The 55,965-nt window shown below is 69.8% G+C and carries 53 protein-coding genes, 1 pseudogene and 1 riboswitch (1 of these 55 only partly in view); of the genes and pseudogenes, 27 read left to right on the forward strand and 27 right to left on the reverse strand.

Going from position 1 to position 55,965, the window contains the following annotated elements; genetic code table 11:
• Positions 1 to 159: 159 nt before the first annotated feature.
• From AC3EO4_RS21545 to AC3EO4_RS21555, 3 genes and pseudogenes are all read left to right on the forward strand, one after another.
• Positions 160 to 843 (forward strand): maleylpyruvate isomerase family mycothiol-dependent enzyme, encoded by a 684-nt coding sequence (locus tag AC3EO4_RS21545; protein ID WP_431897357.1) that lies wholly within the window; start codon positions 160 to 162, stop codon positions 841 to 843.
• A gap of 250 nt (positions 844 to 1,093) precedes the next feature.
• Positions 1,094 to 1,246, forward strand: a pseudogene (locus AC3EO4_RS21550) (IS5/IS1182 family transposase); the annotation flags it as partial.
• A 55-nt stretch (positions 1,247 to 1,301) separates the two neighbouring features.
• Positions 1,302 to 1,688, forward strand: coding sequence for a nuclear transport factor 2 family protein (locus tag AC3EO4_RS21555; RefSeq protein WP_379581212.1), 387 nt, complete (start codon positions 1,302 to 1,304; stop codon positions 1,686 to 1,688).
• A gap of 164 nt (positions 1,689 to 1,852) precedes the next feature.
• Here AC3EO4_RS21555 and AC3EO4_RS21560 read toward each other — a convergent pair whose 3' ends face one another.
• A complete protein-coding gene (locus tag AC3EO4_RS21560) occupies positions 1,853 to 2,800 on the reverse strand; it encodes a PhzF family phenazine biosynthesis protein (protein WP_431897359.1) in 948 nt (315 codons plus the stop codon).
• 166 nt (positions 2,801 to 2,966) lie between these two features.
• Between AC3EO4_RS21560 and AC3EO4_RS21565 the strand changes: the two genes are divergently transcribed.
• A complete protein-coding gene (locus AC3EO4_RS21565) occupies positions 2,967 to 3,347 on the forward strand; it encodes a cell division protein SepF (protein ID WP_379581214.1) in 381 nt (126 codons plus the stop codon).
• A gap of 102 nt (positions 3,348 to 3,449) precedes the next feature.
• On the opposite strand, the gene AC3EO4_RS21570 is transcribed toward AC3EO4_RS21565, so the two are convergent.
• The 5 genes from AC3EO4_RS21570 to AC3EO4_RS21590 all read right to left on the reverse strand — a co-directional run bounded on the left by AC3EO4_RS21570 (position 3,450) and on the right by AC3EO4_RS21590 (position 10,456).
• Positions 3,450 to 4,781: a hypothetical protein gene (locus AC3EO4_RS21570; protein ID WP_379581215.1), complete on the reverse strand. Its 1,332-nt coding sequence runs from the start codon at positions 4,779 to 4,781 to the stop codon at positions 3,450 to 3,452.
• A gap of 91 nt (positions 4,782 to 4,872) precedes the next feature.
• Complete coding sequence (gene argS / locus AC3EO4_RS21575) at positions 4,873 to 6,600, reverse strand: arginine--tRNA ligase (RefSeq protein WP_379581216.1); 1,728 nt, start codon at positions 6,598 to 6,600, stop codon at positions 4,873 to 4,875.
• On the reverse strand, positions 6,597 to 8,804 hold the full coding sequence (locus AC3EO4_RS21580; RefSeq protein WP_431897362.1) for an HAD-IC family P-type ATPase: 2,208 nt from the start codon (positions 8,802 to 8,804) through the stop codon (positions 6,597 to 6,599). The genes argS and AC3EO4_RS21580 overlap by 4 nt, the downstream gene beginning before the upstream one ends.
• Positions 8,805 to 8,856: 52 nt before the next feature.
• Positions 8,857 to 9,843 (reverse strand): phosphate acyltransferase PlsX, encoded by a 987-nt coding sequence (gene plsX / locus AC3EO4_RS21585; protein WP_379581473.1) that lies wholly within the window; start codon positions 9,841 to 9,843, stop codon positions 8,857 to 8,859.
• 55 nt (positions 9,844 to 9,898) lie between these two features.
• Positions 9,899 to 10,456 (reverse strand): DUF1707 SHOCT-like domain-containing protein, encoded by a 558-nt coding sequence (locus tag AC3EO4_RS21590; protein ID WP_379581218.1) that lies wholly within the window; start codon positions 10,454 to 10,456, stop codon positions 9,899 to 9,901.
• A 176-nt stretch (positions 10,457 to 10,632) separates the two neighbouring features.
• Here AC3EO4_RS21590 and AC3EO4_RS21595 point away from each other — a divergent pair, with 176 nt between their 5' ends.
• Positions 10,633 to 11,955, forward strand: a complete 1,323-nt coding sequence (locus AC3EO4_RS21595; RefSeq protein WP_379581219.1) for a KamA family radical SAM protein — start codon at positions 10,633 to 10,635, stop codon at positions 11,953 to 11,955.
• Between the two features lie 377 nt (positions 11,956 to 12,332).
• The gene (locus AC3EO4_RS21600; protein ID WP_431897364.1) at positions 12,333 to 13,133 is read left to right on the forward strand and encodes a hypothetical protein; all 801 of its coding nucleotides are present in this window, start codon (positions 12,333 to 12,335) and stop codon (positions 13,131 to 13,133) included.
• Positions 13,134 to 13,709: 576 nt separating this feature from the next.
• Here the strand turns inward: AC3EO4_RS21600 and AC3EO4_RS21605 are convergent.
• From AC3EO4_RS21605 to AC3EO4_RS21620, 4 genes are all read right to left on the reverse strand, one after another.
• Entirely contained in the window at positions 13,710 to 13,865 is a 156-nt protein-coding gene (locus AC3EO4_RS21605; RefSeq protein WP_192781480.1) for a hypothetical protein, read from the reverse strand.
• 97 nt (positions 13,866 to 13,962) lie between these two features.
• A complete protein-coding gene (locus AC3EO4_RS21610; protein WP_379581221.1) occupies positions 13,963 to 14,484 on the reverse strand; it encodes a YbhB/YbcL family Raf kinase inhibitor-like protein in 522 nt (173 codons plus the stop codon).
• 123 nt (positions 14,485 to 14,607) lie between these two features.
• Positions 14,608 to 15,459 (reverse strand): ABC transporter ATP-binding protein, encoded by an 852-nt coding sequence (locus tag AC3EO4_RS21615; RefSeq protein ID WP_379581222.1) that lies wholly within the window; start codon positions 15,457 to 15,459, stop codon positions 14,608 to 14,610.
• Positions 15,452 to 16,366, reverse strand: coding sequence for an ABC transporter permease (locus AC3EO4_RS21620; protein ID WP_379581223.1), 915 nt, complete (start codon positions 16,364 to 16,366; stop codon positions 15,452 to 15,454). Before AC3EO4_RS21620 ends, AC3EO4_RS21615 begins: the two co-directional genes overlap by 8 nt.
• A gap of 480 nt (positions 16,367 to 16,846) precedes the next feature.
• Here AC3EO4_RS21620 and AC3EO4_RS21625 point away from each other — a divergent pair, with 480 nt between their 5' ends.
• The 5 genes from AC3EO4_RS21625 (at position 16,847) to AC3EO4_RS21645 (ending at position 22,537) form a co-directional block, all read left to right on the forward strand.
• On the forward strand, positions 16,847 to 18,517 hold the full coding sequence (locus AC3EO4_RS21625; protein ID WP_379581224.1) for a peptide ABC transporter substrate-binding protein: 1,671 nt from the start codon (positions 16,847 to 16,849) through the stop codon (positions 18,515 to 18,517).
• A 114-nt stretch (positions 18,518 to 18,631) separates the two neighbouring features.
• Entirely contained in the window at positions 18,632 to 19,573 is a 942-nt protein-coding gene (locus tag AC3EO4_RS21630) for an ABC transporter permease (protein ID WP_379581225.1), read from the forward strand.
• The gene (locus tag AC3EO4_RS21635) at positions 19,566 to 20,480 is read left to right on the forward strand and encodes an ABC transporter permease (protein WP_379581226.1); all 915 of its coding nucleotides are present in this window, start codon (positions 19,566 to 19,568) and stop codon (positions 20,478 to 20,480) included. Before AC3EO4_RS21630 ends, AC3EO4_RS21635 begins: the two co-directional genes overlap by 8 nt.
• A 16-nt stretch (positions 20,481 to 20,496) precedes the next feature.
• Complete coding sequence (locus AC3EO4_RS21640) at positions 20,497 to 21,537, forward strand: ABC transporter ATP-binding protein (RefSeq protein WP_379581227.1); 1,041 nt, start codon at positions 20,497 to 20,499, stop codon at positions 21,535 to 21,537.
• The gene (locus AC3EO4_RS21645; RefSeq protein WP_379581228.1) at positions 21,521 to 22,537 is read left to right on the forward strand and encodes an ABC transporter ATP-binding protein; all 1,017 of its coding nucleotides are present in this window, start codon (positions 21,521 to 21,523) and stop codon (positions 22,535 to 22,537) included. The genes AC3EO4_RS21640 and AC3EO4_RS21645 overlap by 17 nt, the downstream gene beginning before the upstream one ends.
• 56 nt (positions 22,538 to 22,593) lie before the next feature.
• On the opposite strand, the gene AC3EO4_RS21650 is transcribed toward AC3EO4_RS21645, so the two are convergent.
• From AC3EO4_RS21650 to AC3EO4_RS21675, 6 genes are all read right to left on the reverse strand, one after another.
• Entirely contained in the window at positions 22,594 to 23,715 is a 1,122-nt protein-coding gene (locus tag AC3EO4_RS21650) for a ribosomal eL19 family protein (RefSeq protein ID WP_431897367.1), read from the reverse strand.
• Positions 23,716 to 23,822: 107 nt separating this feature from the next.
• A complete protein-coding gene (locus AC3EO4_RS21655; protein WP_431897369.1) occupies positions 23,823 to 25,007 on the reverse strand; it encodes a lipid-transfer protein in 1,185 nt (394 codons plus the stop codon).
• Positions 25,004 to 25,381 (reverse strand): Zn-ribbon domain-containing OB-fold protein, encoded by a 378-nt coding sequence (locus AC3EO4_RS21660; RefSeq protein ID WP_379581231.1) that lies wholly within the window; start codon positions 25,379 to 25,381, stop codon positions 25,004 to 25,006. The genes AC3EO4_RS21655 and AC3EO4_RS21660 overlap by 4 nt, the downstream gene beginning before the upstream one ends.
• Before the next feature lie 33 nt (positions 25,382 to 25,414).
• Positions 25,415 to 26,551, reverse strand: a complete 1,137-nt coding sequence (gene mycP, locus AC3EO4_RS21665) for a type VII secretion-associated serine protease mycosin (RefSeq protein WP_431897371.1) — start codon at positions 26,549 to 26,551, stop codon at positions 25,415 to 25,417.
• Positions 26,548 to 27,084 carry a hypothetical protein gene (locus AC3EO4_RS21670; RefSeq protein ID WP_431897372.1) on the reverse strand — a complete coding sequence of 179 codons (537 nt, stop codon included), beginning with the start codon at positions 27,082 to 27,084 and terminating at the stop codon, positions 26,548 to 26,550. Before AC3EO4_RS21670 ends, mycP begins: the two co-directional genes overlap by 4 nt.
• A 298-nt stretch (positions 27,085 to 27,382) precedes the next feature.
• On the reverse strand, positions 27,383 to 28,189 hold the full coding sequence (locus AC3EO4_RS21675; RefSeq protein WP_379581234.1) for an SAM hydrolase/SAM-dependent halogenase family protein: 807 nt from the start codon (positions 28,187 to 28,189) through the stop codon (positions 27,383 to 27,385).
• Positions 28,190 to 28,281: 92 nt separating this feature from the next.
• On the opposite strand from AC3EO4_RS21675, the gene AC3EO4_RS21680 reads away from it, so the two are divergent.
• Genes AC3EO4_RS21680 through AC3EO4_RS21690 form a run of 3 tightly spaced genes read left to right on the forward strand, consistent with a single transcriptional unit; the run spans position 28,282 to position 29,954 of the window.
• Positions 28,282 to 28,581, forward strand: coding sequence for a DUF3263 domain-containing protein (locus AC3EO4_RS21680; protein ID WP_379581235.1), 300 nt, complete (start codon positions 28,282 to 28,284; stop codon positions 28,579 to 28,581).
• 25 nt (positions 28,582 to 28,606) lie between these two features.
• A complete protein-coding gene (otsB, locus tag AC3EO4_RS21685) occupies positions 28,607 to 29,404 on the forward strand; it encodes a trehalose-phosphatase (protein ID WP_379581236.1) in 798 nt (265 codons plus the stop codon).
• Between the two features lie 10 nt (positions 29,405 to 29,414).
• Positions 29,415 to 29,954: a hypothetical protein gene (locus AC3EO4_RS21690; RefSeq protein ID WP_379581237.1), complete on the forward strand. Its 540-nt coding sequence runs from the start codon at positions 29,415 to 29,417 to the stop codon at positions 29,952 to 29,954.
• On the opposite strand, the gene AC3EO4_RS21695 is transcribed toward AC3EO4_RS21690, so the two are convergent.
• Positions 29,932 to 30,129, reverse strand: coding sequence for a hypothetical protein (locus tag AC3EO4_RS21695; protein WP_431897375.1), 198 nt, complete (start codon positions 30,127 to 30,129; stop codon positions 29,932 to 29,934). The two genes, AC3EO4_RS21690 and AC3EO4_RS21695, sit on opposite strands and share 23 nt — an antisense overlap.
• 131 nt (positions 30,130 to 30,260) lie before the next feature.
• Positions 30,261 to 31,688, reverse strand: a complete 1,428-nt coding sequence (locus AC3EO4_RS21700) for an alpha,alpha-trehalose-phosphate synthase (UDP-forming) (protein ID WP_379581239.1) — start codon at positions 31,686 to 31,688, stop codon at positions 30,261 to 30,263.
• 23 nt (positions 31,689 to 31,711) lie between these two features.
• Between AC3EO4_RS21700 and AC3EO4_RS21705 the strand changes: the two genes are divergently transcribed.
• From AC3EO4_RS21705 to groL, 6 genes are all read left to right on the forward strand, one after another.
• Positions 31,712 to 32,272, forward strand: a complete 561-nt coding sequence (locus AC3EO4_RS21705) for an RNA polymerase sigma factor (protein ID WP_183654570.1) — start codon at positions 31,712 to 31,714, stop codon at positions 32,270 to 32,272.
• Between the two features lie 59 nt (positions 32,273 to 32,331).
• Positions 32,332 to 32,471, forward strand: a riboswitch (SAM riboswitch).
• Positions 32,472 to 32,484: 13 nt separating this feature from the next.
• The gene (gene thrC / locus AC3EO4_RS21710; protein ID WP_379581240.1) at positions 32,485 to 33,717 is read left to right on the forward strand and encodes a threonine synthase; all 1,233 of its coding nucleotides are present in this window, start codon (positions 32,485 to 32,487) and stop codon (positions 33,715 to 33,717) included.
• 17 nt (positions 33,718 to 33,734) lie between these two features.
• Positions 33,735 to 34,010, forward strand: a complete 276-nt coding sequence (locus tag AC3EO4_RS21715) for a MoaD/ThiS family protein (RefSeq protein WP_379581241.1) — start codon at positions 33,735 to 33,737, stop codon at positions 34,008 to 34,010.
• 402 nt (positions 34,011 to 34,412) lie between these two features.
• On the forward strand, positions 34,413 to 34,613 hold the full coding sequence (locus AC3EO4_RS21720) for a cold-shock protein (protein ID WP_106250594.1): 201 nt from the start codon (positions 34,413 to 34,415) through the stop codon (positions 34,611 to 34,613).
• A gap of 123 nt (positions 34,614 to 34,736) precedes the next feature.
• A complete protein-coding gene (locus AC3EO4_RS21725; RefSeq protein ID WP_379581242.1) occupies positions 34,737 to 34,880 on the forward strand; it encodes a hypothetical protein in 144 nt (47 codons plus the stop codon).
• 191 nt (positions 34,881 to 35,071) lie between these two features.
• Positions 35,072 to 36,700: a chaperonin GroEL gene (gene groL, locus AC3EO4_RS21730; RefSeq protein WP_379581243.1), complete on the forward strand. Its 1,629-nt coding sequence runs from the start codon at positions 35,072 to 35,074 to the stop codon at positions 36,698 to 36,700.
• Positions 36,701 to 36,794: 94 nt separating this feature from the next.
• Here groL and AC3EO4_RS21735 read toward each other — a convergent pair whose 3' ends face one another.
• Positions 36,795 to 38,792, reverse strand: coding sequence for a HelD family protein (locus tag AC3EO4_RS21735; RefSeq protein ID WP_431897377.1), 1,998 nt, complete (start codon positions 38,790 to 38,792; stop codon positions 36,795 to 36,797).
• A gap of 105 nt (positions 38,793 to 38,897) precedes the next feature.
• Between AC3EO4_RS21735 and AC3EO4_RS21740 the strand changes: the two genes are divergently transcribed.
• Entirely contained in the window at positions 38,898 to 39,200 is a 303-nt protein-coding gene (locus tag AC3EO4_RS21740; RefSeq protein WP_379581245.1) for a hypothetical protein, read from the forward strand.
• Positions 39,201 to 39,373: 173 nt separating this feature from the next.
• On the opposite strand, the gene AC3EO4_RS21745 is transcribed toward AC3EO4_RS21740, so the two are convergent.
• The 4 genes from AC3EO4_RS21745 to AC3EO4_RS21760 form a co-directional block, all read right to left on the reverse strand.
• Entirely contained in the window at positions 39,374 to 41,014 is a 1,641-nt protein-coding gene (locus AC3EO4_RS21745) for a DNA repair helicase XPB (RefSeq protein WP_379581246.1), read from the reverse strand.
• 57 nt (positions 41,015 to 41,071) lie between these two features.
• A complete protein-coding gene (locus AC3EO4_RS21750; RefSeq protein WP_379581247.1) occupies positions 41,072 to 41,476 on the reverse strand; it encodes a hypothetical protein in 405 nt (134 codons plus the stop codon).
• Positions 41,477 to 41,533: 57 nt separating this feature from the next.
• Complete coding sequence (locus AC3EO4_RS21755) at positions 41,534 to 42,997, reverse strand: AMP-binding protein (protein WP_379581248.1); 1,464 nt, start codon at positions 42,995 to 42,997, stop codon at positions 41,534 to 41,536.
• A 105-nt stretch (positions 42,998 to 43,102) separates the two neighbouring features.
• The gene (locus AC3EO4_RS21760) at positions 43,103 to 45,415 is read right to left on the reverse strand and encodes a helicase-associated domain-containing protein (RefSeq protein ID WP_431897379.1); all 2,313 of its coding nucleotides are present in this window, start codon (positions 45,413 to 45,415) and stop codon (positions 43,103 to 43,105) included.
• A gap of 44 nt (positions 45,416 to 45,459) precedes the next feature.
• Here AC3EO4_RS21760 and AC3EO4_RS21765 point away from each other — a divergent pair, with 44 nt between their 5' ends.
• The gene (locus AC3EO4_RS21765) at positions 45,460 to 46,284 is read left to right on the forward strand and encodes a hypothetical protein (protein ID WP_379581250.1); all 825 of its coding nucleotides are present in this window, start codon (positions 45,460 to 45,462) and stop codon (positions 46,282 to 46,284) included.
• Here AC3EO4_RS21765 and AC3EO4_RS21770 read toward each other — a convergent pair.
• Both AC3EO4_RS21770 and AC3EO4_RS21775 read right to left on the reverse strand, forming a co-directional pair.
• The gene (locus AC3EO4_RS21770) at positions 46,277 to 46,894 is read right to left on the reverse strand and encodes a TetR/AcrR family transcriptional regulator (protein WP_379581251.1); all 618 of its coding nucleotides are present in this window, start codon (positions 46,892 to 46,894) and stop codon (positions 46,277 to 46,279) included. The two genes, AC3EO4_RS21765 and AC3EO4_RS21770, sit on opposite strands and share 8 nt — an antisense overlap.
• 125 nt (positions 46,895 to 47,019) lie before the next feature.
• Positions 47,020 to 47,310, reverse strand: coding sequence for a hypothetical protein (locus AC3EO4_RS21775; RefSeq protein WP_431897381.1), 291 nt, complete (start codon positions 47,308 to 47,310; stop codon positions 47,020 to 47,022).
• A 141-nt stretch (positions 47,311 to 47,451) separates the two neighbouring features.
• Here AC3EO4_RS21775 and AC3EO4_RS21780 point away from each other — a divergent pair, with 141 nt between their 5' ends.
• Positions 47,452 to 48,054 (forward strand): HAD family hydrolase, encoded by a 603-nt coding sequence (locus tag AC3EO4_RS21780; protein ID WP_431897382.1) that lies wholly within the window; start codon positions 47,452 to 47,454, stop codon positions 48,052 to 48,054.
• A 176-nt stretch (positions 48,055 to 48,230) separates the two neighbouring features.
• Entirely contained in the window at positions 48,231 to 48,623 is a 393-nt protein-coding gene (locus AC3EO4_RS21785; RefSeq protein ID WP_358131093.1) for a cold-shock protein, read from the forward strand.
• Here AC3EO4_RS21785 and AC3EO4_RS21790 read toward each other — a convergent pair whose 3' ends face one another.
• Entirely contained in the window at positions 48,624 to 50,120 is a 1,497-nt protein-coding gene (locus tag AC3EO4_RS21790) for an MFS transporter (protein ID WP_431897384.1), read from the reverse strand.
• 124 nt (positions 50,121 to 50,244) lie between these two features.
• Between AC3EO4_RS21790 and AC3EO4_RS21795 the strand changes: the two genes are divergently transcribed.
• The 3 genes from AC3EO4_RS21795 (at position 50,245) to AC3EO4_RS21805 (ending at position 55,653) form a co-directional block, all read left to right on the forward strand.
• Positions 50,245 to 51,048, forward strand: coding sequence for a DUF3027 domain-containing protein (locus AC3EO4_RS21795; protein ID WP_379581255.1), 804 nt, complete (start codon positions 50,245 to 50,247; stop codon positions 51,046 to 51,048).
• 88 nt (positions 51,049 to 51,136) lie between these two features.
• The gene (locus tag AC3EO4_RS21800; protein WP_431897674.1) at positions 51,137 to 54,094 is read left to right on the forward strand and encodes a sacsin N-terminal ATP-binding-like domain-containing protein; all 2,958 of its coding nucleotides are present in this window, start codon (positions 51,137 to 51,139) and stop codon (positions 54,092 to 54,094) included.
• Positions 54,095 to 54,222: 128 nt separating this feature from the next.
• Complete coding sequence (locus AC3EO4_RS21805; RefSeq protein WP_431897386.1) at positions 54,223 to 55,653, forward strand: carboxylesterase/lipase family protein; 1,431 nt, start codon at positions 54,223 to 54,225, stop codon at positions 55,651 to 55,653.
• 110 nt (positions 55,654 to 55,763) lie between these two features.
• On the opposite strand, the gene thpR is transcribed toward AC3EO4_RS21805, so the two are convergent.
• Positions 55,764 to 55,965, reverse strand: partial view of an RNA 2',3'-cyclic phosphodiesterase gene (gene thpR, locus AC3EO4_RS21810; protein ID WP_379581257.1) — the end only. 344 nt of this gene lie beyond the right edge of the window; only the last 202 of its 546 coding nucleotides appear in the window; the start codon falls outside the window, past its right edge — the gene reads right to left on this strand; the stop codon is at positions 55,764 to 55,766.

A 55,965-nucleotide genomic window follows, 5' to 3' on the forward strand; every position in this document is an offset into this window, starting at 1 on the left:
CCACACCGCGCCTCCACACCGCGCCGGCACAGTGCCGCAGGAGATCCCACGACCCCCCTGAGAGTCGTGGGCCTGGGGCTGGAGTGGGAGGAGGGATTGTGGCTGGGGGCGGCTGGCAGGAGGGGGGGACTGTCGGAGCGGTCGGCTACGTTGCCAGGCATGGATCTTCTTCTACATCTCCGACACGAATTGGGTGCCTTCCGAGCGTGCCTCGATGGTGATCTGTCGGTACCGATCGAGCATTGCGGCGACTGGACATTGCGCGAACTCGCCGAACACCTGGGGGGATCGAACCTGTGGGCGGCCAAAGCAGTGACGGAAAGGCGCGGCGACTACGTGCCGCCCGCGGCGCCGAAGGATCGTGCGGGGTTGGCTCGGTGGTTCGATGCGGCGTCGGACACGTTGCTCGAAGCGTTGGACACCGATCCGTCGACGGAGGCATGGACGTTCCACCCGCCGGAGACGGTCGGCTTCTGGCAGCGGCGCCGGTGCGTGGAGGCGTTGTTGCATCGCTGGGATGCCGAGCGGGCGATCGGTACGGCTCGGCCGTTCGATCCGGAGTTGGCAGGGGAGGGCGTGGCGGAGGTGTTCGAGGTGATGGCGCCGCGCCAGATCGTGCGGGGGCGAGCGCAGCTGCCCGACAAGGCGCTCCGGCTCGATGCCGCTGACATCGGCCGATCGTGGACGTATGGGCAGGGCGTGCCCGTTGCCAAGGTGTCGGGCACGGCGGAAGGATTGCTGCTGATGTTGTGGGGACGGATGTCGCCTGACGACGACGGCCTGGTGTGGGACGGCGATCGCGGCGCGGGGGAACATCTGCTGTCGGGTCCTCTGACCGCCTAGGGCTGTGACTGGGAAGGTTCACTGGGCCGGCACACACGCCTGACGCCATGAGCCTTTCCATCCTGGGTGAACTGGTGGAGGAGGACGGGGAGATCGCGGCTGCTTGGGTTACGCGGCAGCTTTGCCCAACTCAGTTGGACGTAAGCGCGCTGGTCCTAGCGGAGCCTGCGTGTGTTCATGGTCGATCAGAAGGCTGACAGCCGGTCGCCAGGCCTTGCTGGTACCGGCTCACCTGCGAGGCGGCGACATCTACGCCCGGTTGGCCATGGGAGAGCGAGCCGTGGCCACACTCACGACGCGGATGATCCTGGTTCGCCTGCGCTGTTGCCTTCACCGCGCGACCGGGATCATCCAGGCGATTCTCGTACTGCAAGCCGTCGAAGACGGTCGCCACTCAGGATGAGAACCTCCATCACGCGGCAGATCAAGTGTCGGTGCTCGGATATAGGGTCCGACGCGTGGACGAGGAGACAATCAGAACCCGTCGTGCCGTACATGCCTACGTTGACAGTGCCGAGCGACGTGATTGGGAGGGCTTTGGCGCTCTGCTTGCCGAGGACGTGGTGTATGAGATGCCACAGAGCCGTGAACGGATCCGTGGTAAGTCGGCCTTCCTCCAGTTCAACATGGAGTATCCCGGCGATTGGCACCTCCAGGTGCGGCAAGTGGTCGCTGACGGTCGCCAGGCGGCGGCGCTGATCGACGCGCGCGTCGGCGCCGAGCGTCAGGACGCGTGCGTGTGGTTCGAGATCTCCGACCAGGGATTGATCAGCCGGATCACCGATTACTGGCCAGAGCCGTACGATCCGCCGTCTGGTCGCGAGCATCTGGTGGAGCGCTGGTAAGCCCTCCACCACCCTTACCTGCTACGCCTCCTGCTACTCCGCGGCGAGCGTGCTGCGGTGTGGGGGCGTGCCGGACTCATGGAGGTTCGGACGGCGTGCGCGTGCGATGGCCGGACGGGCTCAAGGTGTGACGACTGGCGGCTCGGAGCGTAGGGGCCGGTCGGCTAGGGGGTGATGTGGAGGGTTCCGGAGAGGACGGTGACGGCTCGGCCGGCCAGGTCCACGCGGTCGCCGCGGACGGTGGTGCGGATGGTGCCGCCGCGGGCCGACAGTTGGCGGCCGACGAGCGATGCCCGGCCGAGGCGGGCCGACCAGAACGGGGCGAGGGCGCAGTGGGCCGAGCCGGTGACCGGGTCTTCGGGGACGCCGACGCGTGGGGCGAAGAATCGGGACACGTAGTCATACGAGACGGCGGGGGAGGATCCGACAGCAGGGCCGGCGGAGATCGGGTCCGGGGCGGGGGAGCCGGTTGGGCACGGGCCGGGGGCGGCGGCGCCTTCCGGGGCGGCGGAAGCCGGGGTTTCCGGGCCGCGGGCGGCGGCGCCTTCCAGGGCGGCGGGTGCCGGGGGTTCCGGGGTGGGCGCGGCGGCGCGGGCGGTGACGATGACGCCGCGGGCGTCGATCCTTTCGAGAGCGGCGATGTCGGGGTCGAGGGAGCGGACGGCCTCCTCGGATTCGAGCTCGACCAGCAGGTCCAACTGGCTGTGTCCGACGCCTACAACCGCAGCTCCAAGGGCCTTTTCCAGTCCGTCGGGAACTGTGGCAGGCGTCACTTCTTTGGCGGGGAAATCCATCGAGATGAGTCCGTCGTCGGAGCGATTGACGGTGAGGATTCCGCTCTTCGTCGTGAATTTGATCTCACCGGTGGCCGCTCCTGTGGAATAGAGCACATGGGCGGTGGCCAGGGTCGCGTGTCCGCACAGCGATACCTCGGCCACCGGGGTGAACCAGCGCAACGAATTACCGAGCAGGAACGCCGTCTCCGAGAGCCGCATCTCGGCGGCTACGGACTGCATCCAAGTGTCGGAAGCGCGTGACTCCAGGAGGCAGACAGCGGCAGGATTACCCTGGAATGCTGTGGGAGTGAAGGCGTCGACGGTGAACAGGCGCATGTCGTCGATGCTATAGGTGGCAGATATCCAGTCGAAACCAGGACGCTTGCCGTACAAAATGGAATAAGTGTTGGGCGTGTCGCATGGCGAACGCCAAAGAGTCGGTTACCGTCCAATGTGTAGGGACGTGCCGATTACGGTGAGTTCCTGAGGAAAGGACAAGCCGATGGGGGCAGTGCGCAAGGTGGTGAGCTACCTTGGCCTGGGCGGGATCGACCAATACGATGACGGATACGACGACGAGCAGTACGAAGACGAGTACATGCCGGCGTCGGAGCGTGCCGCGAAGCGGTGGCGGTCCACCGTCGAGTCGTCACGGATCGTGATGGTCCAGCCGCTGAAGTACAACGACGCACCGATGATCGGGCAGCATTTCCGCGAGGGCCAGACGGTCATCATGGATGTCACCGGCATGCCGATGCCGGAGGCCACCAGGATGGTCGACTTCGCGGCCGGGCTGGCTTACGGGTGCGAGGGTCGGATCGAGCGCATCGCGGACCGGGTGTTCCTCCTGGCGCCCGCGCATGTGGAGATCGAGAACACCTGACGTGTGTGACTGCGCGCCGGGCCGGCCTTGGGGAGGCTGGTCTGGCGCTTATGTCAGGTTCGGGCCAGGTGCGCTTTGTGGCGTGCCGCGTGACGCGGCCGGCTATGCGGCGCGGGGTCCGCGGCGGAGGAGCCGGGTGAGTTCGGCGGTGTCCTCTGCCGCCTGTTTGGCGCGGTCCTCCGCTTCGCGCGCGTAGGCGTGCAGCGCCCAGACGGCGCCGTCGGCGAGGTCTTTGAGTTCGGCCAGCCGCTGCTCGACGTATGCGGCGTCGGAGAGCTTGGCCTGCCGTAGCCGCCAGAGCCGCCATCCGCCCAGTCCCGCGAGGGCGGCGCCGAGGAGCGCGAACGGCCACCACAGGACGACGGCGGCCACGAGGAGCGCGACGGCCAGTCCCAGCGAGACGTAGGCGAGCCAGGGCAGCCCGCGGTCCGGCACGCCGTCGGCGATGATCTCGCGTTCGGCGTCGGCCATGGAGGTCGCGTCGGGGCCCTCGGGGTGGAGCACCAGCGGGTGGCCGAGCACCGGCACGGTGATCGCGTCGGGCGGCGCCAGCTCGGTGTCGGCGGCCAGGCCTTCGGCGACGCCGCGCAGGATGGGCGCGGCCACGTGCAGGGCGATGGCGGCCAGGTACGGATCGGAGCCGGGGCGTAGGTCGTCGAGCAGGTGACTGACGAGCGAGGCCATCGGCCCTGGGGCGCCGCCGAGGCCCGCCATCGAGCGTAGGACGGCCAGCGGTTCCTCCTCCGCCCACGCCGTGGCGGGAGTGGCGGCGGCGTTGATGAGCGGAGTGCGCGACTCGGAGTCGGCCTGCCTGGTCGACGTGATCTCGGTGCAGCGGGCGCGCAGCCTGGCGAGCCTGGCCGCGGCCTGGACGGGCTTGGCCAGCTCGGGGATCTCGGCGAGTTCGGGGAAGTCGACGAGTGCGGCGGGTACGACGACGGCGGGCTCGCCGGGGACGAGGGCCTGCAGCCATTCGCTGACCTCGGCGTGCTCGGGGATGGCGAGCGCGTCGAGCTTGCGCAGCACGAAGATCTTGCCGGCCGGGCCGTACGCGCCTCTGGCGGCGGCGAGCCACAGCGCGCGCTGGCCGTGGGTGACGGGCCGTTCGAGGGACAGCGCGCCGAAGGCGGTGCCGAGCCATGAGGCGTGGATGCGGTCGCCATGGCCGGCGACGGCCAGGGCGAGGCAGAGGAAGAGCGCGGTGTTCTGCTGGTCGCGAGTCGCCGCCTTGGTCAGCGGTTCGAGCGGGTCGTCGCCGGCGAGGATCGTGACGAGGGCCTGAACGGCGGGCGGCAGCCAGGACGAGCCGTCGTCCTGGAAGGTGGGGGCGGCCAGCGGCGTGGAGCTGTCGGCGGCGAGGTTGGCCAGCAGTGCCTCGACGTACCGGTGGAGCTCCGTGGTGGCCTGGGGGCTCGCGGTCAGATCCGTTGCCAAGGCAGAGAACTCCCCCAATATCGGCCTCACTTCATGACCGCGTAAAGCCTAGCCGGGGGGCGCGCCAACCTTGCGGAGGCGCGCCCATGGCTCACATGCGATCAGGTACGGGGACTCCCAGGAGGTCGAGGCCGGTTTCGAGCACCCGCAGGGTCAGCGCGCACAGGGCGAGCCTGGAGGCGCGGGTGTCGGCGTCGACCTCGTCCTTGAGGACCGGGCACTCCTCGTAGAAGGTGCTGAAGAGGCTGGCCGTCTCGAACAGGAAGGCGCCGAGCCGGTGCGGCTCGACCAGGTCGGCGACCTGGTCGACGACCGCGCCGAAGCCGAGCAGGTGCAGGGCGAGCGCGCGCTCGGCGGGTACGCCGAGGACGATCGGGCCGTGCGCGTTCTCGGGCTCGACGGCGGCCTTGCGGAAGATGGAGCGGATCCTGGCCGTGGCGTACTGCATGTAGGGACCGGTGTTGCCGGAGAAGCCGAGCATGCGGTCGAAGTCGAAGACGTACTCGCTGTCGTGGCTGATCGACAGGTCGGCGTACTTGACCGCGCCCATGCCCACCGCGTGGGCGATCTCGGCCTTGGTCTCGTCGTCGTAGCCGCGGTCGGCGATGGCCGCGGACGCGCGGTCGACGGCCTCCTGGAGCAGGTCCGTCAGCTTGACCGACTCGCCGGAGCGGGTCTTGAAGCGGCGGCCGTCCTTGCCGAGCATCATGCCGATCTGGACGTGCTCGGCGGAGACCGTGTCGGGCAGCCATCCGGCCTGCCTGGCGGCGGCGAAGACCATGCGGAAGTGGAGCGCCTGGTCGGCGCCGACGACGTAGAGGACGCGGTCGGCCTTGAGGTCGTCGACCCGGTAGCGGATCGCGGCCATGTCGGTCGAGGCGTAGCCGTAACCGCCGTCGCTCTTGCGGATGATCAGCGGGAGCGGCTTGTCGTCGGAGCCGGTGAACCCGGGCGGGAACAGGCAGAGCGCGCCCTCGCTCATGGTCGCGACGCCCATGGACTCCAGATCGTCGCAGGTCTTCTCGAGCATCGCGTTGTACATGCTCTCGCCCGCGATGTCGGCGTCGGTGAGCGTGACGCCGAGCATCGCGTAGACCTTGTCGAAGTAGCGGATGGTGGCGTCCATGAAGACGTGCCACAGCCGCATGGTCTCGGGGTCGCCCGACTGCAGCGTGGTGACCCGCTGCCGGGAGCGGGCCTTGAAGGACTCGTCGCTGTCGAACTGGGCGCGCGCCGCCTGGTAGTACTCGGTGCCCTGGCCGGCTTCGAGCTGGGCGACGGCGGCGTCCTCGCCGATGTCGAGCAGGTGCTCGATGAGCATGCCGAACGGCGTGCCCCAGTCGCCGAGGTGGTTCTGGCGGATGACGGTGCTGCCGAGATGTTCGTAGACGCGGGCCATGGCGTCGCCCACGATCGTGGTGCGCAGGTGGCCGACGTGCATCTCCTTGGCCGCGTTGGGCGCGGAGTAGTCGATCACCACGCGCTGGGGCGGCGTGGCGGTGCCGACGCCGGTGCGCGGGTCGGCGAGCATCTCGGCGGCCTGCTCGGTGACCCAGTCGTCGGACAGGGCGATGTTGAGGAAGCCGGGACCGCTGACCTCGACGGTGCCGGGGAAGTCGGCGAGCTGGTCGGCGATCTCCTGTGCGACCTCCCGCGGGGCTCGTCGCAGGCGCTTGGCCAGGCTCATCGCGACGTTCGCCTGGAAGTCGGCGAACTGGGAGGGCCGGATCAGCGGGTCTGCGTCGGCGTACTCGGGACCGAACGCGTGGGCCAGCGCCTGCTGGACGCGCTCGGTGAGCACTATCTGCGGGTCGGTCATGTTCTAAGGGTACCGGTGAGCTTGACCGCGATGCTGATGCCTGCCGCGGCCGCGGCGGAGATTCCGACGGCCGTCCAACCGCCCGTCCCGAGCTCGAAGAACGCGCGGGTGAAGGGGATGGCGAGCGCGAGGGCGAACAGCACCGCCATCGCGCCGACCAGCATGATCTTCCAGGCGTTGAGCGGCCTGGCGATGAGGACGAGCACCCACCAGGTGACGAGGAAGAGCGTGACGACCGCCGCGGTGCGGTCGCCGCCCGCGGCGGAGAAGGAGAGGATCACGCCGGCCCCGGTGATCAGCCCCGCCGGTACGGCGAAGCGGAGCACGCGCGGCACGAACCCCGGCAGGGACCGCTCGGCCGTGGGGCCGAGCGCGAGGAACAGGGCGGGGACGCCGATGGTCAGCGCGTTGACCAGGGTCGAGTGCCGGGGCGCGAACGGGAACACCATGCCGAGGACGCCGACCACGAGCGACAGCGCGATGGCGTAGAAGGTCTTGGTGAGGAAGAGGTTCGACACCCGCTCGATGTTGGCGAGCACCCTGCGCCCCTCGGCGACGACCTCCGGCAGCGAGGCGAACTTGTTGTCCAGCAGCACGACCTGGGCCACGGCCTTGGTGGCGGGGCTGCCCGCGCCCATCGCGATGCCGAGGTCGGCGTCCTTGAGCGCGAGCACGTCGTTGACGCCGTCGCCGGTCATCGCCACGGTGTGGCCGCGCGACTGGAGCGCCGCGACGAACAGCCTCTTCTGCTGCGGGGTGACCCTGCCGAAGACGGTGTGGCTCTCCAGGATCTCGGCGAGCTTCTCGTCGTCGTCCGAGGGGAGGGTCCTGGCGTCGACGGCCCTGTCGCCGCCGGGGATGTCGAGATAGGTGGCGATGGCCGACACCGCGTCGGGGTTGTCGCCGGAGATGACCTTGACGGTGACGCCCTGCTCGGCGAAGTACCTGAGCGTCTCGCGAGCGTCGGGCCTGATCCGCTGTTTGAGGGTGATCAGCGCGACGGGCTCCCTGTCCTCGGTACGGCAGAGCGCGACCACGCGGGCGCCGGTGGCGGCCAGCGTCGCGGCGGTGCCGTACTCCTGGGTGCCCGGTGGGAGCAGCACGTCGGGGGCGCCGAGCGACCAGGTGCCGTGGCCGTCGAAGGTGGCGCCGCTCCACTTGCGGGCCGACGAGAACGGCACGATGTCGGTGCTGGTCCAGCCGGGCGCCTCGGGGTAGCAGGCCTGGATGGCCTGGGCGGTGGCGTTGGGGCGAGGGTCGGCGTGGGCCAGCGCTGCGAGGGCGGAGTCGACGGGGGCGTCCTGGCGCAGTGGGATCACCTCGTCGACGTCCATGCCGCCGGCGGTGAGGGTGCCGGTCTTGTCGACGCACAGGACGTCCACTCTGGCCAGGCCTTCGATGGCGGGCAGTTCCTGGACGAGGGCGTCGCGCTGGCCGAGCCGTACGACGCCGACGGCGAAGGCGATGCTGGTCATCAGTACCAGGCCTTCGGGGATCATGGTGACGATGCCGGCGACGGCGCCGGTGATGGCCGAACCGAAGTCCTCGTTGTGGCGCAGCTGGCTGTAGATCAGCAGGGCGCCGATCGGGATGACCAGCCAGGTGATGTACTTGATGAACTTCGCGACGCCGTCGCGCAGGTCGGAGTGGGCGAGGGAGAACCTGCTGGCCTGCCGGGTGAGCACGGCGGCGTAGGCGTCCTCGCCGACCTTCGTCGCGACGAACGCGCCGGAGCCCGCGACGGCGAAGCTGCCGGACAGCATCTGATCGCCGGGCTTCTTGTGGACGGGGTCGGCCTCGCCGGTGAGCAGCGACTCGTCGATCTCCAGACCTTGGGCGGCGACGACCTCGCCGTCGACCAGCACCCGGTCGCCCGGTCCGAGCAGGATCACGTCGCCGAGCGCGATCTCCTCGGGGTGGACGAGCTCGTCCCTGCCGTCCCTCCTGACGGTGACGGGTGCCTCGTTCACCACGGCGAGCCTGTCGAGCGTGCGTTTGGCCCGGAGTTCCTGGACGATGCCGATCATCGAGTTGGCCACGATCACCAGGCCGAACAGGCTGTCCTGCCACTGACCGAAGATCAGGATGAGTGCCCACAGCACGCCGATCACCAGGTTGAAGAACGTGAAGACGTTGGCTCTGATGATCGCCGACAGCGATCGGCTCGTCCTGCGCGGGACGGTGTTCTTCTTGGCTACTGCCACCTGGGCAGATGTCAGGCCTTCCACGCGATCCCCCCGAATATCGTGGTAAAGATCACCATAGCCGGTGGGGACGGTGGCCTGCGGCCAGGCGTTCGCCGATGCGGCTGACGATGCCCCGGCGGGACAGGGTGGCGGCGAGCTGGCACGCGGCGCTGACGGCGGCCGCCTTGGCGGCGCCGTGGGCGATGACGACCGTGCCGTTCAGCCCGAGCAGGGCGGCGCCGCCGTACGCCTCGGAGTCGAGCCGGTGGGACAGCTCCCGCAGGCGGGCCCGCTGCATGAGGGCGCCCATCCTGGCGATCGTGCTGGTGTTGATGGATTCGCGCAGCTCGGTGAAGGCGTAGCGGACGGCACCCTCCATGGTCTTGAGCGCGACGTTGCCGGTGAAGCCGTCGGTCACGATGACGTCGGCCTCGCCGGTCAGCAGGTCGTGGCCCTCGATGTTGCCGAGGAAGTCGATGCCGGGGGCGGCACGCAGCAACTCGTGCGCGCGCTTGACGAGCTTGGTGCCCTTCTCGGGTTCGGAGCCGATGGTGAGCAGGCCGACGCGGGGGTCGCGGACGTCGTAGGCGGTTTCGGCGTAGGCGGAGCCCAGGTGCGCGAACTGCACCAGCATCTCCGGCTTGACCTCGGCGTTGGCGCCGGCGTCGAGCAGGATCGTGGGCCTGGGCCTGGTGGGGAGGGCGACGGCGAGGGCGGGCCTGAGCACCGACTGCTGGGCCTTGAGCCGGAGCTTGCCGGTGGCGACGACGCCGCCGGTCGAACCGGCCGACACCACGGCGGAGGCGTCGCCCCGCCTGAGCAGGTGGCAGGCGACCGCGATGCTGGAGCGGGGACGGCGCAGGCTGGCGAGCGCGCCCTCGTCCATGGCGAGAGCCTCCTCGGCCCGCACGATCGGGATCTCGGAGGTGGCGTCGTGGTCGGCCAGCGACTCGTAGAGCACGCGCGGCGAGCCGACCAGGACGATCGGCAGGCCGCGCTCCCTGACCGCGTGCACGGCGCCGGCCACGATCTCGTATGGCGCGTGGTCGCCGCCCATGGCGTCGAGCGCTATCGGCGGTTCGGGCTCTGGCACAGTTCGAATCGTATGGTTGTTATGCCAGGTTCCAGTCAGTGACCCCTCGGGCCACGATGACCTTGGCGAACATGGATCGTCCCGTGACCCGGATCAGCGGGCCGTCGCCGCCCGATCCGCCCGAGACGTTGCGCTTGCCGAACATCGACGCGCCCTCGTCGATGACGTGTGCGTTCTCGGGGACTCTGATGATCATTTTGCTGAAGCGGGCGTCGGCCTCGATCGTGATCTCCCTGCCGGGCAGGACGGCGTCGGACAGGTCCATGATGAGGGCGCCGAAGGTGGCGCTCAGCCTGGTGTGCCGTGAGGCCACCCAGCGGCCCTTGCGGATGACCTTGCTGAAGACCGCGTTCACGGTCTGCTGTTCGACCAGCGCGGGTCTGGCGGAGGTCGCGATGTCGGGGAGGTCGTGGGTGATGGGGACGAGCTCGCCGACGGTCTTGGCCGTGTAGGCGGCCTCGAGGCGGTCGGCGTGCTCGACGCTGGTGAGTCGGCCGGTGGCGAGGGCCTCCCCGAGGACGGCTGCGACGCGGTCGCGGTCGGCGTCGGAGGCTCGCATTGCTGCGTCGTCGGTCACAATCCGCCAGTGTATGTCCCTTCGCGATATGTCGCGAGTGACCGAAGCTCGGCAGAAACTTGGGTTTCTGTGGAACCAGAACGTGTCCTGGCCGCGTCCGGGTATAAGAGCCCCTAGACGCGCGACAGGGTTCACAGGTTTACATCCGATCGAACAAAAAAGATGGGAAAGGCCTAGTGATCTTGAACCAAGCGGGAACGCGACGCTTCAAGGCCTACACCTCCAAGCATCTGGACGAGCTCCTTCTCCGGGCGGGCCTCGACGAGACCCAGCGGCTGAAGGTGAGGGCGGTGGCGACAGTCTTGCCCTTTCGGACCAACGCCTACGTCGTGGATGAACTCATCGACTGGTCGGCCGCGCCCGACGACCCTATCTACCGCCTGGTCTTCCCGCAGGCGGACATGCTGCCGAGCCCCGATGTGGACAGGCTCGCCGACCTGCTGAAGGCCGAGGCGCCGAACGCGGAGATCCAGGCCGAGGCCAACCGGGTGCGAATGAAGCTCAACCCGCATCCGGCGGGGCAGCTCTCTCTCAACGTGCCGCGCATCGGCAAGGAGCCCGTGCCGGGCATGCAGCACAAATATCCCGAAACCGTACTCTTCTTCCCTAAGCAGGGGCAGACGTGTCACGCCTACTGCACCTACTGCTTCAGGTGGGCGCAGTTCGTGGGCGACGCGGACCTGAAGTTCGCCTCCGACGACGTCGAACAGCTCGTGGCCTACCTGGGCGAGCATCCTGAGGTCACGAGCGTGCTGCTGACCGGCGGCGACCCGATGATCATGGGCGAGTCCGTGCTCAGGCGCTACGTCGAGCCGCTGCTCGAGGTCGAGCAGCTGGAGTCGATCCGGATAGGCACCAAGTCCCTGGCCTACTGGCCGCAGCGCTTCACCACCGATCCCGACGCCGACGACACGCTGCGCCTGTTCGAGCAGGTGGTCGAGGCGGGCAAGAACCTCGCGTTCATGTCCCACTTCTCCCACCCGCGCGAACTGGCGTCGCCGCTGGTCTCGCAGGCGGTCTCCCGCATCCTCGGCTCAGGGGCGACCATCCGCACGCAGGCGCCGCTGATCAGGTCCATCAACGACGATCCCGAGGTGTGGTCGTCGATGTGGCGGCAGCAGCTCGGGATGGGGATGATCCCCTACTACATGTTCGTCGAGCGGGACACGGGTCCCCAGGACTACTTCGCCGTGCCGCTCGCCCAGGCGTACGAGGTCTTCAGGGACGCCTACGCCTCGGTGTCGGGGCTCTGCCGTACGGTGCGGGGGCCTTCGATGTCCGCGACGCCCGGCAAGGTCTGTGTCGACGGCGTCACCGAGATCGCGGGGCAGAAGGTCTTCGTGCTCCACCTCATCCAGTCGCGGGACCCCTCGTTGGTCGGCAGGCCGTTCTTCGCCCGCTATGACCCGCAGGCCGCGTGGCTGACGGACCTGCGGCCGGCCTTCGCCGATCGCTTCCCGTGGGAGACGGCCGCGCAGGAAGCTCTCCTGTCGGCCTGAGCGGTCAAGCGGATATCCAGCAACAGAAAAATCTGAACCCCCGGCCCGGGACATTTGTTTTCCGAGCCGTTGTACCGGGCCGGTGGGACTCCATTGATCGACTGACTGGGCGTCGGGGGAATATCCGAAATCCACCCTCCCCATGTCCGGACTTGTCAGCCGCCCGCTTGATCCCAAGCTGGAGCCCCAGCAACGGTGGCCTCCGGGTTTCACGGCGATCCCGCCCGCTCGAGGTGGTGATAGAACTGCCTCGGTAGCTCAGTCGGGCGGTGCGCGCTCCGTATGGCGCCATAGCGCGCACGCCGGCTTTCGGGGGACTTCGAATCGCGATTCGAATGGCGAACAACGCGAATCGAATAAGAGCCGGGAAGGCAATCATGAACCGTATTATCAAGGCGGCGGTAGCCGTCGCCATTTGCGGGCTCGCCGCGGCCGTGGCCGTGCCCGCCCAGGCCGACAACTCCTACCGCTCCGCCGGGGGAGGCATCGACGTGTCCTTCTCCGGAACGGACGCGACGGCAGGGCTCCGCCACAGCGCAGTGGTCACCGACGGTGTACGGGTGGTCTCGGAGAACGGCATCGACGGAACCGGCCCGGTGGCCGGGAGCGGCGTCCTCCTCAACGGTCACGAGGTCCCTGTGGCCTCGCACGGCCTCGATCTCGACGGGCCCATGGACTCGGTCGACCGGCTCCTCCAGGCGGTCATGAAGGGCAGCCCGAGCGAGGTCGTCCGCGCTTCGATGCCGGAGGACAGCGTCGCGGCCGAGCTGTTCGGTGTCGCGGACCGCCAGGACGCCGCCAGCAGCTCCAGCTCCAGCAGCTCCAGCTCCAGCAGCTCGTCCAGCTCGACCTCTCCCGCCGACCGGGGCACCTTCCTGGGCCTGAGGGAGCAGGAGGCGGCCTCGCACGGCGCCGTCGAGCCGGTCCAGACCGAGGCGGAAAGGGTCGAGCTGGCACCCGCGGTCCGCGAGGCGACGCCGGCCGAGGCCGCGCCGGTCATGGAGTCGCTGCCCGGCCTCGTGGGCGCCCTCTCCATCGACGAGATCGCCCCGCTCGTCGATGCCGCCACCGACGTCGTCGACAACAACGCCAACAGGGGGATCAGCTCGGCCAGCGAGACGCAGGGCGCGGTCACCGAGTCGGTCGCTCAGACGACCGACCTCGCCGCCCAGCACTGACATCGGAGGGCGCGCGCCGCGACGGGCCGTACGGTGCCCATGGCTCGCCGCGCGATGGCTCCCCTGGGGCGTCGCATCCAGCACACCTGACCGCGGGCACGATCCTCTCCGGAGCTTGGCGGGACCGGGACCGCGCGTCAGAGCCTGTGCGGATGGATGCGACCCCGTACGGCAAGCCACGCCGAGCGCCTCCCCATGTGCGTGGCAGGGGCCTGTCGAAGGGACGCTCCCCGTGAGTGTCCCTTCCGCGCCGCAACGGCGCCCGTGACACCATGAAGCCTTCGACGACGATGGGACGGACGTCGGGCAGGCGAGCGTGGTGATCGCGAGATGGGAAAGAAGCGGCGGCCCCGGGCGGGCCGACTCGGCCGGCGGGCGTGGGCCATGGGCTCACGGGACGGACCACCTGCCGATCGGCGCACCCGATGGCCGCGGCTTCCTCCTTCCTCGACGTACTTCCGCGACATGGTGATCATGGTCGGCTTCACGAGACCGGTGGCCTGGTTCAGGCCACCGGTCTCGTCATGTGCGGGGTCTGCGGCCCGGCCCTCGGCGGTGGAGGGGCGCGGGTGTCGGTCAGGTGATGCGGACGCCCGTGCGACGGGCGATCTGGGCCTGAAGCCTGGCCATCTGCCAGTGCAGCTCGATCAGTTGCTCGGCGAGCTCGGCCCTGGGGATCTCGGACGGATCCTCGATGGCCAGGTGGTCAATCGCGGTCGACAGCTCTCGCATCGCGCGCCCCCACTCCATCATGTTCCTCAGCTCGAAACAGCGTTCGAATCATATCGGAACGGCGATGGCGGTGTCAGGCCTTTGCCTCCTGAGTCGCTCAGGTTTCGTACACAGGTGCGATAAAGCCTCTGGCCAGCGTGTTCGCGGTGATGTTGAAGCCGACGACCGCCGCGGGAGCGTCGGCGTCGACGCCCAGCGACTCGACGCCGAGCGCGTGCACGGCGAACAGGTACCGGTGCGGGTGGCCGGGAGGCGGTGCGGCGCCGCCGTACGCCTTGGTGCCGAAGTCGTTGCGCGCCTGGGTGCCGAGCTTGGCGTCGGCGGCGCCCGCGCCCGTGGGCAGTTCGGTGACGTCGGCGGGGACGTCGAACAGGAGCCAGTGCCAGAAGCCGCTGCCCGTGGGGGCGTCGGGGTCGTAGCAGGTGACGGCGTAGCTCCTGGTGCCCTCGGGGGCGCCGGACCAGCGCAGGTGCGGTGAGAGGTTCTGGCCCGTCATGCCCCAGTCGTCGAACACGTGGGCGTCGGGGAGGCGCTCTCCGTCGCGGACGTCATCGCTCTCGACGGTCAGGGCGGGGACTTCGGGCAGGAAGTCATAGGGGATAGGTGGCCTTGCGGGCAAGATGCACCTCCGGTGAGTTCGGGCTTACCTTCCCCATCTTCCACCCGGGCGGGGGCGGAGACGATGATCGGCATCCCGGTGTCACCGGAGAGGCTGCGGGGCCGTGCTCTCCGGCCCCGAGGGTCAGCCCTTGTTGTAGGCGGCGATGACCTCTTTGGGATCGCCGTCCATCCTGATCTTGCCCTTGTGCAGCCAGATGACCCTGTTGCAGGTCTCCTCGATCACCTTGAGATCGTGGGCTACCAGGAACACCGTGCCGGCGGACTCGCGGATCTGCTTGATCCGCTTCTCGCTCTTCTTGCGGAACTCCCTGTCGCCTGTGGCCAGCGCCTCGTCGATCAGGAGCACGTCGTGCGTCTTGGCCGAGGAGATGGCGAAGCGCAGCCGGGCGCCCATGCCGGAGGAGTAGGTGGACATGGGCAGTTGCACGAACTCCCCGATGCCGGAGAAGTCGACGATCTCGTCGTACGCCTCCTTGACCTGCCCGGGGGTCATGCCCATGGCGTAGCAGCCGAGCACGATATTGCGCTCGCCGGTCAGCTCGCGCATGAGGGCCGCGTTGACGCCGAGCAGTGACGGCTGGCCGTCGGTGTAGACGGCGCCCTCGTGCGGCGGCAGCAGGCCCGCGATGGCCCGCAGGAGCGTCGACTTGCCCGAGCCGTTGCGGCCCACGATGCCGATGGCGTCGCCGTGGTAGGCCACGAAGGTCACGCCCTTGACGGCGTGGACCTCCTTCATCTGCGGCCGCCCCTGGCGCTTCACGAGGCGCATGAGGGCGTTGACCGCGTTGCCCTTCTCGTGGTCCGAGGTGGCACCGTAGACGCGGTAGACGATGTGGAGGTCGTCGACGATGACGGTCGGCGTACCCGTCGTGGGAGCGGGAGGCTCCGGGTTGGGGTGCACCCTGACGTCCTTGTCGGGGACGCCGGGCTCCTCAGCCTTCACTTGGGACAGCTCCTCCGTCAGCTCAGCCACGGCCGTACCTCTCCTCGGCGCGCCAGAAGTACCAGAAGCCGAAGGCGAGTGCGAACACCGCCCAGAATACGCAGCTCATCCAAGCCCACGTCGGCACGGGGTGGCCAGGGATCAGGATGTCGCGCATGAACTCGATGTAGGAGGCGGCCGGGTTCGCGTACATGACGTTGGCCACCCACTGGGGCAGTTTCGCGGCGCCGACCACCTTCTCCTGGATGGAGAAGAACACACCGGAGGCGTAGAGCCAGGTGCGCATGATGAAGGGCAGCAGCTGGTTCATGTCGCGCATGGAGGAGCCGACGCGGGCCATGACGAGGCTCGCCCCGACATTGAACATCGTCTGCAACACCAGCACGACGGGGATCATCAGCCAGAACCACGTGGGGAACTCACCCGTGGCCACGACGATCGCGAGCAGGATGCCCATGGAGATGGCGAGCTGCTGGAGCTCCTGGATCGTGTACGCCAGGGGCAGCGCGGCCCGGGGGAAGTGGAGCGCCCTGATCAGCGAGAGGTTGCCGGAGATCGACTTGGCGCCCGCCGTCACCGACCGCTGCGTGTAGGTGAAGACGAACATCCCCGTCAGCAGGAAGGCGGGGTAGTTGTGGATGTTGCCCTTGCCGCCCAGGATGAGGCCGAACATCACGTAGTAGATGCCGGCGTTCAGCAGCGGTGTGAGCACCTGCCACAGCTGGCCGAGCGCCGAGCTGCTGTACTTCGAGACGTTGCGCGAGGTCGCGTACGTCATGATGAAGTGCCGCCGCTCCCACAACTGGCGCAGGTAGGCGGGGAACCTCGGTCGTGCGATGGCACGACGAAGCCCGTATCGCTTGGCGAGCTTGCTCAGCGGCTCCCCGCTGCGGCCGCCCGCCTGGGCGTCCGCGACAGCGGATTCCGGCTGGCTCATGGCATGGACTCTATTGGATCCAGGTAGGTGAGGTGCTTCGGGCGGCGGTTTGCCACAGAGACTTGGACGTCGTCTTGGGGGAGACGGGTTCCAGGTGCCTCCCAAGACTTGGTCAACGGTAGCCCAGGAGCGCTCGCGGTGTGAGCGCGGTGAGAGCACTGTCCGATGAGGTGTAATTTGACTCGACAGTTCAGGCGCCTTACTCATCCCCTTGTGACCGGTTTGTCCCCATAAAGGGTTCCCTTCGGCCGGTGGGCGGATGGGTGTGACGCCGAGCGCGCAGACGTGTGACCGAACTGCAATGTGCCAGAGACTCGCTGGTGGCAAGTAGTGAGGGATAGTCGCGATCGACTGGCAGGGCGTCAGCTGGTTTGACCATGTCAGCCAAACCCGGGGGATTGACAAGGACCCTCCGTCAGGCTGCCTAGGACTTCGCAGCTCAGCGCTTACGCCCACCTGTAGAGGGAGGAAAATCTACTAATGCGTGTTACTAAGGGCGCACAGATCGTCGCCGGTACCGCGCTGCTGGCCGTCGCAGTCGCCGCGTGTGGTAGCGGCGGCGGTGGGACGGCCGGCAACGACAAGGGCAGCGGATCCTCAGCCAAGCCGGTCACGGTTGATATCGCCAAGCCCCAGCACGAGCTGAGCCCCATCAACACCAATGACACCAGTGGTGCCGAGGTGCTGAACGCGCTGTTCGTCGGCCTTGTCGACTACGACAAGGACAAGAACGTGATCCTTCGTGGCGCGGAGTCCATCGAGCCTGACGCCGAGTCCAAGGTCTGGACGATCAAGCTGAAGGACGGCTACAAGTTCCACAACGGCGAGGCCGTCACCGCCAAGAGCTACGTCGACGCGTGGAACGCCGCCGCCTACGGCCCCAACGTCCAGGAAGGCGGCCACTTCTTCTCCGCCGTCCAGGGCTACGAGGACGTCGCCCCCGCCGACCCCGACGGCGAGGAGGGCCCGCAGAAGGCCCCCGAGCCCAAGGCCAAGACCCTCGCGGGCCTCAAGGTCGTCGACGACAAGACCTTCACCGTCACGCTGGCGCACTCCTACTCCGGCTTCAAGACGATGCTCGGCTACACCACCTTCATGCCGATGCCCTCCGTCGCCTTCGACGGCAACGGTGGCATCAAGAAGGAGTTCGGCGAGAGCCCCGTCGGCAACGGCCCCTTCAAGATGGCCAAGCCGTTCAAGCTCGCGACGGACACCACCATCTCCGTCGTGCGCTACGACGAGTTCGTCGAGGGCAAGGCGAAGATCGACGCGGTCGACTTCAAGATCTCCAGCGACAAGGGCACCTCGTGGAACGAGCTGCGCGCCGGCAACCTGGACATCATGGACCAGCTGCCGCCCGAGGCCATCGCCACAGCCAAGCAGGAGCTGGGTGACCGCTACATCGAGCAGGCGTCCTCCGGTGTGGGCTACTTCGGCTTCAACACCAAGAACGGCGAGGCGTGGGCCAAGAACGTCGAGCTGCGCAAGGCCGTCTCGATGGCCATCGACAGGAAGACCATCACGGAGCAGGTCTTCTCCGGCACCCGCGTGCCGGCCGACGACTTCGTCAGCCCCGTCGTGGCCGGCTACCGCAAGGGCGCCTGCGACGCGTGCGTCTACGACCCCGCCAAGGCCAAGGAGCTGTGGGAGAAGAACGGTGGCGGCAAGGGCCCCATCACCCTCTCCTACAACGGTGACGGCGGCCACAAGGAGTGGATCGAGGCCGCCGCCAACAACCTGCGCCAGAACCTGGGCGTCGACGTGAAGGCCGAGCCCTACGAGTCCTTCGCGTCCATCCTGGACGAGCTGGACAAGGGCAAGGTCGGCGGTGCCTTCCGCATGGCCTGGATCATGGACTACCCGTCCATCGAGAACTACCTCCGCCCGATCTTCGGCACCGGCGGTAGCTCCAACCACGGCCGCTACTCGAACAAGGACTTCGACGACCTGCTCGTCCAGGGCGACTCCGCCAAGAGCGACCAGGAAGGCGTCAAGCTCTACCAGCAGGCCGCTGACATGCTGGTGAAGGACATGCCGTACGTGCCGGTGTACTTCTACCAGACCAACGGTGGTTACTCGCAGAACGTCAAGAACGTGACCATCGACCCGTTCGAGCGGATCGACCTCGCCAAGGTCGAGCGGGCTTCCTGACCATGACCCGCACTCTCCGGTAGGCGTCCACCAGATGCCTGCCGGAGGGGCCCTGACAACTGAGGGCAGCCCGGGAGGTTGCCGGGCTGCCCTTCGCAATGATCGGGAGACATCATGGGCCGCTATGCGATCAGGCGCCTGCTCCAGGCGATCCCTGTTCTGCTGGGTTCCACATTTCTCATCTTCTGCACCGTCTATGCCCTGCCCGGCGATCCCGTGGCCATCCTGGGCGGTGAACGACGCATCGACCCCGTGCTCGCGGCGCAGCTGCGTGAGCAGTACGGGCTCAACGATCCGCTGATCGTGCAGTACTGGCACTACATCACCGGCGTCTTCGTCGGCGACTTCGGTGAGACCTTCCAGGGCGTCCAGGTCAATGATCTGTTCGCGGGCAAGTTCGGGGTCACCATTCAGCTCGCGTTGACGGCTCTCGTCATCGAGGGGATCGTCGGTCTCGGTCTCGGTCTGCTCGCGGCTCTGCGCCGCGGCCGCTGGGAGGACTACAGCATCCTGGCCCTGACGCTGCTGCTGGTGTCGGTGCCCACCCTGGTGAGCGGCTTCGTCCTGCAGCTCGTTCTCGGCGTCAAGCTCAAGACGTCCCTGGGCATCGACTTCTTCCCCATCTCGGGCACCGACGCGGGGTGGCGGAGCTTCCTCGTGCCGGGCTTCGTACTCGCGGGCACGTCGATCGCCTACCTGGTCCGGCTCACCAGAACCAGCCTCATGGAGACCCTGAGGGCCGACTACATCCGCACGGCGATCGCCAAGGGCATGCCGCGCCGGAGGGTCCTCGGCAGGCACGCGTTGCGCAACTCGCTGATCCCCCTGATCACCTATCTGGGCGCCGACCTCGGCTCACTGATGGGTGGCGCGGTGATCACCGAGGCGATCTTCAACCTGAACGGGATCGGCCAGCAGCTCTTCCAGTCGGTCGCACGGCGTGAGAACGCCGTCGTGGTCGGCATCGTCACGGTTCTCGTCCTGGTCTACCTGCTCGCGAACCTCATCGTCGACCTGCTGTACGCCGTCCTCGACCCCAGGATCCGCTATGAGTGACCTGAACACCGTCACGGCGCCCAAGGCGCCCTCGCGCAGGAAGCCGAAGGAGAAGAAGCCGGCCAGCCTCTGGTCTGACGCCTGGTACGACCTGCGCAGGAACAAGGTCTTCGTGATCGGCTCGTTCATCGCGGTCGTGCTGATCCTGATGGCGATCTTCCCCGGGGTGTTCGCGCCGCAGAACCCCACGGCCTGCAACCTGGCCGACGCCCGCCAGGGCATCAGCTCGGCCCACTGGTTCGGCCTGGACAACCAGGGCTGTGACACCTACGCGCGCGTCATCCACGGCGCTCGGGTCTCGATCCTGGTCGGCGTGCTGACCTCGCTGGTGACCGGCCTGGTCGGCGGCGCTCTCGGCCTGATCGCCGGCTTCTACGGGCACTGGGTCGACGTGATCCTCTCCCGCGTGGCCGAGATCTTCTTCGCCATCCCCTCGATCCTCGGCGCGCTGCTGCTGCTGTCGGTCGTCGGAAGGGACCAGGCGGGCGTCTGGACGGTCGTGATCGCGCTGGCGATCCTGGCCTGGCCGATGGTGCTGCGCATCATGCGCGCGGCCGTCATCACCGCCAAGAACCAGGACTACGTCACCGCGGCGCGTGCGCTGGGCGCGAGCCCGTGGCGCCTGTCGGTGCGGCACATCCTGCCCAACGCGCTGGCGCCCGTCATCGTGGTCTGCACGATGAACCTGGGCGTGTTCATCGCGGGCGAGGCGGCGCTGTCGTTCCTCGGCGTCGGCATCCAGTCGCCCAACATCTCGTGGGGTCTGATGATCGCCGACGCGCGCAACAGGTTCCTGATGGCTCCGGAACCGCTGATCTTCCCGGCGGTCTTCCTGAGCATCACGGTCCTGAGCTTCGTCATGATCGGCGATGCCGTACGAGACGCACTCGACCCGAAGCTGCGATAGAGAGGGGGGAATCGCAATGAAGAAGAAATCGGCACTGGACGTGTTGCCGGCCGAGGGAGGGCTGGGCAACGAGCCGCTGCTGGCCGTGGACAACCTGCACGTGGAGTTCCACACCAGGGCGGGCGTCGTCAGGGCGGTCAACGGCGTCAGCTACTCGCTGAACGCCGGTGAGACGCTCGCCGTCCTCGGTGAGTCGGGTTCGGGCAAGTCCGTGACCGCGCAGGCGATCATGGGCATTCTCGACATGCCGCCCGCGAAGATCCCCCAGGGGGAGATCCGTTTCCACGGCACCGACCTGCTGAGGCTGTCGGAGGAGGCCAGGACCCAGGTCCGCGGCGAGCGCATCGCGATGATCTTCCAGGACGCGCTCTCCGCGCTGAACCCGGTCTTCACCGTGGGCTGGCAGATCAGCGAGATGTTCCGCGTGCACCGCGGGATGAGCAAGCGCGACGCCACGAAGAAGGCCGTCGAGCTGATGGACAGGGTGCGCATCCCCGCGGCCAGGCAGCGGGTGAACGACTACCCGCACCAGTTCTCCGGTGGCATGCGCCAGCGCATCATGATCGCGATGTCCATCGCGCTCGACCCCGAGGTGCTGATCGCCGACGAGCCGACCACCGCGCTCGACGTGACCGTGCAGGCCCAGATCATGGAGCTCCTCGCGGAGCTCCAGCGCGAGAGCAACATGGGCCTGATCCTGATCACCCACGACCTCGGTGTGGTCGCCGACGTCGCGGACAAGATCTCGGTCATGTACGGCGGGCGGATCGTCGAGAACGCCCCGGTGTACGACATCTACAAGGCCCCCGCGCACCCCTACTCCAAGGGCCTGCTCGACTCGATCCCCAGGGTCGACATGAAGGGCCAGGAGCTGTACGCGATCAAGGGCCTGCCGCCCAACCTGCTCGACATGCCCTCAGGCTGCGCGTTCCACCCCCGGTGTCCCTACCGGCAGGACAACTGCGTGACCGACGTCCCCCCGCTCTACGAGATCAGCGGCGTGCGCGGCAGCGCCTGCCACTACTGGAGGGAGGTCCTCGATGGCAGCCGTGGGTGAGCCGATCCTCGAGGTCCGCGACCTGGTCAAGCACTTCCCGCTGACCCAGGGCATCGTCCTCAAGCGGCAGATCGGCGCGATCAAGGCCGTCGACGGCGTCTCGTTCGACCTGAACAAGGGTGAGACCCTCGGCATCGTCGGCGAGTCCGGCTGCGGCAAGTCGACGCTGGCCAAGCTGCTGATGGCGCTGGAGCGGCCGACCTCGGGCTCGGTCAAGGTGAACGGCCGTGAGATCGCCAACGCCAGGGGCGCGGAGCTCAAGCGGATGCGCCGCAACATCCAGATGGTGATGCAGGACCCCTACACCTCGCTGAACCCCAGGATGACCGTCGGCGACATCATCGGCGAGCCGTACGACATCCACACCGAGGTCGCGCCCAAGGGCGACAGGCGCAAGAAGGTGCAGGAGCTGCTGGAGGTGGTCGGCCTCAACCCCGACCACGTCAACCGCTACCCGCACCAGTTCTCCGGCGGTCAGCGTCAGCGCATCGGCATCGCGCGAGGACTGGCGCTCCAGCCGGAGGTCATCGTCTGCGACGAGCCGGTGTCGGCGCTGGACGTGTCGATCCAGGCGCAGGTCATCAACCTGCTGGAGCGGCTGCAGAACGAGTTCGACCTGGCCTACATCTTCATCGCCCACGACCTGTCGGTGGTGCGCCACATCTCCGACCGGGTCGGGGTGATGTATCTGGGCAAGTTCGTCGAGCTCGGCAAGGACACCGAGATCTACGACAAGCCCGCCCACCCCTACACGCAGGCGCTGCTGTCGGCGGTGCCGGTGCCCGACCCCGAGGGGAGGGAGCAGCGCGAGCGGATCATCCTGCAGGGCGACCCGCCCTCGCCTGCCAACCCCCCGTCGGGCTGCCGCTTCCGCACCCGCTGTTGGAAGGCGCAGGAGATCTGCGCCGAGCAGGAGCCGCTGCTGCAGATCAGGCCGGGCACGAGCCATGAGAGCGCGTGCCACTTCGCCGAGACGCACGACGTGGTGCACGCCGGCTGAGTTCCGTGAAGAAGCTCCCCGCACGCCTTTGGGTGGGGAGCTTCTTCGTTGCTGCCCTACTTGGTGGCGGGAACCGCGCCGAGAAGGTGGTCGACCGGCGTCGCCTTACCGGAGGCGACCGCCTTGGTGGCGGGCGCCACCGCGTAGGTGACAGGTGCCTTCGTGTCGGTGGAGGACGCCTTCGTGTCGGTGACCGGGGCCACCGCGTTCGTGGTCGGTGCCTTCGTGCCGGAGGCGGGCGCCATCGCGTTGGTGGCGGGGGCCACCGCGCTCGTGGCGGGTGCCTTCATGTTGGTGGCGGGGGCCATCGTGTTGGTGGAGGGTGCCACCGAGTTGGCCGGTGCCACCGCGTAGGTGACAGGTGCCTTCGTGTCGGTGGAGGACGCCTTCGTGCCGGTGGCCGGGGCCACCGCGTTCGTGGCGGGTGCCATCACGTTCGTGGTCGGTGCCTTCGTGCCGGAGGCGGGTGCCATCGCGTTGACGGCGGGGGCCACCGCGGTCGTGGCGGGAGCCTTCGTGTCGGTGGCGGGTGCCGCTGCGCCCGTGACGGGTGCGGCCGCGCCGGTGGCGCCGGGCAGACCCGTGACAGGAGCTGTCGCCGGGGCCGCAGCGCCCGTGACCGGAGCGACAGCGTCTGTCACGGGAGCCGCCGCGTCGGAAACAGGAGCCGCGGCGCCCGTGACGGGAGCGGCCGCGTTGGTGGCGGGTGCCATCGAGTTGGCGGCGACGGGAGCCGCCGCGCCTGTGGCGGGTGCCACAGCGTCCGTAGCGGGTGCCACAGCGTTGGTGGCGGGTGCTACCGCCCCCGTGGCGGGTGCCGCATCGTTCGTGGCGGGTGCTACCGCCTCCGTAGCGGGCGCCACATCGTCCGTGACGAGTGCCGTGTCGTCCGTGATGAGTGCCGTGTCGTCCGTGACGAGTGCCTCATCGTCGGTGGGTGCTACCGCGTTGGTGGCGGGTGCTGCCGAGCCTGTGGTGGTCTCGGCCGCGGTGGTGGCAGGCGCCGCAGCTCCCGTGGCGGGAGCGGCGGCGCCTGTGGCGGGTGCGGTCGCGCCGGTGGCGGTGAGATCGCTGATGGGGTCGGGGCCGTGGAACGCTTCGGCAGAAGCGGCTGAGACGGGTCCTGCCATCGCGAGTCCGAGCGTGGCGGCGGCGCCGACGAGAATATGACGGATCATGGAAAATTCCCCCTGAAGGCAACGTGCCAGAACGCGAGATCCAACACGTTCCGTAATTGACAGTTACTGTCCGTGTTCATCAGTAGAACATGTCAGGGGTTAATAGATCAATCCGGGTCACCCATAGCGATGATCGCCGAACCGTGACCAAAGAGTCCCTGGTTGACGGCCATGCCCACGCGGGCGTTCGCGACCTGCCGGGCGCCCGCGGTACCTCGCAACTGCCAGGTCAGTTCGCAGACCTGCGCGATCGCCTGGGCGGGGATCGCCTCGCCGAAGGAGGCCAGGCCGCCCGAGGGGTTCACGGGGATCCGGCCGCCGAGCGCGGTGTCACCCGCGCGCAGGAGCTTGTCGGCCTCGCCCCTCGCGCACAGGCCGAGGTCCTCCATCCAGTCCAGCTCGAGCGCGGTGGAAAGGTCGTAGACCTCGGCGAAGGACAGGTCGCGGGGTCCGAGCCCGGCCTCCTCGTAGGCCGCGTGGGCGAGGGCGGCACGGAAGGGGACGCTTTCGCGCACGGGCGGGTCGGTGGCGAAGTCGGGCAGGTCGAGAACGGTCTTGGGGTAGGTGGGCGTGACCGTCGCGACCGCGGCGAGCGTCACCGGGCCTGGCGCGCCGATCCTGCGGGCGTAGGCGGCGGAGGCGAGCACGAGCGCCGCGCCGCCGTCGGAGGTGGCGCAGATGTCCATGAGGCGCAGCGGGTCGGCGACCATGGGAGAGGCGTGGACCTCCGCCGCCGTGACGGGTTTGCGGTAGCGGGCGTTGGGGTTCAGCGATCCCGCGAGGGCGTTCTTGACCTTGACCGCGGCGAAGTCGTCGGGCGTCGAGCCGTACAGGGCCATCCGCCTGCGGGCGGAGAGCGCGAAGTAGGCGGGGTTGGTGGCGCCGAGCAGGCGGAAGCGCAGCCAGTCGGGATCGTCGGGCCGGTCGCCTCCGACGGGCGTGAAGAAGCCCTTGGGGGTGGCGTCGGCGCCGATGACCATGGCGACGTCGCAGAGGCCCGCCATGATCCTGGTGCGGGCGAGGTCGAGGGCCTGGGCGCCGGAGGCGCAGGCGGCGTAGCAGGAGGCGATGCGGGCGCCCGACCAGCCGAGCGCGCGGGCGTAGGTGGCGCCCGCGACGAAGCCCGGGTAGCCGTTCCTGATCGTGTCCGCGCCCACGACGAACTGCACGTCGCTCCAGGCGATGCCCGCGTCGGCCAGGGCGGCCCTGGCGGCGGCCACGCCGTACTCGTGGAAGGGCCTGCCCTGCTTGCCCCATGGGTGCATGCCCGCGCCGATCACGACCACGCTCATCGCGGCAGCCCCCACATCCAGACGGCGTGGCCGTCGGCGAGCGTGCCGGCGGTCAGCTCCACTTCCATCCCGACGCTGAGGTCGTCGACGGTCAGGTCCTTCACCTGGCCGAGCACGACGATACGTTCCTCGTCGAGCTCCACCGCCGCGAGCGTCACCGGCTCGTACGGCTCGGCCGCCACGAACGGCGCGGGCGGCGGGTAGCAGGCGTTGGTGTAGGACCACACGGTGCCGCGCCTGGACAGCCTGTGCTCCACGAGGTCTTCTCCCTCGCACAGCGGGTCGCGGCAGAAGCCGTGGTGCGGAGGGAAGAAGACGGCCTGGCAGGTCGTGCAGCGGGTGCCGAGCAGGTCGATGCCGTCGAACCACGTCATGAGGAGCAGTATCACACAAGCGCTTGCTCGGTACTAGCGCCGCCTCCTCCTGCTGAGCGCCACCACCCTGGCCGCCATCGTCGCCGCCAGCGCCAGCAGCGCGGCGATCACCAGCAGTCTGGTGTCCGTCCCCTGGTCCGACGGGCCGCCGCCGAAGTACGGCCGACCCGCGGGCGCGGTGACCGGATCCCGCTCGCCCAGGCGGCGGGCCTCGGCCAGCGCGTGAGCCGCGTTCACCACGCCGTGGCCGTAGTCCTTGCTGTGCCCCTCCCTGTCGGCGCCGCTCTCGATCGCCCGCCGTACCTGCAGCGGGGTGAGGTCGGGGTAGGCGGACCTGACCAGCGCGGCGATGCCGGCCACCATCGCGGCGGCCGAGCTGGTGCCGTCGCCGATCACGTAGGAGCGGGGGCCGTCGGCGCTGACGATCTGCTTGCCCGGCGCGACCACGGACAGGTAGGTCTGGCGGTTGGAGAAGCCCGCCACCTTCAGCTTCCTGTCGACCGCGCCGACCGCGATCACCCCGGGGTAGGCGGCGGGGAAGTTCTTCCTGTTGGGGCCGTCGCCGTCGTTGCCCGCCGACGCGACGAGCACCGCGCCGCGCTCCAGCGCGTACTGCACGGCCTCCTCCTCCGCGGCCGAACCCTCCCATGTGCCGCTGCCGCCCCCGAGCGACATGCTGATCACCTGTGCTCCGTGGTCGACCGCGTAGCGGATGCCCCTGGCCAGCGAGTCCTGCCCGCGGGTCCTGGTGCGCTGCAGCTCGCGGCGCGGATCGTCGTTCTCCAGCGTCACCCGCACCGACAGCACGGTCGACTCGGGCGCGATGCCGATGACCCCGTCGGCCCTGCCCTTGCCGTGGCCGCGCCCGGCGATCAGGCTGGCCATGCCCGTGCCGTGGTGGCCCCAGCGGCCGCCGCCGGGAGCCTGTCCCGTGAGGTCGGGGCCCTTGACGACCGCTCCCGCCAGGTCGGGGTGGCGGGCGTCGACACCGGTGTCCAGCACGGCCACCGTGACGCCGGCGCCCCTGGTGAGGCGCCAGGCCTGCTCCATGTGCAGCGTGCCGAGCTGCCACTGCCGTTCGCGCGCGGTGGCCGCCACCTCGTCGGCGACCGTCGGCGTGCTGATCGCGAGCAGGGCGGCCACCAGCGGGGCGGCGAGCGCCCGCCTCATCCGGTGAGCCGCCGGTGGATCGCCGCCGCCAGCTCGCGGGCCACTCTGCGCAGGCGCGGCGTCGCGCTCTCGTCCTTCGTGTACGGCCTGCCGTCGGTGTACCCGGCCGCGGTCATGACGACGTAGCGGTCGTCGGAGCTCACCCGCGCGCCGGTGATGTACTGCCGGGAGCCGAACAGCTCGGCGGGACCGCCGGGGACGGTGTAGGGCCTGACGGTGGCGGGCCTGGCGTCGCGGGGCTCGTCCCGGCGCGCGGGAGGGCCGGTGAGGACGGCGATGCCGGCGGTGGCGGCGAAGGTCTGGGTGCTGTCGACGTAGGTGGCGCGCAGGGCGGTGAGGCAGCCGTGCAGGCCGGTGTCGCGATGGAAGGCGCGGGTGCACGGGGTCTCGGGCGCGATGCCGGCCAGGACGTAGGCGGTGCGGGCGCCCGACGGTGTGGTGCCCGCGAGCCTGGCGGGGAAGACCTCGGAGGCCGGCCATGCTCGCCATCGCTCCGCCACCGGGGGCTCGGTGTTCGGCCAGATCATGGTCATGATGGGGATGAGGGCTAGGGAGAGTCGGATCACGTCGGCCTCGGAAGGGGGGAGAGGGACGCTTCGGTGCGGTGAATTCTGGCACGCGCGCGATGGCTCAATCCGACGGTTCGGTAAACAGCCCGATACGCGGTGTAACTACCACTTCCGGCTCTTCACCCACATAAACCCCTTTTGTCACACCGGTTTCACCAGGACGATCGCCCCGAGAGTCGGGTTTCTCCTGTCGTGCCGTCCTCGGAAAACCCGGAGCCCCGGCCTGCGGACGGGCACGCCGCCACCGACCGCGGACGGCCGGTCAAGGCAGGGCGCAGAGGCGGACGTGGGCGCCGGGCGGGAGACCGAGGCGCTGGGCCGCGTCCCCCGAGTTGACCGCCAGCGCGATCAACCCGGCCGAGTCCGTGAAGGCCACCAGTTCCCCAGGCGGAACCGCGGCGAACGACTCGCGATAGGGCAACGAGAGCTGCCGCCGCCCCATCCACACCCCCAGCGTGTCCCCGACCCGGACCCCGACCGCGGCCAGGTCGTCGGCCGCGATCGACAGCTGGGTGTTGCCGAACCTGTCCACCGAGACGACCTCGCCCTCCACCGCCCCCTCACGCACATGCGTGACGGGCGAGGGCAGGGAGGCGAGCCTGTCCAGCGGGATCTCCGGCCCGACGTCCGACAGCTTGCGCCCCGTCGACAGGCGGGCCGCCACGGGCGAGAAGAGGTCACGGCCGTGGAAGGTGGGCGAGACGGGGGTGAGGAACAGGTCCCTGTTGGTGATCTCGTAGGCGGCCGTGGCGCCCCCGCTGGTGGTGATCGCCCAGGACAGCAGCCCGTTGTCGGGGCCGATGTAGATCCGGCCGCCCGCCTCGACGGCGACCGCGCGGCGGGCGCCGCCCGCGCCGGGGTCGACGATCCCGACGTGGATCCCCTCGGGCAGGTAGGGGACGGTCTGAGCGAGGATCGCCGCGCCTCTGCGGACGTCGCCCGACGGCACGAGGTGGCACACATCGATCACGCGGACCTGCGGAGCGATCCTGGCGATCACTCCGTGACAGGCGGCCACATACCCGTCTTCGAGTCCGTAGTCGGTGAGAAGCGTGATGACTGGGCTCACACTTCGTGACTGTACGTCTCCTCAACCGCCGTGAACAGCCGCACTCCGCACATTACGATGGGCCACGGGCCGCGCCGACCGAGGAGGAGACCATGGACACTGCACCGGTCAGCGGTGACAGTGCTGCCCAGGAACCACCACGACCCCTGTCCGAGCGCGACCTGAGGATCCTCGCCTTCGAGCGCCAGTGGTGGCGTCACGCGGGCGCAAAGGAGCACGCGATCCGCGACGCCTTCGGGTTCTCCGCCACTCGCTACTACCAATTGCTGGGCGATCTCATCGACAGGCCTGAGGCGATGGAGCACGACCCGATGCTGGTCAAGCGCCTGCGGCGGTTGAGGGCGGCCCGCCAGAGGGAGCGCGCGGCCCGCAGGCTGGGAATGCGCCCCTGACTGCCTGGGTACGGCCAGCCGCGTGATGAGCAATCCAGGAATCCAAGCCATTGTGCGCGATCCGGGCGGCGCGGTGATCGGGCTCGACTTCGACGGCACGCTCGCGCCGATCGTGCCCGACCCCCGCGATGCCAGGAGCCATCCCGCCGCCCCGCCCGTCCTCGCCGAGCTGGGCGGCAGGGTCAAGGCGGTGGTGATCGTGACCGGCAGGCCGGCCGCCACCGTCATCGAGTACGGCCCCGGGCTGGAGAAGGTTCAGGGACTGGTGGTGCTCGGTCACTACGGGTTCGAGCGCTGGGAGGGCGGCAGGGTGAGCGCCCCGCCGCCGCCACCAGGCGTCATGCGGGCGAAGGCGGAGCTGCCGCGCCTGGTCGAGGGCATCCAGGGCGTGACGATCGAGGACAAGCAGCGGGCGGTGGCCGTGCACACCAGGCGCGCCCCCGACCCCAGGCAGTCGCTGGAGCGGCTGCGCGAGCCGCTCGCGAAGCTGGCGGCGGCGCACGGCCTCGTCGTCGAGCCGGGCCGGATGGTGCTGGAGCTGCGGCCGCCCGGCATGGACAAGGGGCACGCGCTCGACCTGTTCCTGGCCGAGAGGGCGGCACGGTCGGTGCTGTTCGCCGGCGACGACCTGGGCGACCTGGCGGCGTTCGAGGCCGTGCGGGCCTCCGGGCTCCCCGGAGTGACCGTGTGCAGCGGCTCGACGGAGGTCACCGAGCTCGCCGAGCGCGCCGACCTGGTCGTCGACGGGCCCGAAGGCGTCGTCGCGCTGCTGACCGAGCTGTCGGCAGCGATCCGCGATTCATCTGCAACCGGGGCAGGCTAGCTTCGCGCTCATGCTGATGACATTGGCCGTGACGGCCTCGCTCGTCCTGACCGGAGCCCACACCGACACGCAGTCGCTGTCCTTCAGAGGTGCGACGATCAAGGTGCCCGCCGCGTGGAAGGTCAAGAAGTCCGGCTTCGGCTCCGTCCATGTGATCACCGGACCGTGCAGCAAGAAGGCGGTCGACTGCCAGGGGTTCTGGCTGCACGGCCCGCAAAGCATCAAGTACGCCTCGGAGGGCAACCCGTTCAGGGTCGACCAGCCCTACCACCCCAGCAGCGGCGTGATGGAGTGCACGCACGACAAGCGCTACTACTCCTCCCCGCTGCCGGAGAAGCCGACGGTCTCGGGGCTCAGGCAGGTCGGCAGCGGGCACAAGGCGTACCACAGGGAGTGGAAGATCACCTGTCACAGCCAGCAGACCTTCAAGCCGACCAAGGTGACCTACCCGCAGCGGATCTGGTACCTGCCCGCGTCGAAGATCCTGATCGTGGACGAGTGGTCGACGCCGGGGCTGGGGGCCGCGCTCAAGCGGGCCGTCTGGCGCTGAGCACCCCGCCCGCGGCCAGGCCCGCCAGCACGGGCACCATCAGGAACGAGGTGTGCGTGCCGTAGCCGTCGGCGAGGGCGCCGAGGGCGAACGGGCCCACGCCCATGGCTGGCCCGGCCCACACGGGGGAGGCCGCCGAGGCCAGGTCGGGGCGGTCGCCGGAGGCGGCGATCACCCCGGCCGGCGCCGGCGTCCCGCCCCTGGTGGTCGCTCAGCGCGGCCATCGCGGTGTAGAGCATGACCGAGCCGAAGCCGCCCGCGATCGCGAAGCCGGTGAGGGTGGCCGGTAACACGGGGGTCAGCCGGTCAGAGGCTGGCAAGCTGCTCGCCGAGCCATCGCCGCGGGGGAAGGGCGGTGGCGGCCTTCTTGAGCCTCGCGCATCGCCGTATCCGCTCCTCCTCCGGCATCTCCAGTCCCGCGCGCAGTGCCTCGGCCGTCTCGCCGACGTCATAGGGGTTGATCACGAGGGCGTCGGCGCCCAGCTCGGCCGCCGCGCCCGCCTCGCGCGAGAGCACGAGCGCGCAGCGCGGGGACAGGATCGGGCCCTCCTTGGCGACCAGGTTCATGCCATCGCGGATGGGGTTGACCAGCAGCACGTCGGCGAGGCGGTAGGCGGCGAGGGAGCGCGGGTAGTCGTCGTTGACGTTGAGGATCAGCGGATCCCAGTCCTCGGTGGCGTACTCGTCCTCGATCTCCTTGGCGCAGCGTTGCACAGCGGCGGTGTATTCGCGGTATTCGGGCAGGTCGTGGCGGGATGGGTAGGCGAAGGCGAGGTGTACCACCCGACCATGCCATTCGGGGTGGGCGGCCAGGAACTCCCTGTAGGCCAGCAGGCCGCGCACGATGTTCTTCGACAGCTCGGTACGGTCGATGCGCACGATCAGCCTGCGGTCGCCGACCTGCTCGCGCAGCGCGGCCATGTTGGACTCGACGTCGGGCTCGCAGGCACGCTTCCACAGCGAGTCGCCGTCGACGCCGAGGCCGTGCACGCCGATGCGGGTGGTGCGGCCCTCGTGGCTGACCGTCCTGTCGAAGACCTTGGCGCCCAGCAGGCTCTGGCAGCAGTCCATGAACGCGCCGGCCCACCGCTCGGTCAGGAATCCGGCGTGGTCGGCGCCGAGGATGCCTTCGAGCACCTCGCGCGCGACCTCGTCCGGCAGCAGCGAGAAGTACTCGGGAGGCGCCCACGGCGTGTGGCTGAAGTGGGCGATCCGCAGGTCGGGGCGTTCGGCGCGGAGCATCGCAGGGGTGAGCGTCAGGTGGTAGTCCTGCACCATCACCTTGGCGCCGTGGCCGGCCTCCTCGGCCAGTGCCAGCGCGAACGCGCCGTTGTAGTCGCGGTAGGACTCCCACTCCTTCGTGAACCTGGTGCCGAAATAGGGGGCGTTAGGCGTGTCGTACAGCAGGTGGTTGACGAACCAGAGGGTCGAGTTGGCCACCGCGTTGTACGCGCGGTGGAAGGTCGCAGGGGGGATGTCCAGCATGCGCAACTTGCCGGTGTCGTAGCCCGCCTGGTCGAGCCGCCCGCCAGGAGCAAGCCGTGCGGCGCTGCGGTCGCCGTCGGACAGCGCGGCGCACACCCAGAGCACGCCCTCGTCCCTGACCACTCCCGAGAGCCCGGAAACCAGGCCCCCGCCACCGCGTTTCATGGTCAGGTCGCCGTCGTCGGAAACGGTGAAGGAGACAGGGCCACGGTTGGAAGCCACAAGAACGCTGTTCACAACATCCACCATGACCCCGAACATAGGATCTCGCTATGGCCCTAGATGAGCTAACCGAGGAACTGGCCCGCTCCGCCGCGGGAGGCGATCATCGCGCGCTTGGCGAGCTCCTGAAGCGGATCGAACCCGACGTGCTGCGACACTGCGCCCGTATCCTGCCGTACCACCAGGACGCCGAGGAGGCCTGCCAGGACACCCTGCTCGCCGTGGCCCGCAACATCGGGCGTTTCGAGGGCAGGGCCAGGTTCAGCACCTGGCTGCACATCGTGACGGCCAACTGCGCGCGCACCACCTACAGGTCGCTGAAGCGCAGGGCCGCCGAGCAGACCTCGGAGGAGCTGCCCGTCCAGAAGCCCGACGTGCGCAGGGTGAGCGTCATCGCGGGGTCGAGGCTCGACCTGCTCGACGCGATGGAGGCGCTGGAGGCCGACAAGCCCGACCTGGCTCAGGCGCTGGTGCTGCGCGACATCGTCCAGCTCGACTACAACGAGGTGGCCGAGCAGCTGGGCATCCCGCTCGGCACCGCGAAGTCGCGGATCCACCAGGCGCGCAAGTACGTGCAGGCCGCGCTTGGTGATACATATCGTCTCAGCTAGCGAGACGGTTGGTCGTGTCAGGGGCACGGCCGGGTATCGTGATGCCCACAACTCCATATTGCTCATCCAGAGGGGTGGAGGGACCGGCCCTGCGAAGCCCCGGCAACCCTCCCGGACTGAACTCGTGAAGTGACGAGGCCGGCCGGGACAGGTGCCAATTCCGGTCTGTGACCAAGGCGGTCGCAGACGAAGATGAGGGAAGGCCTCGCTTCATGTCGCTTGACTTCGGTCCTGCTGTCGCTCTGTCCTGCCGCGAGTGCGGCGCGCGCTACGACCTCGGCCCCAGCTTCGCGTGTCTGGAGTGTTTCGGGCCGCTCGAGGTGGCCTACTCGTTCGGGTCCGTCTCCCGCGCCGACATCGAGGCAGGACCGGCCAACATCTGGCGTTACCGCTCGCTGCTGCCGGTGCCCGTCGACGTGGCGAGCAAGCAGAACATGAACCCCGGCTGGACGAAGCTCGTCAAGGCCGACAACCTGGGCAAGGCCCTCGGCATCCGCGACCTGCACGTGAAGGACGACTCGGGCAACCCCACCCACTCCTTCAAGGACCGCGTGGTCGCCATCGCCGTCGAGGCGGCGCGCAACTTCGGCTTCCACACCCTGTCGTGCTCGTCCACCGGCAACCTGGCCGGCGCGGTGACCGCGGCCGCCGCCCGCGCGGGGCTCGACGCCTGCGTGTTCATCCCGGCCGACCTGGAGCAGGCCAAGATCGCCATGGCGCGCGTCTTCGGCGGCAAGCTGGTCGGCATCCAGGGCACCTACGACGAGGTCAACCGCTTCTGCTCGGAGCTCATCGGCGACCCGCTGGGTGACAAGTGGGGCTTCGTCAACGTCAACCTGCGGCCCTACTACGCCGAGGGTTCCAAGACACTGGCCTACGAGATCGCCGAGCAGCTCGGCTGGCGGCTGCCGGACCAGATCATCATCCCGGTGGCCTCGGGGTCGCAGCTCACGAAGATCGACAAGGGCTTCAAGGAGCTGATCGCGCTCGGGCTGGTCGAGGACACCCCCTACAAGATCTTCGGCGCGCAGGCGCTCGGCTGCTCGCCGGTCTCCACGGCCTTCAAGGCAGGCCACGACGTGGTGCAGCCGGTCAAGCCGGACACCATCGCCAAGTCGCTGGCCATCGGCAACCCGGCCGACGGGCCGTACGTGCTCGACATCGCGCGCCGTACGGGCGGGGCGGTCGAGGACGTGACCGACGCCGAGGTGGTGTCGGCGATCAAGCTGCTGGCGTCGACGGAGGGCGTCTTCGCCGAGACCGCGGGCGGGGTGACCGTGGGCGTGCTGAAGAAGCTCGTCGACACGGGGCAGCTCGACCCCTCGCTGACCACCGTGGTCCTCAACACCGGTGACGGTCTCAAGACGCTCGACGCGATCGCGGACGACGCGACGCCCACGGCCGTGATCAGGCCGTCCCTTGACGCGTTCCGCGCGGCTGTCTGAAAGGAAAGGTAGAAGTCATGAGCGTTTCGGTGCGGATTCCCACCATCCTGCGCACGTACACGAACGGCAGCGCGGAGGTGAGCGGCGAGGGCGCCACGCTTCGCGAGGTGCTGCAGAAGCTGGACGCCGACTACCCGGGTATCGGTGCGCGAATTTTGGATGAATCGGGCAAGATTCGCCGTTTTGTCAACGTTTATGTTGGGGAAGAGGATGTCCGATTCGTGGGCGGACTCGACAGCGTCACCCCTGAAGGCGCGCAGATCTCCATCATCCCCGCCGTGGCCGGCGGCTGACCCTTTTCGGTCGTCACGAACGCCCGCGAGGTTTTCCTCGCGGGCGTTTTCATGTCCTTTGACCGTTTTTAAGGCGCTTCTTCCTCCTGAGGGGCAGCTGGACGCCGCCGTGGCCGTGTGGGCAGGGGCTCCTGGGACCGCTGCGAGGAAAGGCCGCAGCTCGGGGCGCGGGCGACACGTTGTTTTTCGCAAGAAGATGGAACATTTAACTAACCTTTCCGCGACTACAAGAATGCCTACCGCGAACACCGAGAAGTAGTTTGGCGATTGACTCTGTTGTTCTACGGCATGCCACAGGTATGGTCGAGGGCGATCGTCCGGCTGATTTCCCCATAAGTCGTGCCGATCGCGGATCTCGCGAGTGAATGGGCGGGGTCCAGAGCCAAGTAAGAGGAGTCGGAAGTGGCGCAGGGCACCGTCAAGTGGTTCAACGCGGACAAGGGCTACGGCTTCATCGCGGTAGACGGTGGTAAGGATGTTTTCGTCCATTACTCAGCGATCATGATGGATGGCTATCGGTCGCTCGAGCAGGGCCAGCGGGTCGAGTTCGAGATAACCCAGGGCCAGAAGGGTCCCCAGGCGGAATCCGTCAGGACGGTCTGAACCATCAAGAACCGGCAGCTCACACGGCAGCGCAGTCCGTGAGGATCTGTCATGTCCTTTTCGTCGATTCGGCAGGCCTGATCCGCGTCAGCCGGTCGGGCCTGCCCGCCGTACTCTGGAGTCATGGGACGTTGGTCTGAGCTGCCCGGGCGGGTTCTGCCCGAGGACATGGTCGAGCTCCACGAGACCGAACCGCCACGTGACGATGTGATGGGCGCGGGCTTGACCAGAGAACAGGTCCTGATGATGACCAACTTGCTAGGCTGACCTGCGGGGAAGTGCCTCTCGGTTGCACTCGCCAGGGTAGAGTGCTAAACAGTTCGTTAGCACTCTCGTTATGAGAGTGCCAGAAACTGGGATCGAGACGATGGGGCCCGCCGAATGGAGTCGGGCCCATGCCGTCGCGGGCGTCGGCTCGGTCCGCTGAAAGCCACCCTGCATCTGGGAGGTCTAGCCTTATGGCAGCCAAGATGATCGCGTTTGACGAGGACGCCCGGCGCGGTCTCGAGCGCGGTATGAACCAGCTCGCCGACGCCGTCAAGGTGACCCTCGGCCCCAAGGGCCGCAACGTCGTGCTGGAGAAGAAGTGGGGCGCTCCCACGATCACCAACGATGGCGTGTCCATCGCCAAGGAGATCGAGCTCGAGGACCCGTGGGAGAAGATCGGCGCCGAGCTGGTCAAGGAAGTCGCCAAGAAGACGGACGACGTCGCGGGTGACGGCACCACCACCGCCACCGTGCTCGCCCAGGCGCTGGTTCGCGAGGGCCTGCGCAACGTGGCCGCAGGCGCCAACCCGATGTCCCTGAAGAAGGGCATCGAGGCCGCCGTGGAGCGCGTGAGCGAGGAGCTCTCCAAGCTCGCCAAGGACGTGGAGACCAAGGAGCAGATCGCCTCCACCGCCTCCATCTCCGCCGGTGACGCCGAGATCGGCAACCTCATCGCCGAGGCGATGGACAAGGTCGGCAAGGAAGGCGTCATCACCGTCGAGGAGAGCAACACCTTCGGCCTCGAGCTTGAGCTCACCGAGGGCATGCGCTTCGACAAGGGCTACGTCTCCGGTTACTTCGTGACCGACCCTGAGCGCATGGAGGCGGTCCTCGAGGACCCCTACATCCTCATCGTCAACTCGAAGATCTCGGCCAACAAGGACCTGCTGCCCCTGCTCGACAAGGTCGTGCAGTCCGGCAAGCCGCTGCTGATCATCGCTGAGGACATCGAGGGCGAGGCTCTGGCCACCCTGGTCGTCAACAAGATCCGCGGCCTGTTCAAGTCGGTCGCCGTCAAGGCTCCCGGCTTCGGCGACCGCCGCAAGGCGATGCTGGGCGACATCGCGACCCTGACCGGCGGTCAGGTCATCGCCGAGGAGGTCGGCCTCAAGCTCGAGTCCGCCACCCTCGACCTGCTCGGCCGCGCCCGCAAGGTCGTCGTCACCAAGGACGAGACCACCATCGTCGACGGTGCCGGTGACCCCGAGCAGATCGCCGGCCGGGTCAACGAGATCCGCGCCGAGATCGAGCGCACCGACTCCGACTACGACCGCGAGAAGCTCCAGGAGCGCCTGGCCAAGCTCGCCGGTGGCGTCGCCGTCATCAAGGCGGGCGCCGCGACCGAGGTCGAGCTCAAGGAGCGCAAGCACCGCATCGAGGACGCCGTTCGCAACGCGAAGGCGGCCGTCGAGGAGGGCATCGTCCCCGGCGGTGGCGTGGCGCTGCTGCAGGCCGGCACCAAGGCGTTCGACAAGCTCGAGCTCCAGAGTGACGAGGCCACCGGCGCGGCGATCGTGAAGAAGGCGCTGGAGGAGCCGCTGAAGCAGATCGCGGTCAACGCCGGCCTCGAGGGCGGCGTCGTGGTCGAGCGCGTGCGCAACCTCACCCCGGGTGAGGGCCTCAACGCCGCGACCGGCGAGTACGTCAACATGTTCGAGGCGGGCATTCTCGACCCGGCCAAGGTGACGCGCTCCGCGCTGCAGAACGCCGCCTCCATCGCGGCGCTGTTCCTCACCACCGAGGCCGTCATCGCCGAGAAGCCCGAGAAGAACGCGGCTGCTCCGGCGGGCATGCCCGGCGGCGGAGACATGGACTTCTAAGTCCTGGCTTCTCAGTCCTGACGAATCAGGGCGACCCCTCGGGGTCGCCCTTTTTCTTTTGTCCGCTCTTTCCGTCCCCGGGCTTACGGGCGTCCTACGCCAGCTGGGCGGGCAGCGGCTTGGCGTGCAGGACGGTCAGCGAGGTGACCGCGCGGGTGAGCACCACGTAGAGCCTGGCCAGGCCGCGCGGCTCGGCCTCGACGATGTCGGCGGGCTCCACGACGATGACATGGTCGTACTCCAGACCCTTGGCCAGCGTGGCGGGGATCACCAGCAGCCGGTGCTCCTCGGTCGAGTCAGGCCCCAGGACGGCGTGCGGGACGCCGTCGAGAGACGCCGAGACCGCGCCGGCCATGCCGTCGGGAACGATGACGCCGATCGAGCCCTCCCTGGCGAGCGCGTCGCGGACGGCGTCGGCGACCTCGCCGCCCTGCCGTACCGCCAGCGAGCCCTGACCCGGGCGCAGCGAGCGCGGGGGAGCCAGGTCAGGGGCGATGGCGGGCAGCAGCCGGGCGGCGTAGTCGAGCACCTCGCGGGGCACGCGGAAGCCGAGCGTGAGCTCGGTGACCTCGCCGGAGTCCTGGCCCAGGTGCTCGAGCACGGTCGCCCACGAGCGGGTCGACCACGGGGTGGTGCCCTGGGCGAGGTCGCCGAGGACGGTGGCCGAGCCGGTGCGGCAGCGCCGGCCGAGCGCGCGCAGCTGCATCTCCGACAGGTCCTGCGCCTCGTCGACGACCAGGTGGCCGATGGAGGCCGTGCGCTCGATGAGGTCGGCGAGCTCGTCGAGGAGAGCCGCGTCGGCGGCCGACCACCTGGCCGACTTCCACGACCGGTACGGCTTGCGCCACAGCAGGGCCTCCTGCTCCTCGGCCGACAGGTCCGACCTCGCGGCCGAGGCGAGGAACTCGGCGTCCGACAGCAGGCGGAAGAGCACCTGGGCGGGCGTCAGCTTCGGCCACACCGAGTCGACCAGCTGCTTGACGGGCTTCGACCTGGCCACCGCGTCCTGGACCCTGTCGTCGGGCGAGTCGCCGCGCTGTTCCATGCGGACCAGCACCTGGTGGGCCAGCCGCTGGGCGAGGGCTGCCCGGCCGGGGCCGTACCTCGTGGTGCCGCGCAGCGAGGCGACCATCTCGCGCACCTCGTAGTCGGCGACCCTGAAACGGTGGACGCCCCTGGTGTAGACGAGGCCCTCGGTGGGTTTGACGATGTGCAGCCACAGGGCGCGCTCCAGCACCTTGGCCATGCGGGCGTCGCCCTTGACCGCGGCGACGAGCGGGTCCTCGGGGGCGTCGTGCTCGCCGAGCAGCTCGGCGACGGTGGTCTGGTCGACCTTGACCTCGCCGAGGGCGGGCAGCACGGAGGAGATGTAGGACAGGAACGCCTTGTTCGGGCCGACGATCATGACGCCGGCGCGGGCGAGCTTCTCACGGTGGGTGAACAGCAGGTAGGCGGCACGGTGCAGGCCGACCGCCGTCTTCCCCGTTCCGGGCGCGCCCTGGACGCAGACGGTCTGGGTCAGCGCGGCGCGGACGATCTCGTCCTGGTCGGGCTGGATGGTGGCCACGATGTCGCGCATGGGGCCGGTGCGGGGGCGCTCGATCTCCTCGGTGAGGATCTGCGAAGGGCCGAAGTCGGCGCCCTCGTTGAGGGGCTCGTCCTCGAAGGCGGTCAGGTCGCCGCCGTGGTAGCCGAAGCGGCGCCGCCGTACGACGCCCATGGGGTCGGTGGGGCTGGCCTGGTAGAAGGCGCGTGAGACGGGCGCGCGCCAGTCGATCACCAGCGGGCGGCTGGCGCCGTCGTGGACGTGGCGGCGGCCGACGTAGATGACGCCGGGGAGATCGTCATGATCTTCCCTGTCGAGCCTGCCGAAGAACAGGGGAGTGTCGGGATGGTCGGCGAGCGCCGCGACCCGCTGATCGAGCAACGACTGCAGGATCTGCTGCGAGACCCAGTCGCCCGCGGCGTCCGCCGACAGCGACTGGGCGTGCTCGCGCATCGCTTTCAGCGCCGCGCGGGACTGGGCCAGATGGGCTCGCTCGTCGCCGAGCACATCGGTGGGTATGTCAGGGGCCAACTGGTTTCCGGGCATGCGAAAGCGCCTCCCCATTCGTCAACGGAGGTGGTAGACAAGGCAGCGAACCGTTGAGCTTACCCCCGGGCTCGGGAGCTTCCAATCGATTAATCAGGAGGCGGCGTGAGGATCTCCCCAGTCATTCCGACGGTCGCCAGCCTTTTGCTGGCGGCTCTGTGGGGGCTGTCGGTCTTCGCCGGCTGGGGGCTCGAGGCGTTCTGCACCGACGGGGAGACCTCCGTGGCGTGCGCGGAGCGGCTCGACAGCGTCTCGACCCTGTCAGGGTTGTTCGCGGTGCTCGCGGCCTTTCTCACGGTGAGCGCGTGGCTGTTCCCCGCACGGTTCGCCGTACTGATCGGTAGCGCGGTGCTGGCGTGGGTGATCGCGGAGGGTGTGCTCTTCGTCGGCGGGATGCTGGCCCAGTAATCGCTCCCCAAAATCCGAAAAATCCGGGCATGTCCGGTGGATTCGACGGATCATGGGGGTATGTCGCATCGCGACAGCTTTTGCCGGTGAGGGGGTGGTCCGATTGTTCAAGGCCCGCGGGGTTTCGTGGACCTAGGCGTCCGGCTCGCGCGAGGGCTTTCGCGCGAGCCTTTTCACTGGTGTACGTCGTCGGCGTCGATGATCTGGTAAGCGTAGCCCTGTTCGGCCAGGAACCGCTGGCGGTGCGCGGCGAACTCCTGATCGACCGTGTCACGGGAGACCACCGTGTAGAAGCGCGCGCCCCCGCCGTCGGCCTTCGGCCGCAGCACCCTGCCGAGCCGTTGGGCCTCCTCCTGCCGTGACCCGAAGGTGCCCGACACCTGGATGGCGACGGCCGCCTCCGGCAGGTCGATGGAGAAGTTGGCCACCTTGGAGACGACGAGCACCTGCAGCTCCTTGTCGCGGAAGGCCTGGAACAGCCGCTCCCGCTCCTTGATCCGCGTCTCGCCCTTGATGACCGGCGCGTTGAGATGCTCGGCGAGCTCGTCGAGCTGGTCGATGTACTGGCCGATGACCAGCACCTGCTCGCCGAGGTGCCTCCTGACCAGTGCCTCGGTCACCCGCGTCTTGGACGGCGTGGTCGCGGCGAACCTGTAGCGCTCCTCCGCCTCCGCCATCGCGTACGTCAGGCGCTCCTCGTCGGACAGCGTGACCCGCACCTCGACGCAGTCGGCGGGCGCGATCCAGCCCTGGTTCTCCATCTCCTTCCACGGCGCGTCGTAGCGCTTGGGGCCGATGAGGGAGAACACGTCGCCCTCGCGGCCGTCCTCGCGCACGAGCGTCGCGGTGAGCCCGACCCGGCGTCTGGCCTGCAGGTCGGCGGTCATCCTGAAGATCGGCGCGGGCAGCAGGTGGACCTCGTCGTAGACGATGAGCCCCCAGTCGCGGGCGTCGAACAGCTCCAGGTGGGCGTAGACGCCCTTCCGCTTGGTCGTCATCACCTGGTAGGTGGCGATGGTGACGGGGCGGATCTCCTTCTTGCTGCCGGAGTACTCGCCGATCTCGTCCTCGGTGAGCGAGGTGCGCTTGAGCAGCTCCTGCTTCCACTGGTGGGCGGAGACGGTGTTGGTCACGAGGATCAGCGTCGTGGCCTCCGCGTGGGCCATCGCCGCCGCGCCGACGATCGTCTTGCCCGCGCCGCAGGGCAGCACGACCACGCCCGAGCCGCCGTGCCAGAACGCGTCGGCCGCCTCCTGCTGGTAGGGACGCAGCGCCCAGCCGTCCTGCAGCAGCTTGATCGGGTGGCTCTCGCCGTCGACGTAGCCCGCCAGGTCCTCGGCCGGCCAGCCGAGCTTGAGCAGCGCCTGCTTGATGTTCCCGCGCTCGCTCGGGTGCACGGCGACGGAGTCGCCGCCGATGCGATCGCCCAGCATCGGCTGGATCTTCTTCGAGCGCAGCACCTCTTCGAGCACCGCGCGGTCGGTGGAGGCCAGGACCAGGCCGTGAGCCGGGTCCTTCTCCAGCCGCAGCCTGCCGTAGCGGGCCATCGTCTCGGCCACGTCGACGAGCAGCGCGTGGGGCACCGGGTAGCGGCTGAACCCGATCAGCGCGTCGATGACCTGCTCGGCGTCATGGCCGGCGGCCCGCGCGTTCCACAGGGCGAGTGGCGTGACGCGGTAGGTGTGGACGTGCTCGGGTGCCCGCTCGAGCTCGGCGAAGGGCGCGATCGCCTTGCGACACTCGTCGGCCCGTTCGTGGTCGACCTCGAGCAGCAAGGTCTTGTCGGATTGGACGATCAGTGGGCCGTCGTTCACAGGCTTCTCTCCGGGGTCGGTACGGCTACCGCATATCCAACACCCGGAGGCCGGCGGTTAGTCCAGGTTCCCCGATACTCCCAGCGCGATGATCGTACCGACGCCCAGAACGATCAGCACGACATTGATGCCGATGCTGATCCATGTCCATTTGAGCAGGTTGCGCGCCTTGTCGGGCATGGTGTCGACCTGTCCGAGGGCGATGCCCGCCAGGATCGCGCCGGCGATGCCGCCGGGTGTGACGTAGCAGCTCAGCGCGAGCACGATGCTGATGACGAGCGCGACGATCGCGTGCGTGCGGGGGCCCTGCTGGGGCGGCGGGTACCCGTAGCCGTAGCCGGGCTGCTGCTGGCCGTACGGCGGGCCGTAGGGGTTCTGGCCGCTCTGGTTGTACGGCGAGCCGTACGGCTGCTGCTGGCCGTAGGGGCTCTGCTCGCCGGAGTTGTCGTAACCGCTGCTCACTGTGTCACCTTCTCGCTCACTAGCCGTGTCAACAGATATCACGAAATGACGGGGCGATTAGGCGAGACGGGCACGCAGTGCCTTGCGATCGAGCTTGAGCACGCTGGTCACGGGCACATGATCGGTGAAATGAATCTCTCGCGGGTACTTCACCCTGCCGACGCGCTCCCGCGCCCAGGCGATCAGCTCGTCGGCGGTGGCCGTGCCCCCGGGGACCAGCTGGACGAAGGCCACGACCTCCTCTCCGTGCACGGGGTCGGGGCGGCCCACCACGCCTGACATCGCGACGGACGGATGGGCGTTCAGCGCGTCCTCGACGTCGCGGGGGAAGACGTTGAAGCCGCCCCTGATGACGAGGTCCTTCTTCCTGTCCACGACATACAGGTAGCCGTCGTCGTCGAGGCAGCCGATGTCGCCCGTGCGCAGCTCGCCGTCCACGACGGGGGAGCCGAGGCCGCCCCAGTAGCCGAGCATCAGCGACTCGCCGGCGACGCAGATCTCGCCGATGTCGCCCGTCTCCACGTCCTCGCCCGCGTCGTCCCTGATCGTGATCGTGTAGCCGGGAAGCGGGAGGCCGACGCTGCCGGGCTTACGCCTTCCGGGCGGGTTGAAGGTGGTGACGGCGCTGGTCTCGGTCAGGCCGTACCCCTCCAGGATCTGCACGCCGGGTACGCGCCGTTCGAACTCCTCCAGCAGCGCGCGGCCCAGCGGGGCCGCGCCGCAGGTCAGGTGGCGCAGGTCGGGCAGCGGGGTGTCCTCGAGGGGCTCGGCGAGCAGCATCTGGAGCATGGAGGGCACGACGGTTCCGTACTGCACGCGCTGCTCGACGGCCAGCCGCAGGAACGCCTTGGGGTCGAACCAGCGCATGAGGACGGACTGCTGCGGCTCCCTGGCGTGCAGGCCGGCGATCGACACGATCAGGCCGTAGGCGTGGGAGAGGGGGACGGGGACGATCGCCCTGGTGACGCCCGGCTGGTAGGCCAGGTCGTAGGCGTCCTTCGCGACCTGCCACAGGCCCGCGTGGCTGAGCATGACGCCCTTGGCCCTGCCGGTGGTGCCGCCCGTGTACATCACGGCGGCCAGATCGGCGGGGTCCCGCGGCACGGGCCCGTGCTCGGCCGCCTCGGCCAGCTCCCCCGTATCCACAAATATCGGGATCTGTGGCTCGGCGGCGTGGACCGTGTCGAGCAACTCCGCGGACGTCACGATCGCGGTGGCGCCGCTGTCGATGACGATGTGGCGCAGCTCCTCCACGCCGACCAGGAACACCACGGGGGTCACGACCGCGCCCGCCGCCCAGACGGCCTGGTAGACGACGGGGACGTCGGGACTGGTCACCATCATCACGACCACGCGGTCGCCGGGACGGACGCCGGCTCGGATCAGGCCGCCGGTGACGCGCCTGGCGCGTTCGGCGAGGGTGTGACCGCGGTGCCAGACGCCTTCGTAGAAGACGGCGTCGTGGTCGTCGAAGCGGGCCCACGACTCCTCTGCCAGGCGGCCCAGCGTGTGGTTCGTCACGTCCTTACGTTGATCGGCTCACGGGGGTGGAGTCAACGGGAGCCCGGCTATTGCGTCCGACCCGAGACCGTCGCTCTCCCCGGCCGACGGCCGTTCGCGGCGAGCTCAGGTGACGGTGGCGACCCCGGTGATGCGGTGGAGGGCGAAGCGGTGGACCGCCGCGCGAGTCTCGTCGTAGGCCGTCAGGTAGCCGCCCTCCATCCGCGCGGGCTCCAGGATGCGGCTGGTGGCGTTGCCCTGGGAGTCGAGGTACCCGATCCACACCCGCACCCCCTGCCGGATCGCGTCCTGCAGGGCGGAGATCGTGGTGGTCGCGGGGCCGCGGGGCACCGACCCGTCGGGCGCCTCCAGCGGGGCGCGGCGGGCGTCGCCGGCCCGCATGGCGCGTACGGCGGCGGCCACCACGTCCGGGTCGAGCCCGTTGAACGACGAGACCGCCCTGGCGGTCGGCAGCCCTTCGGTGCGCCTGGCGTCGAGCTGGGTGAGGATGACGTCCCCCTCCAGCGACTCGGGGACGGGCGCGAACCCCATCGCCCTCAGCGAGTCGACCAGCGCGGCCCTGGAGGTGCGGGAGGCGATGACGGTGGGGGCCAGCCGCCGCAGCCGCAGCGGCGTCGAGCGCCGGTCGGCGATGAGCTGGTCGAGCATGGAAGGGTCGTCGCTGCGGATGTAGGCACTGGCCGTGCCGACGCGCATCCTGCCGTGCCTGCGGGCCACGTCGGCCACCAGGTAGGACAGCGGCTGCGGCACGGGCGTGGCGGAGTGGCGGGCGAGCATGGACAGCAGCTCGTCGGCGCCCTGCCCGGCGTCGAGCGCCCGCCTGATGGACGACTCGCCGAACCGGTAGACGGTCGCCCCTCCCGTGGACTCCACGTCGGCTGCGAGCGTCAGCCAGCGCGCCAGCTCGCTGGTGAGGGGGCCGGGCGCGACGGCGGTGAGGTCGGCCTGGAGCAGCACGTGGTCGACGGGTTCGGGAAGCAGCGGGGCCAGGAAGGCGGCGGCCTCGCCCGAGCCCGCCAGTACGGCACGGCCAGGCGCGGACAGCACGCCGAGCCCGGTGAAGCCGAGCTGCTCGGCTTCGCGCAGGGTGAAGTCGGTGAGCTGCTCGCGCAGCGGGCCGCGCCGCCTGGGCTGCTCCCACGCCAGGCGCCGCAGGACCGACTCGCGGCTGGGCGCCAGGCCGGGGGCGGCGGCGAGCACGCGGAGCGTCGCCTGCCGTACCTCTGGCGCCGAGGAGCGGCGCAGGTCGGGGTGGAGCGCGTTGAGCAGGCGGTCGCGCTCGTCGCGCTCGCCCACGATGCCTGGCACGCGGTCGGTGTGCAGCCAGGTGGCGGCCAGCGTGACCCAGCGGTCCTCGGTCGGCCTGACGCGCCAGGTGTCGTAGGCGGGGGTGGGCAGCCACTCGCCGTCGACGCTGCCGCCCGAGCCGACCAGTCCCGCGGCGTGGGCGACCTCGACGACCAGCGCGGCGGCCCACTCGGGCAGGTCGAGCTGCGTGGCGGTGCGCTTGAGGTCGCGCACGCCGAGGCCGCCGGTGCGCAGGACGCCGGGGGCGTCGAGGCTCCAGCGCTCGCACAGCTCCTCGACCGCCCGCACGAACGTGAACGCCTGGCCCGCGGCGGTCCTGTCGGCGAGCTGCTGGGAGCGTTCGGAGCCCTCCAGCGGCGGCGCCTCGGGCGACAGGTCGCGGTGGACGCGTCCTTCGCGCAGGTACAGGCCGACCTCGCGGGGCAGCGACACGCTCTCCTCGCCGGTGGCGGCCAGCAGCCCTCTGGCCAGCAACTCCTCGATCGGCGAGCGGGCGGTGCCGACGCGGACGGCGCGGCGGGCGTTGGGCACCCTGCCGCTCGGCGGCCCCCACGCCAGCTCCTCCAGCGCCTGCCTGGCGGGAGGAGAGACCTCCTCGACGAGCTTGCCGGGTTCGGCCATGGCCGCGGCGAGCCGCTCCTTGCCCGTTCCCTCGGTGCCGGGGGCGATGTCGTCGGCGATCTCCTCGAGCTGCTCGGGCGGATGGTGGCGGAACACCTCCACGACGGGAGGGCCGAGCCCGGCGGGGTCGTCCAGCACCTTGCGGACGCCGGGGGCCAGCTCCGGCGCCTCGTCGGGCCCGTAGACCAGGGCGAGCGCGCGGAGACGGTCGAGAGCGTCGTCGAGCGGGACCTCGCCGTCCACGGCCCTTTCGAGCAGGCGGCCGAGCGCGGGCTTGTCCACGGAGCCGGCCACGGCCAGCGTCTCCACCACGGCCAGCGCGAACCTGTCGAGCCTGTCGAGCGCGCGGCCGATGGCCGAGGGGCTGCCCGCGCGCGTGGCGAGCCCCTCCAGGTGAGCGGGGACCGGCGTGATCAGCTCGGGGCGCGCCGAAACGAGCGCACCCAGCTGCTCGTCGGTGCGCTCCCTGATCCACTGGGTGAACTCCATCATTGCAATGGTATGTTCCTGCGGATTCGGGCAGCATGGCTTGCGTGATCGAACGAGCCGACCAGCTCGTCCTGGACTTCGTCAGCAGGGCGGCCGACGCCGCCCACGGCGTGTTGCGCCAGGACCACCGGCTCGACTTCGTCAAGCGGCTGAGGGCCCGCATCGAGTCCGAGCGCGCCGGCAGCGAGGACCCGAAGGCCGTGGCCAAGGTCCTCGCCAGGTTCGGCGACCCCGCCGCCCTCGTCGAGCGGGAGGCGCGCCGCCTCAGCGGCGCGTCCGAGGTGCCCCAGGTCCAGGCGGAGCCCGAGGTACGGCCGGCCGGCAAGGACACGGCGGTCTTCCCGCGCGTCGTGGACGACGTTCCGCCCGGCGTGGCGCGCAGCAGGCGGGAGGCGCGGGCCGAACTGGCCGCGAGGGCGGAGCGCGGCCTGCCCTTCGCGGGGCTGCGCAGGGCGGCGATGGCCAGGGCCAACCCCATGGCGACAGGCGGCAGGGACGCCAGGACGCTCGTCAAGGCCCATCCGCGCGAGGTCCTCGCGATGGGGCTGCTCGTGCTGGCCGCGCTGCTCGTGCCGTTCGGCCTGCCCGCCGTCGCGATTTTCCAGCTGCCCGCGATCGTGTGGGCGGTCGGGGCGGCGACCGCGCTGACGAGTGACAGTTGGTCCTTCAAGGACCGGATGACCGGGCTCGGCGCGCCGATCTTCGGCTACGCCGTCGGCGGGGTGGTGATCGCCGCCCTGCGGGCCGAGAGCGCCGGCGGGTTCAACGCCTTCGTCGAGCAGTTCTTCGCGGTCAGCGGCGTCATGTTCATGATCTTCACGGGGCTGGGCGTGGTCTGGCTCGCCTACCGGCTGTGGGACGTCAGCTGACCGGTGCGGGCGCGGGCAGCAGGCCGACGGCCAGCCGTACCCATGCGGCGACGAACTGGTCCTTCTCCGCGTGGCCCGGCGACTCGCCCACCGTCTCCTGGAACAGCCGGTAGTGGACGACGGCGCCGCCGAGCACCGCGCCGATGCCGGTCCAGTCGACGTCGACCTCGGCGTACTCGGGCTGGGCGCGGAACCAGGAGGTGATCGCGTCGAACATCGGCTGCAGCAGCCCCTCGCGCACGACCGCGACCAGTTCGGGGAACTGGCTCAGGTCGCGGAAGAACACCCTGGTCAGCTCGCTCTCCTCGCGCACCTTGGCCAGGCCCGCCCTGCACAGGTGAGACAGGCGTTCCTCCAGATCGGCCGAGGACTCCATGCTGCTGAGCTGGGCGAGGCTGTCGGCCACCTGGGTGCGCGTGCGCGCGGCGTGCTCGTGCATCGCCGCGGCGAGCACCTCGTACTTCGACTTGAAGTGGCGGTAGAGGCCTCCCGCCCCTGGAGAGAGCCCGGCGGCGGCCTCGATCTCGGCCACCGAGGTGGCGGAGTAGCCCCGCTCGGCGAACAGCCGGAGGGCTTCGTCGACGATCCGCTCGCGCGTCGATCTGGCCATGTCGTTCCTAGTACCTCCAACCGACGAGAAATGTGCTCATCAGACCGCCGCGTCACCTTCGTGCCAGTCTAGGGACCCGGCGGCGGTCCGATTGGCACGTTTCTCATGGGTAAGGACCATAGTCGCTACGGCGTGACGCGCCGGATCAGGCTCGCCACGGCCGACCCCATGATCAGCCACACCAGGGCGGCCAGGCCGTAGTTGACCAGCACCTGCCAGCGCGCGTCCGCCAGCTGGAACAGGTCGTACAGGCCGAGCGACAGCGAGGTGGCGAACGACTCGACGAACCGGACGAGCGAGTTCGCGGGATTGGTGGGAAAGATCGTGAAAGCGATGTAGAGAACGAGAATGAGCGCGGCCAGCCGCGAGACGACCCTGACTGCCCACACGGCGAAGTCGGCCGTGCGCCGCCACACGCTCACCGTTTTCTGGGCGGCCGGTCGTGCCGGGCGATGAGGCCTGGTCCCCTGACTTTCCGCCATGGCCGCTCCCTTGGATAAGTAATTCCTTTCTTCCCACTTCAACGGTGCCATACCAGCGACCGTTACTCTTCACCCGTGGGGAAATCAGTGGGATTCGACCTTGATATGACGCTGGCGGACACGCGATCGGGGATCGCGGCCGTCTACGACCAGCTCGCCGTACGGCTCGGTGTCGCCATCGACAGCGCGACCGTGATCACTCGCCTCGGCCCTCCGCTGGAGCAGGAACTGGCGAACTGGCTGCCGCACGAGGACGTGGCCGCGGCCGCCACCCTGTTCAGGCAGCTCTACCCCGACGTCGCCGTTCCCGTGCACACGGCCATGTCCGGCGCGCACGACGCCGTCCAGGCCGTCAGGGAGGCCGGAGGGCGGGTGATCGTCGTGACGGGGAAGAACCTGCGCGACGCCACCAGCACCGTCGAACTGCTCGGCTTCAAGGTCGACGAGATCGTGGGATCGGTGTTCGGCGCCGACAAGGGATCGGCTCTCGCGCGCTTCGGCGCGGCCGCCTATGTTGGAGACCACGTCGCGGACATCGAGGCGGCGCGAGCGGGAGGCGCCGTCAGCGTGACGGTCGCGACGGGCCCTTACACGGTGGGAGAGTTGCGTGATCACGGAGCCGATGTGGCACTGGCGGATCTGACGGAGTTCGCCGCCTGGTTCGGCCGCTGGAACTAATGGGAAACGCGCGGCTGGGACCGCCACCAGGAACCTCGGCGCCCGCAGGCGTGGCGTGACGGACCGAGAGGCACGTTTCTCATTAGAGATGCGGATTTACCCGGTCGCTCTCCGGCTCTGCTGGGCATAACCTACTTCCATTCATCTTTCCCGACAGCATGAACGAGGTCCCCCCTGTGCCGAGTGGCAAGGTCAAGTGGTACGACGCCGACAAGGGTTTCGGCTTCCTCACCCGCGACGACGGCGGTGAGGTCTTCGTGCATTCCTCCGCGCTTCCCACTGGCGCGGAGCCGCTCAAGCCCGGTCAGAAGGTCGAGTTCGGCGTGGCCGAGGGGCGCAGGGGACAGCAGGCGCTGTCGGTGCGGATCCTCGAGCAGCCGCCGACGCTGGCCAAGACCAAGCCGAAGGGCAAGCGGAAGAAGCCCGACGAGATGGTCGTGATCGTCGAAGACCTCATCAAGCTGCTCGACGTCATCTCCGAGTCGTACCAGCGGGGCAAGCAGCCCGACCCCGCCCACTCCAAGAAGGTCGCCTCGGTACTGCGCGCGGTCGCCGACGACCTCGACTGATCACCCGTGCGGGTTGGTCAGCGGCTTGGTGGTCGTCGGCGCGGGCGGCGGGTCGGCGACCTCGACCACCGCGACGTCGGTCGTCCTGGTGTCGTTCCTGGCGTCGTTCACCTTGGCCTGCACCTTGGCGTCGCGCGCCTTGACCCTCGCCCTCCTGAGCACCAGGAGGGAACCGAGGGCGAGGGCGAGCACCACGGCCATCGCCGTGAGCCCGCCGGGACCGGCCGACCAGTCCGAGACCAGCAGCCCGACGAGCCCGCCGAACACCCAGGCGACCTGGAGCAGCGCCTCGACCACGCCGAAGGTGGACGAGCGCACCTCCTCGCCGATCTCGCGCTGCACGATCGCGTCGAGCGCCAGCTTGCCGAGCTCCTGAGCGAACGCGGCGATCAGTGCCACCGCGACCGCGGCCCACAGGCCGAACAGGAACGCGGTGACGCCCGCCGTCACGAGGCTCACGGCCAGCGTGAGCAGCACGATGAGCTGGGGCGAGTGGTTGCGCGCCCAGTTGGCGACGGCCGCGCCCGCCAGGCCGCCGAGCCCCGCCGCCGCGGCCAGCATCGCGATCGTGGTGGTCGTGGGCAGGTCCTTCAGGTGCCCGTCCTGCACCAGGAAGAGCAGGAAGAACAGCAGGAAGCCGGAGAAGAGGCGGATGGCGGCGTTGGCCCGCATCGCCTCGGTCACGGCGGGTCCGACGTTGAGCAGCGTCCTCCATCGCGCCCGCTCTCCTCGCTCGTCCTCCTCTTCCTCCAGGTCGGGCGAGTCGACGTGGCGCGGCAGCCGTACGGCGAAGACGCCGAGCAGCAGGAAGACCACCATCGCCAGGCGCAGCACCCACGCGGCGCCGAGCCAGGCGGTCAGGCCCGCCGCGATCGGCACCGCGATGCCCGCGGCCACCAGCGAGAACAGCGCGACCCTTGCGTTGGCGCTCACCAGCGTGATGTCGGCGGGCAGCACGCTCGGCATGATCGCCGCGCGGGAGACGTTGTAGGCCTTGGACAGCACGAGCACCCCGAGCGCGCCCGCGAACAGCGTCAGCACGTCGCCGGGCCCGACGGCGGCGGCCATGGCGAAGCAGAGCAGGCCGCGGGCGAACAGCGTGCCGGCCATCACGTAGCGGCGGCCCGACCTGAACCGGTCGAGCACGGGCCCGACGAACGGCGCGACCACCGCGAACGGGATCATCGTGATCAACAGGTAGAGCGCCACCTGGCCACGCGCCTCGTTGACGGGCAGCCCGAAGAAGATGGTGCCGGCCAGCGCCAGCGTGATGAGCGAGTCGCCCGCGCTGTTGGCGGCCGTGAGCTCGATGAGGCGGCCGAGGCCCGTGCGGCCGGCGCCCTGGGCGTGTGTCAGCCGCCGCGTCGCGTGGCCGACCCGCTGCGCGCCACTCGCGGTGGCCAGCCCGACCCGCCTGGTGCCCCGCGCCGTGGCGAGCCCTGCCCGCTTGGTGCCGGTCGCGGTCGAACGGCCGGCCCGCCCAAGCGCAAGACTCACCCGTTTCACCCACGACAGCACACGATCCACGCTTACCAGTCTTACCCGACGCGGGTGCTCGCACGTCCATCCATGGGTGAGAATGGAGTGTGAGCGAACAGCACCTTGCGGCGGGAGCGGGCCTTTGACCAGGACCAGGACCCGCGTCTCCCCGCCTGACCAGGCCTGTGTCGCCGCCGTCGAGCTCGCGCTGGAGGCCGCGCGAGAGCTCGCCCGACCGGGAGAGCCCGGTGCGCACCTGGGCTACGAGGGCGAGGGCGACCGGATCGTTACACATTATTTCGCCTGCCTCGACCGGGCCTACAAGGGCTGGCGATGGGCGGTGACCGTGACGCGCGCCTCTCGCGCCAAGAACGTCACGGTCAGCGAAGCCGTCCTGCTGCCCGGAACCGGGGCGATGCTCGCGCCCCCGTGGCTGCCGTGGAGTGAGCGGCTGCGGCCGGGCGACCTGGGCGTCGGCGATCTGCTGCCCACGTCCGAGGACGACGACAGGCTCGTGCCCGGCTTCACCGGCGGGGCCGACGAAGAGCTCGACCATCAGATGATCTTCGAGTACGGCCTCGGCAGGGCCAGGGTGCTGTCGGCCATCGGCAGGGACCGCGCCGCCAAGCGCTGGCACTCAGGCGCCCACGGGCCGCACACGCCGATCGCGCACGCCGCCCCCGCCCAGTGCTCCACCTGCGGCTTCTTCTGGCCGCTCGCGGGCGGCCTGCGGGGCGAGTTCGGCGTGTGCGCCAACGAGTACGCGCCGGACGACGGCAAGGTCGTCGCCGCCGACCACGGCTGCGGCGCCCATTCCGAGGCCGCGGTCATGCCGCCGCCGGTCGAGCAGGCCTCGCCGATCCTCGACGACCTGGGCTACGACCTGATCGAGGTCGAGTCGGGGTCGGTCGAGGAGTCGGGCTCGGAGGAGCTCGGCCACTCCTGATCAGGATTGTCGGCACGGACCGCTAGCCTTCGGTGGCCCCTCTCTCGTTTTAGGAGTTAGCCCCGTGGACACCTTTGGCACTGACCGGATGCGCGCCGCCGTACTCACGGCCTGGCAGGCCTCGCCCGCGCGCTTCCGCGAGGACGCCAACGCCGAAGAGGACTTCGCCCTCGGCGGCTACCGCGACCGTCTGATCGTCGAGCTGGCGCAGAACGCGGCCGACGCGGCCCTGCGCGCGGGCGTGCCGGGCGTGCTGCGGCTGGAGTTGCGCGACGGCGTGCTCACGGCCGCCAACACGGGTGCGCCGCTCGACGCCGCGGGAGTCGAGGGCCTGTCGACGCTGCGGGTGTCGGCCAAGCGTGATCACATCGGCGCGGCAGGGCGCTTCGGCGTCGGCTTCGCCGCGATCGTGTCCGTCTGTGATGAGCCGTCGATCGGCTCGCGGTCGACGGGAGCGGTCCGCTGGTCGCGAGAGGAGACGGCCGAGGTGGTGGCCGCCGAGCCGGGCCTGGCCGCCGAGCTGGCCTCGCGGGAGGGCCACGTGCCGCTGCTGCGGCTGCCGTTCCCCGCCACCGTCGAGGTGCCCGACGGTTTCGAGACGTCGGTACTGCTGCCGCTGCGCCCCTCGGCCGTCGACGCGGTGCGGCGGATGCTCGAGGAGACGAGCCCCGCGCTGCTGCTCGGCATGCCCGCGCTGACCTCGATCGAGATCACCGTCGACGGGGTCACCCGCACGGTCGAGCCCTCCGGCTGGCACGTCGTCTCGGCCTCGGGCGAGTTCGCCGCCGAGGAGGTCGCCGCCTACTTCGCCGACCGGCCGACGGAGGAACGTGCCAGGCCGTACTGGTCGGTGCGCTGGGCCGTACCGGTGGAGGCGGGTCCGCTGCCCGTGCCGCAGGTCGTCCACGCGCCGACGCCCTCCGACGAGCCGCTCGACCTGCCCGCGCTGCTCATCGCCTCCTTCCCGATGGCCACCGACAGGCGTCACGTCGCCCACGGGAAGCTGACCGACTTCCTCATCGAGCGCGTCGCCGAGAGCTACGTCAGGCTGCTCGAGGAGCTGCCGCGTACGCCCCGGCTCCTCGACCTGGTGCCCGCGCTCATGGGCAAGGGCGAGCTCGACGCCCGCATCAGACGCGCGATCCTGCGCCTGCTGCCCGACGTGCCGCTGCTGCCTGCCCTGTCGGCGCCCGCGCCCGTGGTGACCTCGCCCTCCTTCGACGACGCCGCGCTCTACGACCCCGACGCCGCCTGGCAGGTCGAGCATCCGGTGCGCGAGCCGTCCGCCGACGGGTGGGTGGTCTCGGGCAGGGAGGCGTCCGCGGTCCACGGCTCGGGCGAGTTGCTGGCGGTGCTGGCCGAGATCGTGCCGGGCCTGCTGCCCGCGGGCTGGCCGGCCAGGCATCCCGCGCTGTCCGCGCTCGGCGTCCGCAGGGTGGAGCTCGCCGAGGTCGTCGACCAGCTGTCCGGCGAGGCGATCGAGGGGCGTGACCCGTCGTGGTGGCGCTCCCTCTACGAGGTGCTGCCCGGCGACGACCCCGAGGCGCTCGGCGCGCTGCCCGTGCCGCTGGCCGACGGGCGGCTCGTGCGCGGGCCCCGCGGCACGCTCATCCTCAGCGCGCCGCTCGACCTCGCGCCGCTCGGCCTGCGCATCGTCCACCCCGACGCGGCGCACCCGCTGCTGCTGCGCCTCGGCGCCTTCGAGGCCACGCCGCGCGCCGTCCTCGACGACCCGCTCACCAAGACGGCGGTGTCGCAGTCGTTCGACAGCGACGACCCCGACGCCGTGGCGCGGGCCGTGCTGTCCCTGGTCGACGCGGCGGGGCTGACGCCGGGCGAGGAGCCGTGGCTGTCGGAGCTGGCGCTGCGCGGCGACGACGGCTCGCTCTACCCTGCGGGCGAGCTGCTGCTGGCCACGGGCGCGCTGGCCGGGCTGCTCGTCGACGACGCGGGCTTCGGCGTGGCCGCCGACACCTACGACGCGCGCGTGCTCACCGCCGTCGGCGTGCTCGACGGGTTCGCCGTCGTCAACGACTCCGACGTGCTGCTCGACGTCGACTCGTGCGACCACGACCTCGACGAGGAGGACGCCTGGCTCGAGTTCGTGCACGACCTGCTGCCCTCGCTCGAGGTGCCGCCGGTGGTGGCCGAGTTCACCGCCATCCGCGACCTGGAGCTGGTCGCCGACTGGCCCGCCGCGCTCGCGCTGATCACCAGGCCGCCGCTGCGGGGCGCGCTGCTCCCGCTGCGCGTCGAGGGTGTCGAGGTGCCCTCCTACACCGCCTGGTGGCTGTCCACCCACCGGGTCCTCGACGGGCGGCGGCCCGTGGAGCTGCGCCTTCCAGGAGCCGACCCGCTGCTGACCGGGCTGTACGACGAAGCGCCCTCAGGGCTCGACTCCGGCGCGCTGGCGATGCTGGGGGTCCGCACGACGCTGACCGACCTGCTGGCCGCTCACGGTGGGCCTGAGGAGCTCCTGGAGCTCCTGGCGGATCCGGCGGTCACCGTCGACAGGGCCCAGCTCCGGTCGCTGTGGATGGCGCTGGCGGCCATCGAACCCTCACGGGTGGCGCCGCCGTCCTCCGTGCGGGCCGTGCTCGGCGGCGACATCGTCATCGCCTCCGCCGACGACGCGGTGGTCGTCGAAGCCCCCGACCTGCTGCAACTGGTGACCGACCGGCCGCTGGTGCTGGCGCCCTTCGATCTGGCCGAGTCGCTGTCGGAGCTGGTCGACCTGCCGCTGGCGGGCGAGCTGGTGACGGGGCAGGTCACCTCGTCAGGGGTGGAGCGGCCGGTGCCCGCGGAGGTGAAGTCGCTGCTGCCGTCGGCTCCCGAGGTGTACGTCGAGCACGAGAAGCTGCTGGTCGACGGCATGCCGTGCGCGTGGCGGTACTTCGACGGAATGGTGCACTGCGACGGGGTCGACGGGCTGGCGCGCGGGTTGGCGTGGGCGACGGGGCAGTGGAACGACCGCCTGGCCGTCGCCGCCCTGCTGCGCGACCCTTCGGCGGTGCCGCTCCTGCTCGCGGAGTCCGACCTGTCCTGACCTTCGCGTCCGCTCCCAGGACTTCCCGCGGCTCGCGCCGTCCGACCCGGGGCTCGTGGATTGCGGGGGCGGGTCTCGCGCGGTCGTCCAGGTTGTCTCAGGCGGCCGCGCCGCCTAGCGTCCGTCAGGTGACCGACACCGTGGTGAAGACCGCCCTGGGCCTGGTCCGGGGGCGGGAAGAGGACGGCGTCGCCGCCTTCAAGGGGATCCCGTTCGCCGCCGCTCCCGAAGGGCCGCTGCGCTTCCAACCGCCGGCCCGGCCGGCGGCGTGGGACGGCGTGCGCGACGCCTCCGCGTTCGGGCCCGCGCCGCCGCAGGCGCCGCCCGCGCCGGGCGTCCCGCCGATCTGGCGGCCCGGCGACGGGATGGACTGCCTGACGCTGAACGTCTGGACCCCCGACCTGGGCGCCGGCCGCCTGCCCGTCATGGTGTGGATCCACGGCGGCATGTGGAAGACGGGCTCGTCGAGCATGCCGCACTTCGACGCCGCGACCCTCGCCCGCTCGGGGGTCGTGGTGGTGACGTTCAACTACCGGGTCGGCTTCGAGGGCTTCGGCCACCTGCCCGGCGTGCTGGACAACCGGGGCCTGCGCGATCAGATCGCCGCGCTGGAATGGGTACGGCGCGACATCGCGGCGTTCGGCGGCGACCCCGGCAACGTGACCGTCGTCGGCCATTCGGCGGGCGCCGCCTCGGTGGCCCTGCTGATGGCCGCGCCGGCCGCCAAGGACCTGTTCGGGCGCGCGATCGCGCAGAGCGTCCCGGACGGCTACCGCGACGTCGCCGACGCCGAGCGGGTGACGGGGACGCTCGCCGCCGCGGCGGGCGTGCGCGCGAGCCTGGAGGGCTTCGCGGCGCTGCCGCCCGAGGCGATCCTCGCCGTGCAGGACGCGCCGCTGACCGGACCGCAGGCAGGGATGAGCGCGTTCGGGCCCGTCGTCGACGGTGACCTGGTCACCGGGCCGCCGTGGGAGGCGATGCGGGAGGGCGCGGGCAGGGAGGTCGACCTGATCTGCGGGTTCACCCACGAGGAGTACAGGGGGATCGCGCCGGGCTTCGATCCGTCGGGCGTCGACCTGGCGGCGGTGGCGGCGGCGATCGGGCTCGGCCAGGACGCGGCGGACGCCTATCGCGCCGCCCATCCAGGACGCGGCGACGCGGACCTGTTCGTCGTCATGATGTCGGACGCGCTGGTCCGGATGCCGACCACCAGAGTGGCCGAGGCGCACGCGCGCGCGGGCGGCAGGACCTGGCTGTACGACTTCGCGTGGCAGGGGGCCGTCGTGGGAGCCGGTCACGGTGTCGACGTGCCGTTCGTCTTCGGCGACGGCGGCAGCAGGTACGCGGCCCGGCTGCTGGGCTCCCCGGTTCCGGACGGCTTCGCCGCGCTGTCCGAGCGGATCCGTACGGCGTGGGCCGCCTTCGCGACCTCGGGCGATCCAGGCTGGCCGCGTTTCGACCTCGAGCACCGCCGTACCAGGATCTGGGACACCACGCCCCGCGACGAGGACTACCCGCTGGCCGGCTCCTACCGCGTCTGGGAGCGGCGGGGCGGCTGAGAGCGCGCTCCGCGCGTCAGGTCAGCACCGCGCCGACGATGACGATGAGCAGCAGCACGGCGAGCACGGTCGGAAGAAGCCAGAAACGAGGACGGTCCACGCGGTGCAGCCTAACCCCGGTCATCGGGTGCGAGAGCCCAATGTCCGAGTGACTCGTACCTCACCGACGCGCCCAGGTGGCTGCGGACCAGGTGGACCGAGTCGGCCGACCAGCTCGACCCCTCGAACGACGACAGCGCCTCCACCAGGGGGCGCAGGTCGGTGGGGTGCTTGGCGCGGGCGATCGTCAGATGGGGGCGGAAGGGCTTGTCG

This window comes from Nonomuraea sp. bgisy101 (assembly GCF_057708945.1).

What these genes read in the sequence shown, in the direction of transcription:
- argS (WP_379581216.1), bottom strand. Translation starts at nt 6,600, where the DNA reads ATGACCGACCCGCAGATAGTGCTCACCGAGCGCGTCCAGCAGGCGCTG.
- plsX (WP_379581473.1), bottom strand. Translation starts at nt 9,843, where the DNA reads ATGGGCGGCGACCACGCGCCATACGAGATCGTGGCCGGCGCCGTGCAC.
- AC3EO4_RS21700 (WP_379581239.1), bottom strand. Translation starts at nt 31,688, where the DNA reads ATGGTGGATGTTGTGAACAGCGTTCTTGTGGCTTCCAACCGTGGCCCT.
- AC3EO4_RS21650 (WP_431897367.1), bottom strand. Translation starts at nt 23,715, where the DNA reads ATGATCCGTCATATTCTCGTCGGCGCCGCCGCCACGCTCGGACTCGCG.
- AC3EO4_RS21670 (WP_431897372.1), bottom strand. Translation starts at nt 27,084, where the DNA reads ATGACCATGATCTGGCCGAACACCGAGCCCCCGGTGGCGGAGCGATGG.
- AC3EO4_RS21735 (WP_431897377.1), bottom strand. Translation starts at nt 38,792, where the DNA reads ATGCCCGGAAACCAGTTGGCCCCTGACATACCCACCGATGTGCTCGGC.
- thrC (WP_379581240.1), top strand. Translation starts at nt 32,485, where the DNA reads ATGTCGCTTGACTTCGGTCCTGCTGTCGCTCTGTCCTGCCGCGAGTGC.
- AC3EO4_RS21605 (WP_192781480.1), bottom strand. Translation starts at nt 13,865, where the DNA reads ATGCGAGAGCTGTCGACCGCGATTGACCACCTGGCCATCGAGGATCCG.
- otsB (WP_379581236.1), top strand. Translation starts at nt 28,607, where the DNA reads ATGAGCAATCCAGGAATCCAAGCCATTGTGCGCGATCCGGGCGGCGCG.
- AC3EO4_RS21690 (WP_379581237.1), top strand. Translation starts at nt 29,415, where the DNA reads ATGCTGATGACATTGGCCGTGACGGCCTCGCTCGTCCTGACCGGAGCC.
- AC3EO4_RS21725 (WP_379581242.1), top strand. Translation starts at nt 34,737, where the DNA reads ATGGGACGTTGGTCTGAGCTGCCCGGGCGGGTTCTGCCCGAGGACATG.
- AC3EO4_RS21560 (WP_431897359.1), bottom strand. Translation starts at nt 2,800, where the DNA reads ATGCGCCTGTTCACCGTCGACGCCTTCACTCCCACAGCATTCCAGGGT.
- AC3EO4_RS21625 (WP_379581224.1), top strand. Translation starts at nt 16,847, where the DNA reads ATGCGTGTTACTAAGGGCGCACAGATCGTCGCCGGTACCGCGCTGCTG.
- AC3EO4_RS21630 (WP_379581225.1), top strand. Translation starts at nt 18,632, where the DNA reads ATGGGCCGCTATGCGATCAGGCGCCTGCTCCAGGCGATCCCTGTTCTG.
- AC3EO4_RS21760 (WP_431897379.1), bottom strand. Translation starts at nt 45,415, where the DNA reads ATGGAGTTCACCCAGTGGATCAGGGAGCGCACCGACGAGCAGCTGGGT.
- AC3EO4_RS21655 (WP_431897369.1), bottom strand. Translation starts at nt 25,007, where the DNA reads ATGAGCGTGGTCGTGATCGGCGCGGGCATGCACCCATGGGGCAAGCAG.
- mycP (WP_431897371.1), bottom strand. Translation starts at nt 26,551, where the DNA reads ATGAGGCGGGCGCTCGCCGCCCCGCTGGTGGCCGCCCTGCTCGCGATC.
- AC3EO4_RS21600 (WP_431897364.1), top strand. Translation starts at nt 12,333, where the DNA reads ATGAACCGTATTATCAAGGCGGCGGTAGCCGTCGCCATTTGCGGGCTC.
- AC3EO4_RS21545 (WP_431897357.1), top strand. Translation starts at nt 160, where the DNA reads ATGGATCTTCTTCTACATCTCCGACACGAATTGGGTGCCTTCCGAGCG.
- AC3EO4_RS21680 (WP_379581235.1), top strand. Translation starts at nt 28,282, where the DNA reads ATGGACACTGCACCGGTCAGCGGTGACAGTGCTGCCCAGGAACCACCA.
- AC3EO4_RS21705 (WP_183654570.1), top strand. Translation starts at nt 31,712, where the DNA reads ATGGCCCTAGATGAGCTAACCGAGGAACTGGCCCGCTCCGCCGCGGGA.
- AC3EO4_RS21715 (WP_379581241.1), top strand. Translation starts at nt 33,735, where the DNA reads ATGAGCGTTTCGGTGCGGATTCCCACCATCCTGCGCACGTACACGAAC.
- AC3EO4_RS21645 (WP_379581228.1), top strand. Translation starts at nt 21,521, where the DNA reads ATGGCAGCCGTGGGTGAGCCGATCCTCGAGGTCCGCGACCTGGTCAAG.
- AC3EO4_RS21635 (WP_379581226.1), top strand. Translation starts at nt 19,566, where the DNA reads ATGAGTGACCTGAACACCGTCACGGCGCCCAAGGCGCCCTCGCGCAGG.
- AC3EO4_RS21565 (WP_379581214.1), top strand. Translation starts at nt 2,967, where the DNA reads ATGGGGGCAGTGCGCAAGGTGGTGAGCTACCTTGGCCTGGGCGGGATC.
- AC3EO4_RS21770 (WP_379581251.1), bottom strand. Translation starts at nt 46,894, where the DNA reads ATGGCCAGATCGACGCGCGAGCGGATCGTCGACGAAGCCCTCCGGCTG.
- AC3EO4_RS21660 (WP_379581231.1), bottom strand. Translation starts at nt 25,381, where the DNA reads ATGACGTGGTTCGACGGCATCGACCTGCTCGGCACCCGCTGCACGACC.
- AC3EO4_RS21800 (WP_431897674.1), top strand. Translation starts at nt 51,137, where the DNA reads ATGCGCGCCGCCGTACTCACGGCCTGGCAGGCCTCGCCCGCGCGCTTC.
- AC3EO4_RS21620 (WP_379581223.1), bottom strand. Translation starts at nt 16,366, where the DNA reads ATGAGCCAGCCGGAATCCGCTGTCGCGGACGCCCAGGCGGGCGGCCGC.
- groL (WP_379581243.1), top strand. Translation starts at nt 35,072, where the DNA reads ATGGCAGCCAAGATGATCGCGTTTGACGAGGACGCCCGGCGCGGTCTC.
- AC3EO4_RS21640 (WP_379581227.1), top strand. Translation starts at nt 20,497, where the DNA reads ATGAAGAAGAAATCGGCACTGGACGTGTTGCCGGCCGAGGGAGGGCTG.